Source organism: Pseudomonas sp. P7758 (assembly GCF_013386485.1).
Taxonomy (GTDB): Bacteria; Pseudomonadota; Gammaproteobacteria; order Pseudomonadales; family Pseudomonadaceae; genus Aquipseudomonas.
Genome location: NZ_JACARS010000078.1, coordinates 1 through 57,671 on the forward strand (window position 1 = coordinate 1; position 57,671 = coordinate 57,671).

The following is a 57,671-nucleotide window of genomic DNA, read 5'->3' on the forward strand; positions in this document are numbered from 1 at the left end:
AGCGTAGACGTTGCCCATCAACGCCATCAGGGCAATCACGAGGGCTGAGGTTTTCCTGAGCTGCCTGTTCATCACGCGTGCTCCTGGTCTGGAGTAACTGTGAGGTAAAGACTAGCCCAAACAGGCAACGCCGGAAGGTGCTAAATCCACACGTCGTTGATTGCCGTGCGCTCGCCACCCTCGCTGCCGGTGTTCAGCACGCCGCAGGGTTCGATCAACAGCAACTTCACCTCACCCAATGCGTACGGCTTGTGCTCGACGCCCTTGGGCACCACGTACATTTCCCCTTGGCTGATGATCACCGCGCCGTCGCGAAAGTCGATGCGCAGGGTGCCTTCGAGGACGATAAAGGTTTCATCGGTGTCGGCATGGTCGTGCCAGATGAAGTCACCTTCGATCTTCACCACCTTGAACTGGTAGTCGTTCATCTGCGCGACGACCTTGGGCGCCCATTGCTCGCTGAACAGGGCGTATTTCTGGGCGAAGTTGATCGAGGCGTAATTCGTCGAAGCGTGGGAGGCGGGCATTTTAGGTTCCAGGGTTTCAGGACATTGGAGCCTTAAGTTAGGCCTAACGGCTGGCCGGATATTGAATGATCGTGCAGCGACAGCTCATCCACTATCCGCTCGATCAACACCCTGACACGGCGCGGTTGAACCCGTGTCGGCGGATAGATGATGTTCAGCGCGGTACTACCCAAATCATAGTCAGCCAGCAGCTCGACCAATCGCCCGGCCTCAAGGTCGGCGCGCACGTCCCACACCGATTTCAGGCAAATGCCATGGCCCGCCAGGCACCACTGGCGTACCAGCGCACCGTCGTTCGCCACCCGCCGGCCCTGGACCAGCACCCGATGGGCGTGCCCGTGCCGCTTGAAGGTCCATTCCCGCGAAATATTGATGCCGAAGCGCATCACCAGGCACTCGTGGCGCGCCAGATCCTCGGGGTGTCGGGGCGTACCATTGAGCGCCAGGTAGTGGGGTGACGCACACAGCACGCGACGGTTTTCGCCAATCGGCCTGGCATGCAGGGTGCTGTCCGCCAGCTCGCCGTAGCGCACCGCGAAATCGATGCCCTGGCTCACCGGATCGGCGTAGCCGTCGCTCAGGTTCAGGTCAATGCTGATCTCGGGATGCTCCAGCATGAATGCGGCGAGGATCGGTTCGATGTATTGGCGCCCGAGGTCTTCCGGGGCGCTGAGGCGAATCGGCCCGGACAGGGTGTGGGTGCCATGGCGAATGCTGCTGTGCAGCTCGTTGGCCTCTGCCAGCAAGCGGCGGGCGCCTTCCACCAGCAAGCGGCCTTCGTCCGTCAGGTTGATCGCCCGGGTGGTGCGGTTGAGCAGGCTGGCGCCATAGAAACCCTCCAACTGCGCGAGCCTTTCCGAGACAGAGGCGGGTGACAGTCCCAGCTCTCTACCCGCTGCCGACAACCCGCCTTTTTCCACAATCAGCAAAAACAACTCAAGGTTCTTCAGCAGCATTGTTCGGTATTTCCGAAAGTGGTTTTTGATTTCGACTCAATTATCAAGTTAAGCCAAAAGAACTAGTTTTGCATCCATCGTTAACCATCGGAGTGACTGACATGTCATCCAATTCTTCGAAAATGCCCATCCAGGTCTGGGTGCTGACCCTGGCGGCTTTCGCCATCGGCACCGCCGAGTTCGTGATTGCCGGATTACTGACCCAGGTCTCCCACAGCTTGAACATCAGCGAAGGGCAGGCTGGCAGCCTGATTACCGCCTACGCGCTGGCCATCGTGGTCGGAGGCCCGGTGCTGACCATCTGGCTCTCGCGCTACGAAAAACGCACGGTGCTGTGGTTGTTGATGGCGGTGTTCGTCGGCGCCAACGTAATGACTGCCCTCAGCAGCGACTACAGCGTGTTGCTGGTCAGCCGGGCGATTGCCGGGCTGACCCAGGGGCCGTTCTACGGGATCGGCGCGGTGGTCGCGACGCGCCTGGTGGCCAGCGGCATGGAAGGCCGCGCCGTCGGCCAGATGTTTGCCGGGCTGACGTTGGCCAACGTGCTGGGCGTTCCCGCCGGCTCGTGGATTGGCAATCAATATGGCTGGAGCACCGCATTCCTGATAGTCGCCGCGTTGGGCGTGCTCGCGTTGCTGGCAATCATTGTGTCGATCAAGCGCCAGGGCACCGAGCAGTCAGTGTCGTTGATCAACCAGTTGGCGGTGTTCCGTAACCGCAACCTGCTGGCCAGTCTGATGTTCACGGTGCTCGGCTGGGCCGGGTTCATGGCCTTTTATGGCTATATCGCGCCGATCGCCGAACAGGTGGCCGGGTTTGATTCGACGATGCTGACCGCTGTGCTGGTCGTGGTCGGCATTGGCCTGGTAGTCGGCAACAGTCTCGGGGCGCGTACCGCAGACGCCAACTTGCGCTTTTCGCTGATGTTCTGGCCGGCGGCGATGATCGTGACACTGATCGCCGCAGGCCTTGTGGCGCCCTACAAGTGGCCGTTCCTGGTGACCGCGTTCCTCTTCGGTATCGCCTCGTTCGCCAACGTGCCATCCATGCAAATGCGCGTGATGAAGCACGGCGGCAAGGCCCCGGAGCTGGCTGCCACGGCGAATATCTCGGCCTTCAACCTGGCCAACGCCCTGGGCGGCATCATCGGCGGCATCGTGGTGGACAGCCACTGGGGCGCGGCGGCGATTCCGTTTGCGGCTGCGGCGATTCCATTGCTCGGTGTGCTGTTCATTGTTTCCCAGGAAGGCGCGGGTAAAGCCACCCGGCCTGCAGCGATTGCCTGATCCCCTGAATTCAGTATGAGGTGAACCAACATGGACAAAACCGATAACCCGCATCGTCGTACTTTCCTCGCCCAGGCCGGCGCAGGTGCTGCTGTTCTGGCCGCAGGATCGCTGCTCGGCCCGGCCGCTGCCAAAGCTGCGGTGACAGGGCCGGGCAACGCTGCCCCCGCGGCGACTGCCGGCAAGGCAATCGGGCGTTTCTGGCCAGGGGACACCCGGCTGGTGGTGTCCATTTCCATGCAATTCGAGGCAGGCGGCCAACCGCTCAAGGGCACTGACAGTCCGTTTCCCCACGTGGATTTTCCCGACAGTGTTCCGGAGGATGTGGCCACCAATACCTGGTTTGCCTATGGCTACCGTGAAGGTATTCCGCGGATGCTTGATCTCTGGGACCGGCATGGGGTGAAAGTCACCTGCCACATGATCGGCGACGCCGTAAAGCGCAACCCAGCGCTGGCCCGGGAGATCGTCGCCCGTGGGCACGAAGCCTCGGGGCATGGCCCGCACTGGAGCTCGCAATTTGCCATGAGCCGGGATGAAGAGCGCACTTTCCTGCGCCAGGCCGCGAGCATGTTGCAGGACGTCACCGGTCAGCCGGTCACCGGCTACAACTGCAACTGGCTGCGGCGCGGGCCCAATACCTTGTCGTTGTTGCAGGAGCTGGGCTACGTCTATCACATTGATGATGTGAGTCGCGATGAGCCGTTTATCGAGCAGGTCAATGGCAAGGACTTTGTCGTGGTCCCTTATACCCTGCGCAACAACGACATCGTGTTGATTGAGGGGCGCAATTACTCGCCCTCGAAATTCCTTCAACAGGTCAAGCTGGAGTTCGACCAGCTCTACCTGGAAGCCGGAAGCCGACGCCGCATGATGGCGATCAGTGCCCACGATCGCATCAGCGGTACGCCGCAAATGGTCAGGGTCTGGGACGAGTTTCTGCGGTACGCCAACAGCCATCCCGGCGTGGCGTTCATGCGCAAGGACGCCATCGCTCAATACACCTTGAAAAGCCCCCTCAGCCTCAGGGAAAGCGAAACCATCTGAGTTCGTTCTCTTCGCCTTTAAAGGATGTGCCCGTATGCAACGTTCCATTCCCCTTATCGCCGCCGGATTCCTGGCCCTGACCCTCTCCGGCGTGGCGTTTGCCACCACCGAACTGGTGACGCCGGGTGTCCTGGTGGTGGACAAGAGCCTGACCGCCGCGCAACTGAAGATCATGGAAACTGTCGCCCGGCGTTACGACACTTTCTGGAATACCGGTGACGAGAGCCTGGCCCGTGAAGCGCTGGCGCTCAACTTCATCGATAAAACACCGCCCGCCGGGCGCAAACAAGGGCCGGAGGGACCGCTGCTGGCCTCCCGTGCGTTTCGCGGCGCGGTGCCGGACCTGAGCTGTGAAGTAGAGCAAATGATCATTGCCGGCGACCGCGTGGTGGCACATTTGCATTTTCGCGGGCACTTCACCGGTTCCTTTGGTCAGATCAAGGGCACTGGGCAGGTCGTAGACTTTATTGCCACCGACATTTACCAGATCGGCAAGGGCAAGATCGTCGCCAACTGGCACATCGAAGACAACCTGACGCTGATGAAGCAGTTGGGTGCGCTCTGACGGGAGGGCTCTGCACATGACCGTTCACTACCTTGATCACTTCACGCTCCGCACGGAGCATGTCGACGCGACGGTGAGTTTCTATCGTGACGCCCTCGGCCTGGAGGAGGGCTGGCGCCCGGCGTTTCCTTTTCCGGGCAGTTGGCTTTATTCAGCAGGTCGCCCGCTGCTGCATATCGCCAGCCTGCAGGGCAGCGCCGCGCAGCTTGAAACGTATCTTGGGGTGCGTGCTGCCGGCGACGGCTCAAGTGCGCTCGATCACATTGCATTGCGCTGCAATGACCTTGAAACTCACCGGCAACGCCTGCACACGCTAGGGCTGCCTTTTACCGAGCGGGTGGTGCCGGAGCTGTTCGAGCACCAATTGTTTGTCGAAGACCCCAACGGGATCAGGGTCGAGCTGATCTTTGCTTACCCGGCGGCCTGAGGTGGCTGGCCGGATTTCCCGGCCAACTGTTGGCTGGGCAACAGCAGTCGGACAGTTGTGGTTTGGGCGGGACAGCGCAACGTCATCCAATGTTTTCATCTGCTTGATTTTATTCGAAATAATTTATGGCATGGGCTCTGCAATGCACACAGGTGAACCCTTTCACCCGTTGCTCAGCGGAGCCCTGTATGCCTTGCACCTTTTTCTCGCGTTCACGTTACATCTTGCTCGGCGCAGCGTTGTTGCTGGGCCACGCCGCCGTGTCCCAGGCCGCCGAGGGCGATGACGCGGTGCCGTCCCTGGCCGGCAAGCGCATTGCCGTGAGCATGACCGGCACCAGTCACTACTTCGATATCAAGGCTTTCCAGGCCCAGGTCGATGAGATCAAGCGCCTCGGCGGCACGCCGATCACCCTGGATGCAGGGCGCAATGACAAGAACCTGGTGACCCAACTGCAAACCGTAGTCACCCAGAAACCCGATGCGGTGATCCAGACCCTCGGCACCCTGAGCGTGATCGACCCGTGGCTCAAGCGCATCAGCAAGGCCGGCATCCCGCTGTTCACCATCGACGCACCTTCGCAGTACAGCCTCAACAACACCACCTCGGATAATGTCGCCACCGGCAAGGCCCTGGCCGACCAACTGATCAAGGATGCTGGCGGCAAGGGCAAGATCCTGGTGTTCAACGGCTTCTACGGCGTGCCGGTGTGCGCGATTCGCTACGACCAGTTGAAGCTGGCGCTCAAGGATCACCCGCAACTGGAAATCATCGAGCCGCAGCTGCGGGATGTGATCCCCAACACCGTGCAGGATGCCTATTCCCAGGTGTCCGCGTTGCTCAACAAGTACCCGGCCGGCAGTGTCTCGGCGATCTGGGCGGCGTGGGACATTCCGCAACTGGGGGCAAGCAAGGCGTTGATCGACGCCAAGCGCACCGAGATCAAGACCTACGGCGTGGACGGTACGCCGGAGGTACTGGAGCTGCTCGGCCAGGCCAATTCGCCGGTGGGCGCGGTAGTCGCCCAGCAACCGGCGCTGATCGGCAAGACTGCTGTGCAGAACGTGGCCCGCTACCTGGCCGGGCAGCGTGACCTGCCCAAGGAAATCCATGTGCCGACGCTGCTGACCACCGCCGCCAACCTGGCGCAGGTCCAGCAACTGCGGGGTGATTGATGGCCGCGTTGCACTTGCAGCACCTGCGCAAACGCTTCGGCGCCACCCTGGCGCTGGAGGATGCGAGCCTGAAGGTCGAGCGCGGCACCATTCACGGCCTGGTGGGCGAGAACGGTGCCGGCAAGTCGACCTTGATCAAGGTCCTGGCGGGGATCCACAAAGCGGACTCGGGGCAGGTGAGCATTGACGGCCAGCCGTATGCCGCACTGTCGCCGCGCCAGGTGGACGCGCTGGGCGTGCAGTTCATCCATCAGGAGCGGCTGTTGCCGGCGAGTTTTACCGTGGGTGAAGCGCTGTTCTTCGGGCATGAATTACGCCGGGGTCCGTTTGTGGATCGGCGCCGGCAGCAGCGCGAGGCCGAACGTTTGCTGGCGGAATATTTTGAGCTGCAACTGCCCGCCGACGCGTTGGTAGGCGAGCTGAACAGCGCCGAGCGCCAGGTGCTGCAAATCACCCGGGCGTTGACTCGCAAGCCGAAGATCCTGGTGTTCGACGAGCCCAGCGTGGCGCTGGTCAAGCGCGAAGTCGACCAGCTGCTGCGGATCGTCAAGCGCCTGCGGGACCAGGGTTTGTCGATTCTCTACATCTCCCATTACCTGCAGGAAATCGACAGCCTGTGCGATGAAGTGACGGTGTTGCGCAATGGTCGAGATGTGGCCGTGGTAGAGCCACGGCACACCTCCAGCGCGCAGATTGCGCGGTTGATGGTCAACCGCGAGGTCCAGGAGATGTACCCCAAGGCGCAGGTCGAGCTCGGCGAACCATTGCTGCAGGTGCGCGGGCTGAGCCTGGCCCGGCGCTACCGGCAGATCGACCTGGAATTGCGTCGGGGCGAGATCGTCGGCCTCACCGGGCTGGTCGGGTCGGGCGCCAAGGACCTGCTCAAGGCCCTGTTCGGTGTGGTGCGCGCCGACAGCGGCAGCATTCATCTGGAGGGGCGTTTGTTGCGCCTGCGTTCACCCGGAGAAGCCATTGCCCAAGGGATTGCACTGGTGCCGGAAGAACGCCGCAGCCAGGGGATTTCACCGCTGCTGTCGGTGCTGGAAAACCTCACGCTCGCCGGGCTTGGGCGTTTCAGTCGCTGGGGGTTACTGAGCCAGCGTAAGGAGCAGGCCGAAAGCCTGCGGCTGATCGACGAGTTGGCGATCAAGACGCCGGGCCCGCAGGCTGCCGTCAGCCAGCTCAGCGGCGGCAACCAGCAGAAAGTCGCCCTGGGCAAATGGCTGAGCCGGCGCTCGGCGGTGTACCTGTTGGACGAACCGTGCGTAGGTGTGGACGTCGGCGCCAAGGTCGAGATTTATCGCGTGATCGGGCGGCTGGTGGAAGAGGGCGCAGCGGTGCTGGTGCTGTCTTCGGATTTGCCCGAGCTGTTGGGGATCTGCGACCGCATCCTGGTGCTGCATCGAGGCGAAATAGCCGGGGAGTTCCATGCCGGTGAGGCGGACAGTGATCAACTGTTGGCGTGTGCCACGGGTGCGGTGCAGCCCACAGTGGCTGTGCAGGTGAAACAGGAGGTGGCGCATGTCCCTGCTTGAAGCTGCTACTCCTGGCTTGTCCCAACGGTTATGGGTACTGCTGTTGCGGCGCGGCTCGGTGGGCGTATTCCTCGCGATTTTGCTGGGCTTTGCCGTCGCCGCGCCGAACTTCTTTTCAGTCGGCAATATCGCGAATGTGTTCAGCCAGTCGGCGATCCTCGGCGTACTTGCCTTCGGCCTGACCTGCGTGATTATCGGCGGCGGCTCCAACGTGGTGGCGGGCGGGCTTGATCTGTCGCTGGCGGCCAATTTGGGCTTGTGCGCGGCCGTGTTCAGTCGACTCAACAACGCAGGCCTCGACCTGTGGGCAAGCCTGCTGCTGACCTTGGGTTGCGGCCTGGCGGTGGGCCTGCTCAATGGCCTGGCCGTGGTGGTGCTGCGCTTGCCACCGTTGCTCGCAACGCTGGCAAGCATGAATGTACTGGCCGGGCTGGAGCTGGTCCTCACCGAAAACACCGTGGTCTCGACTGACTCACCGTTGCTCGACCTGCTCAGTGGCGGGACCTGGCTGGGCGTGCCGGCACTCGCCTGGGTGTTGCTGGTGACGGCCTTTGTGTTGACGCTGCTGATCCAGCACACCGCCTATGGGCTGCGCCTGCATGCCGTCGGCGAGTACCCGCACGCTGCCGAGGCCGCCGGGATTCGAGTGCCGGCTTACGTACTCTCCAGTTATTTGCTGTCTGGGCTGTGTGCCGCGGTGGCGGCGTTGTGTTCAGCGGCATTTTTCAGCGGCAGCACCACCGGCTCCGGTGACATGCTGTTGTCGGTGGTCGCCATAGCCTTTCTTGGCGTGGTGTTTTCCCGGCGACTGGTGGCAAGCATCCCCGGCACCTTGCTCGCGACGCTGTTGATCGGCTTTTTGATCAACGGGTTTCAGTTGCTCAACGTATCGAGCTTCTGGGTCAACGGTGTCCAGGGCGTGCTGATTCTGCTGGTGGTCGCCGCTTCCAGCGCATTGAACCGGGGAGAACATTCATGAGTCAGGTATCCATCCTGCAAGCCCATGGCGGCTGGCGTTCGCTGTTGCCCCTGACGTTGCCGCTGGTGTTCGTGGCCATCGTGGTGGTGTTTGCCTGGCAGGCCCCGGGGTTTCTCAGTGGCGGCAACCTGAAAAGCCTGGTGCTGAATAACTTCGTGCTGCTGGCGATTGTTGCGATCGGCATGACCTATGCGGTGGCGGCCGGTGGCATCGATCTGTCGGTAGGCACCGCGCTGGATTTCGCCAGCTTCAGCTTCGTGGTGTTGCTTAACGCCGGGCACGGGCTGGGTGTGGCGATTGCCGGTGCGTTGGCCGCCGGGCTGCTGGTAGGACTGTTCAATGCCGGCTTGATCGCGGGGCTGCGGATCAGCCCGTTCCTGGCCACCCTCGGCACCTTGTTTATCGGCACCAGTGCCCAGCAACTGCTCTCGGACGGCGGCCAGCCAATTTATATCGCCCAGGGTTTCAAGCCGGAACTGGCGAGCTTCAGCCCGTTGGGCGTGCCCTTGCCGCTGTTGATCGTGCTGGTATTGGCCGTGGTCTACGGCCTGTTGCTGGCCCGTGGACGCCTGGGGCGCGAACTGCTGGCCCAGGGTACCCAGCCGCTGCTGGCTTATTACTCGGGCTTGTCGGTGCGGCGCATCGTCACCACCACGGTGCTGGCGGCGGCGCTGGCGTGCGCGGTGGCGGGGGTCCTGCTCAGTTCGACGGTGAGTGCCTATGTGCCGCTGTCGGGCAACGCCTTCCTGCTGAATGCGATTGGTGCGGTGTTTATCGGCACCACATTGAACCGCCAGGGCCGGGCGAATATTCCGGGCACATTGCTGGGGGTGCTGTTCATCAACGTCATCGCCAATGGCTTGCTGTTGATCGGCTGGAACTTCTACTGGCAGCAGGTGGCCACCGGCGTGCTGATTTTTGTCGTGCTGGCTTTCAGTTTTATCAGCCGCAGGATCGCCCAGAACACCTGAGGCACGGCGCCCCAGGGTTCAATCCGGCCGCTACTTTTCCCAGTCAGCCTTGGGAATCAACAGGCCATGGTTGCCGTTATAGGCGGCGCGTTCGGGTTGTTTCCAGCCCTCCAGCAGCGCGTCGTCGAGGCGGTAGATTTCCACCCCCAGCGGACGGCAGACCTTCAACGGGTCTTCCGCATCCGGGCCCCACATCGGCAGCGACAGGTCGCCACCGGGGCAGGTGGAGAGGGCACACAGCAGGTCGATTTCGGCGAAGAACTCCAGATAGTCGCCCTCCTTGGCCGGGCAGGCTTTCATGAAGTACATGTCGTCGTGATTGAGGCCGGTGCACTGGAAAATGTTCAGCACGTCATGCACGTCGAACTCGGTCAGGCCATGGGGCAGCACGGCGCGGGTCAGGTTGGAGTGGCAGTGGTGGTGGAAGTCTTCGCCGGTGAGCATCTTGTTCACGTAGGGATCGCAGCGCGTGCCGAGCAAATCGTGCAGGCGCCCGCCGTGTTCGTCGATGCCATAGTCGGCCAGGCTGTCGTCGGTGATGGTGACCATCGGCCGCAAAAACGGCAGGTTCGACCACAGGCGGTCGTATGTAGTGACGTGAGCGCCTTGCAACTGGCGAGTACGCGATGCCCACATGCGTTCGCGGGGGTCATTGGCATTCCACACGTTGAAGTCGCCGACCTGCGGGCCCACCGGCGTGGTCACACGGAACACATGGCCGGCCGGTACTTTCCAGGCGCGGCCGGTGCGGATCGGCACTTCGAATTGCTCGATCAGGGTGCGCCCGTCCCGGGACTTGCGCACGCGGTCATAGAAAGCTTTGTCGACCTGCAAGGCAGCGCCTTTGCTGACTTGGTAGGCCGCTGGGTAGTCCTTGTACATGGTGGGTCCTCGCTTCAGGGTTTTGGAATGCTGCTCAGGATGTCCAGCAGCAACGATTCGGAGTCATTGAGGTAGCTGGCCAGGGCTTCGCCGGCGGCTTGCTTGTGGCCGTCAACCAGCAAGTCGTGAATCTGCCGGTCGCGCTCCAGCCAGGGCTTCTGGAAGGTTTCCTCGCTGGGCGCGTTGGAAAACACCAGGCGCACCTGGGCTGCAATATGGGTAAAAAACTCGTCCAGCAACGGGCTGCGCATCAGCCCGACAATGTGTTGATGAAAGCGCAGGCTGTGGGTGCCGAAGGCTTGCCAGTTCTCGCGGTCCTGGGCCAGTTGCGCAGCCTCGATGGACTCCAGCATCAGGTCGGACTGGTATTCGCGCAGCGGCTTGCTGGCGGCGATGGCCTGCAGCTCCAGCGTGCGTCGCACCTTGAAGATGTCACGCACTTCCTCCACCCCCAGGCGGCGCACGATCACGCCTTTGTTGCGCACGTAGCTGGTCAGGCCTTCGCGGCCCAGGTGGTGCAAGGCTTCACGCACCGTGTTGCGCGAGGCGTTGTAGGCGTTCACCAGTTCGCTTTCCACCAGCGGCATGCCGGGCAGCAGGCGGCCGCCGATGATGTCTTCGCGCAGTTCGATGGCAACCTGGTCGGCCAGCGACAGGCTGGGTTCCTTGGCTTGGCTCACGTCGGGGCTCCTTGGGCTCACGCCAGTTGGACGTCTTTGAGGAACTTGGTCATGCGTTCGCTGCGTTGCTCGAGCATGTCACGCGGTGCGGCGTCCTGGATAATCTCGCCGCCTTCCATGAACACCACACGATCGGAAAGCTTGAACGCGAAGTTCATTTCATGGGTGACGATGACCATGGTCATGCCCTCGCGAGCCAATTCCTCGATTACCGCCAGTACGTCGCCCACCAGTTCCGGGTCGAGGGCTGAGGTGGGTTCATCGAACAGCATCACCGAAGGCCGCATCGCCAGGGCGCGGGCAATCGCCACCCGTTGCTGTTGGCCGCCGGATAGCTGGTGCGGGTATTTGCCGGCGTGCTCCAGCATGCCGACCTTGCGCAACAGGGCCAGGCTCAACAGGCGCAGTTCTTCGCCGCTACCATGGGCATGGTAGACCGGCGCGAGCATCACGTTCTCAAGGGCGGTTTTATGCGGGAACAGGTTGAACCCCTGGAACACCATGCCGACATGCACGATGCCGCGCATATGCACCTTGTGCCCCAGCGCGCCTTGCGGCTCCTGGCTGCCACGCAGGAACGGCTGGCCTTGCAGGGTGATTTCGCCACGGTCGAGGCTTTCGAGGCCGTTCATGGTACGAATCAGCGTAGTCTTTCCCGAGCCTGACGGGCCGATGATCGACACCACCTCGCCCCAGCGCACATTCAGTTCGACGCCCTTGAGCACTTCCAGCTCGCCATAGGCCTTGCGCACCCCGCGAGCCTGCAAGGCAAACTCACCGGGCTCGGCCTGGCCGGGGGCACGACGCGTCGCCACTTGGTCGAGCACGGCGGGGGCGATGGCCTTGGGTTTGCGCCGGGTCACGTCCAGGTGGTTCTCCAGCACCCGCAACAACCAACTGAACACCGTCACGATGAACACGTAATAGAACGCCACGGCTAGCATGGTCTCCATCACCAGGAAGTTCTGGGTGTAGAGTTGTTGGCCCACCAGCAGAATTTCCGAAAGCGAAATCACCGACACCAGCGAGGTGAGCTTGACGATGGTGATGTATTCGTTGGCCAGTGTGGGCAACGCAACCCGCAGCGCCTGCGGCACCACAATCAACCGCTGCACGCCGCGATAACCAACGCCCAGCGCCTTGCCGGCTTCGCGCTGCCCCTTGACCACCGCCAGCAGGCCGCCCCGATGGATCTCGGCGATGTAGGCCGCCTCACTCAGCACCAGGGCGATCAGGCCCGCGGAGTAGGGGTTGGACAACACCACGCTGGTGGACGGAAACACCTGCGGCAGGTTGTAGACGAAGATCAACAGCACCAGCAACGGCAGGCTGCGGAAGAACCAGATGTAGACGCCGGCGGAGTCCCGCAGCCAGCGGCGCTCCGACTGCCGCGCCAGGGCCAGGAAAAACCCCAGCACAATGCCCAGCAGCCAGGTTTCCAGGCTCAGTTCGACCACGGTGCCGACGGCTCGCCAGAAGTCGCCGTTCCATAACAAACCCAGGGTGTAGTGCCAATCGAATTGCATAAAGGTGCTCCGCGTTTCAGTTACCCAGTGCCGCACTGATCTCGGCGGCGTTCGGTTCGGCCAGGTTGTAGCGCGCCAGCAGCTTGCCGTAGCTGCCGTCCTGCTTGATCTGGCTCAGGGCGCCGGTCAGCGCCTGGAGCAGTGCAGGGTTTTCCTTGCGCACGGCCAGGCCGACCACCACCGGGTAGATCAACTCGCTGGAGCTGATCACGGTTTTGCCTTGCAGTTTTTCCACGGTGATCTTGGCGACCGCCGCGTCTTCCATCTGCACGTCTACCGCCTGGGCGAGCAGGGCCTGGGCGGCTTCCGGAGACGTCGGGAACTCACGCGACTCGATCGCCGGCTTGCCCGCAGGGAGGCAGTAGTCCGCCGAAACCTTGTTCAGCTTTGGCACCCACGACGCGCCCTTGATCGACCCGACGCGCTTGCCGCACAGGTCTTCCGGGCGCTGGGGCTTGAAGTCGCCGGTGCTGAGCACCATCAGCGAAGAACCGGTCTTCAGGTAGCTGAGGAAATCCACCTGTTTGGCGCGCTCGGGGGTGACGTATAGCGCCGAGGCCACCACGTCGAAACGCCGGGCGTTGACGCCGAGGATCAGGTTGGCGAAACGGGTGTCGAGAAAACGTGGTTTGAGCCCCAGTTGCTTGCCCATCAGTTGCATGAACTCCGGGTCGAAACCCGCCGGGGTCTTTTGCTCAAGGTAGGTGTAAGGCGGGTAGGTGAGGTCGGAGCCGATGGACAGCTCGCCCGGTTTCAGGGTGCCCTTGATTTCGGCAGCCGACAGCAGCGGCGTCACGCACGCTAGGGTGATCGCTAGCGCCAATGTGCGCAGGGTGTTCTTGCCCGTCAGACCTTTTTGCATGTTCGTCGCCTCGGTTGCTGGATGCAGGGAGATTTGGATTGTTCAACAATCCTGTATTAGCTAGTAAGCGGTTATCGTGCCAACTAATGACTTTTTCAGGCTTTTGATGGGTTTTGACGCGTGAGACAGCCGTTTTTTGCAAGCGCGCACCCCAATTCGGGGCAATTCGTTACCGGGCGCCACGTTGTGAGGCAGGCATTTCGCGGACCATAAAGGACGCACTTATTGATAAAGTGCCGATTCGAAACCATGAGTGAACAGCAATGACGTCGACCTCCCAACGCCGCTCAACCCTGATTGCCTTGTTGGTCGCCGTCACCTTCTTCATGGAGAACCTCGATGCCACCGTGATCGCGACCGCGTTGCCGGACATCGCCAAAACCTTCGGCGTGGGCGCGGTGGACGTGAACATCGGTATGAGCGCCTACATGCTCGCCGTCGCGGTGTTCATTCCCATCAGCGGCTGGCTGGCCGACCGCTTTGGCTCGCGGCGGGTATTCGGTTGGGCAATCGTGCTGTTCAGCCTGTCGTCACTGCTGTGCGGGTGGAGCGACAGCCTGCAGACCTTCGTCGCCGCGCGCGTGTTGCAGGGCATCAGCGGCGCGATGATGGTGCCGGTGGGGCGCCTGGCGGTGCTGCGGGCTACCGAGAAAAAAGACCTGGTGCGGGCGATTTCATTCATCACCTGGCCCGGCCTGGTGGCGCCGATACTCGGGCCGCCGGTGGGCGGGTTTATCGTTACCCACGCGTCCTGGCCGTGGATTTTCTACCTCAACCTGCCGCTGGGCCTGCTGGCGCTGATTGCCACGCTGGTACTGATCCCCAAACACGACGAGGTGACGTCCCGCTCATTCGATTTCAGCGGCTTCCTGCTGGTGGGTGTCGCCAGCGCGGCGCTGTTGTACGGCGTGGAACTGCTCGGGCAAAGCCGTGGCAGCTTGTTGCAGGGCCTGTTACTCAGCGCTGCAGGCGTAATGCTCGGCGCCTTTGCCTGGCGCCATATGCGCCGGCATGCCCAACCATTGCTGGCGCTGGGTGTGGTGAGTGTGCGCACGTTCAGTGTGTGCCTGTGCGGCGGGTCGATTTTCCGGGTGGCCATCAGCACCTTGCCGTTCCTGCTGCCGCTGATGTTTCAACTGGCGTTCGGCCTTTCTGCATTCGATGCGGGGTTGCTGGTGCTCGCGGTATTTGCCGGCAACCTGGCGATGAAGCCGTTCACCACGGCGGTGATGCAGCGCTGGGGCTTTCGCTCGGTGCTGATGATCAACGGCATCCTTGGCGTGCTCGCGATTGCGGCCTGTGCGCTGCTGGACGAGCGCATGAGCTGGACGCTGATCCTGTTCATTCTGTTCGTGGGTGGCCTGTCACGCTCCATGCAGTTCACCTTGTTCAATACCCTGGGGTTCGCTGATATACCCAAGGCGCAGATGAGCGACGCCTCAACCTTGTTCAGCATGTTCTTCCAGCTGAGCATGGCCATGGGCGTGGCGATTGGCGCGCTGTTGTTACGTTTTGCCATGAATTTTCACGGCAATACCGGGCAGGCCGCCACCGCCGATTTCCAGCTGACGTTTCTTCTAGTGGCGGTGATCGCCGGCGTGGCGCTGCTGGATAACCTGCGGCTGCCGCCCCAGGCCGGTGAGTCGGTTTTGCAGCGAAAGTGAACCCACGATACCTTCGGGGTATGAAGCAACACCTATTGAATATTGGACGGCTTGCGTCCCCCGCATCACTCTGCGGTGAAGTACATACGCAGGGCCCATAACAATAAAAGGCGCAACCATGACCGTGCTATTGAGTGAGCGCAGCCAGATTTTCGACCGTGCAGATGCCTATGCCGTGTCCGACTACGTCAACCAGCATGTCGGCAGCCACTGCATCCGCCTGCCGCCCAAGGGCCGCCCGCAGGCAAGCATCAGCCACCGGACCTTTTCCAGCCTGGACCTGTGCCGCATCAGCTACGGCGCGCCGGTGCGGGTGACCTCGGTGGCGCTGGAAACCATCTACCACCTGCAGATCCTGCTGCACGGCCACTGCCGCTCGAGCTCCCGTGGCGAAGAACAGGTGTTGGGCCCCGGCGAAGTGCTGCTGATCAACCCGGATGACCCGGTAGACCTGACCTATTCCGCCGACTGCGAAAAATTCATCGTCAAGGTGCCCGTGCGCCTGCTGGAAAACGCCTGCCTTGAGCAGCACTGGACGTTGCCGCAGCCGGGCATCCGTTTTGCGGCGCCGCGCCACGCACTTGCCGAAATGGGTGGGTTCCTGCAATTGCTGGGGCTGATCTGCCATGAGGCCGAAAACGCCGCCGAACCCGAAGTGCAGGGCCTGTACGAGCGCATTGTGGCGAACAAGCTGTTGGCGCTGCTGGCCAGCAACGTCCTGCGGGTGATTCCGCGACCGGATCAGGGTGGGGGCTTTGAAGCCGTGCGTCAGTTCATCGAGGAGCACCTGGCCGACGACATCAGCGTCGAACAACTGATGGCCATCGCCAGGGTCAGCGAGCGTTCGTTGTATACCTTGTTTGAACGCCAGGTCGGCCTGTCACCCCGTGACTACATGCGCCAGCGCAAGCTGGAGCGGGTGCACGCCATGCTGCAACTGGCCACGGCGCGCAGCGTGACGGAGGTGGCGCTGGATCATGGGTTTGTGCATTTGGGGCGGTTCTCCGAGGCCTATCGCAAACGCTTTGGCGAGCTGCCCTCGCAAACGTGGAAGCGCCGGCTCGCGCCAGGCGGATAACGAATTGCAGTCAGCGGATATTGAGGGGTAGGGCAAGCACATAAGGTGGGGGGGCCTGATACAAGAACAACCGAGGGCCTACCCCATGATCAGCACATTCGACCGACTCGCCCGACAATTGCGCGACTCCGTCCAGGAAGATCCCGCCACTGGGGTGTTCCGCTGCCGCCGCGACATCTTCACCGACCCCGACCTGTTTGCCCTGGAAATGAAGCACATTTTCGAAGGCGGTTGGGTCTACCTGGCGCACGAAAGCCAGGTGCCGGAGATCAACGACTACTTCACCACCTGGATCGGCCGCCAGCCCGTGGTCATCACCCGCGACAAACACGGCACGCTGCACGGCCTGGTCAACGCCTGCGCCCACCGTGGCGCCATGCTCTGCCGCCGTAAGCAAGGCAACAAAGGCTCGTTTACCTGCCCGTTCCACGGCTGGACCTTCAGCAACGCCGGCAAGCTGCTCAAAGTGAAGGACGCCAAGACCGGCGCCTACCCCGACAGCTTCGACTGTGACGGCTCCCACGACTTGAAACGCCTTGGCCGCTTCGAAAACTATCGCGGCTTCCTGTTCGGCAGCCTCAGCGAGACGGTGCCGGAGCTGAGCGACTACCTGGGTGAGACCCGGGTGATCATCGACCAGATGGTCGATCAGGCCCCGCTGGGGCTGGAGGTGCTGCGGGGCAGTTCGTCATATGTGTATGACGGCAACTGGAAGCTGCAGATCGAAAACGGCGCCGACGGTTATCACGTCAGCTCCGTGCACTGGAACTACTCGGCGACCATGGGCCGGCGCAATTACGAAGCCGAAGGCACGCGCACCGTGGATGCCAATGGCTGGTCGAAAAGCCTGGGCGGCGTGTACGCCTACGAGCATGGCCATATCCTGCTGTGGACGCGCCTGCTCAACCCCGAAGTGCGTCCGGTGCATGCCCATCGCGAGGCGCTGGCCGAGCGCCTGGGCCAGGAACGCGCCGATTTTATCGTCGACCAAACCCGCAACCTGTGCCTCTATCCGAATGTGTACCTGATGGACCAGTTCTCCACGCAGATCCGCGTGGTACGGCCAATCGCGGTCGACAAGACCGAAGTCACGATCTATTGCATGGCACCCAAGGGCGAAAGTGCCGAGGAACGCACCACGCGCATCCGCCAGTACGAAGATTTCTTCAACGTCAGCGGCATGGGTACACCGGACGATCTGGAAGAATTCCGCGCCTGCCAGACCGGCTACCAGGGCGCGACCACCTTGTGGAATGACCTCAGTCGCGGCGCCAAACAGTGGGTCGAAGGCCCTGACGAAAACGCCCGGGCCATGGGCATGAATCCGCAGCTCAGTGGCGTCAAGACCGAGGACGAAGGCCTGTTCGTGCGCCAGCACGCCCACTGGGCCCAGAGCCTGCAACGCGCTATCGAACGGGAGCAGCAAGGCTTGATCGCGACGGACAAGGAGGTGCTGGCATGAGTGCTTCCCGTGACCGCCTGTTGGACTTTCTGTACCGCGAAGCCCGCCTGCTGGATGACCGCCAGTGGGATGAGTGGCTCGAATGCTATTCACCCAAGGTCGAGTACTGGATGCCGGCCTGGGACGACCACGACACGCTGACCGAAGACCCCCAGAGCGAAATCTCGCTGATCTATTACCCCAGCCGCGACGGCCTGGAAGACCGGGTGTTCCGGATCAAGACCGAACGCTCCAGCGCCAGCACCCCGGAGCCGCGCACCGCGCACCTGATCACCAACCTCGAAGTGCTGGCCGACGACGGGCAGCACGTGGAGTTGCGTTTCAACTGGCAAACCCTCAGCCATCGCTACAAGACCACGGATACGTACTTCGGTACCTCGTTCTATCGCCTCGATATCCGCGCCGAACAGCCGCTGATCACGCGCAAGAAGGTGGTGCTGAAAAACGACTACATCCATCAGGTCATCGATATCTACCACATCTGAGGACACGCCCATGACGTACTCCATTGCCCTGAACTTCGAGGACGGGGTAACCCGTTTCATCGACTGCAAGGTGGGTGAAAAGGTCCTCGACGCGGCCTTTCGCCAACGTATCAACCTGCCCATGGACTGCTCCGACGGTGTGTGCGGCACCTGCAAATGTCGCTGTGAAACCGGCGCCTATGATTTGGGCGACGACTACATCGAAGACGCCCTGAGCGAGGATGAAGCCGCTGAGCGCCAGGTGCTCACCTGCCAGATGGTGCCGCAGTCGGACTGCGTGATTGCCGTGCCGGTGCCTTCCGGTGCCTGCAAGACCGGCACCGCGCAATTTGCCGCGACGGTGGCGAGTATTACCCGGCATGCCGATGCAGCATTGGAAGTCAGCTTCGAACTGGATCAGGCGCCGGTGTTCCTGCCGGGGCAATACGTGAATATCGGCGTCCCCGACAGTGGGCAGACCCGCGCGTATTCCTTCAGCAGTCGCCCTGGCGACAAACGCGCGAGCTTTTTGATCAAGCATGTGCCCGGCGGGTTGATGAGTGGCTGGCTGGAGCGTGCCCAGCCGGGCGACGCGGTGCCGATGACCGGGCCGCTGGGCAGTTTCTACCTGCGCGAAGTGGCGCGGCCACTGCTGTTGCTGGCAGGTGGTACGGGGCTGGCGCCGTTCCTGTCGATGCTTGAAGTGTTGGCCGAGCGCGAGGAAACCCGGCCGGTCACGCTGGTCTACGGCGTGACGCGGGACCAGGACCTGGTGATGGTCGAGGCGCTGGAGGCGTTCGCCCAACGCCTGCCCAACTTCGGTTTTGTCACCTGCGTGGCCGACCCCCAGACCGCGCACCCCCGGCAGGGGTATGTCACCCAGCACATGGCCGCTGACGTGCTGAACGATGGCGACGTGGATGTGTACCTGTGCGGGCCGCCACCGATGGTCGACGCGGTACGCCAGCACTTCAAGAACCAGGGTGTCACCCCCGCCAGCTTCCACTACGAGAAGTTCACCCCCAACACCATCGTCACCGGCGACGCCGCCTGAGGAATCCCCCATGACTCCACGTTTCAACACCCAGGTTGCGCTGGTGACCGGCGCCGCCCAGGGCATCGGTCGGCGGGTTGCCGAGCGTTTGCTGGAAGAGGGCGCCTGGCTGGTGGCCGTCGATCGCTCGGAACTCGTGCATGAATTGCAGCATGAGCGGGCGCTGATCCTCACCGCCGACCTGGAGCAGCATGCCGAATGTGCCCGTGTGATGGCCGCTGCCAAGGCACGGTTCGGGCGTATCGACATCCTGGTCAACAACGTCGGCGGGACCATCTGGGCCAAGCCCTTCGAGCACTACGCCGAGAACGAAATCGAAGCCGAGGTGCGCCGCTCGCTGTTCCCGACCCTGTGGTGCTGCCATTGCGTGTTGCCCTACATGCTGGAGCAGGGCAGCGGTGCCATCGTCAATGTCTCGTCCGTGGCCACGCGCGGAGTGAACCGTGTGCCGTATGGCGCGGCCAAGGGCGGCGTCAACGCCTTGACCGCGTGCCTGGCCCTGGAGACCGCCGGCAGCGGCATTCGGGTCAACGCCACCGCACCCGGTGGCACCGAGGCGCCACCGCGGCGGATCCCGCGCAACAGCCAGCCCCAGAGCGACCAGGAGCGCGTCTGGTACCAGCAGATCGTCGACCAGACCCTCGACAGCAGCCCGATGAAGCGCTACGGCAGCATCGACGAACAAGCCGGCGCGATTCTGTTTCTGGCCTCTGATGAGGCCTCCTACATCACGGGCGTCACCTTGCCGGTAGGAGGCGGCGACCTCGGCTGACCCAGCGCCGTACCTGCAGACACTGACTCACAACAACAATAATGAGAGCACTGCCATGCGTACCCATGACGTCAATTCGATTATCGATAATGCCCATTTCAATCGTTTCCACTGGCTGGTGGTCAGCCTGTGTGCTGTGCTGTTGATCTTTGACGGTTATGACTTGTTCATCTACGGCGTGGTCTTGCCGTCGATCATGAAGGAATGGGGACTATCGCCCCTGCAGGCCGGCGCTCTGGGCAGTTATGCGCTGTTCGGGATGATGTTCGGCGCGCTGGTCTTCGGCAGCCTGGCCGACAAGTTCGGTCGCCGCAAAGGCATCGCCATCTGCTTTGCCTTGTTCAGCGTCGCCACGGTGATTAACGGTTTTGCCAGCAACCCGACTGAGTTCGGAATCTGCCGGTTTATTGCCGGGCTCGGCTGTGGCGGCCTGATGCCCAATGCGGCCGCACTGATTACCGAATACGCACCGAAGAAAATGCGCAGCATCCTGATGGCGGTGATGTTTGGCGGGTACTCGCTGGGCGGCATGCTGTCGGCCGGCGTGGGGATTTTCATGCTGCCGCGTTTTGGCTGGTCGTCCATGTTCTTCGCCGCGGCGATCCCGCTGCTGCTGATGCCGTTGATTGTGTACTGGCTGCCTGAGTCCATCGGGTTCCTGATTCGCCAGGGCCGCAAGGAACAGGCGCGTGAGCTGCTCAAGCGCCTGTCGCCGCAGACCCGGATCGACCCGCAAGACCAACTGCTCGTCAGCGCCGGTAAAGGCAAGGGCGCTTCGGTGCTGGAGTTGTTCCGACACGGCCTGGCCTTGAGGACGGCGGCGATCTGGGTCGCGTTTTTCTGCTGCCTGTTGATGGTCTACGCCCTGAGTTCCTGGCTGCCCAAACTGATGGCGGGTGCCGGTTACAGCCTGGGATCGAGCCTGTCGTTCCTGCTGGCGCTGAATTTTGGCGGCATCGCCGGGGCGCTTGTCGGTGGCTGGCTGTGTGACCGGCTTAACCTGGTGAAGGTGGTGATCGGTTTCTTTATCGCCGCGCTGCTCTCCATCAGCCTGCTGGGTATCAAGAGCCCGATGCCGGTCCTGTACCTGCTGATCTTTTTTGCCGGCGCCACCACCATCGGCACGCAAATCCTGCTGTACGCCGGCGCCGCACAACTCTATGGCTTGAACATTCGAGCCACCGGCCTGGGCTGGGCTTCCGGTATCGGTCGTACCGGCGCCATCGTCGGCCCGCTGCTGGGCGGCGCGCTGATGGGGATTGAACTGCCGCTGCACCTGAACTTCATGGCCTTTGCCATCCCCGGGGCCATCGCCGTGCTGGCAATGACGGCGTATGCGCTGAATGAACGTCGGGGCCGGCAGGAGGTGATCGCCGCCCCGGCGCAGTAACTGTCGATAACAATAACTAAGAGCAACGACATGAACACACAACGTATCTGGCTATCCCTGTTGGGCGTGCCGCTTGCGGCGACGGCGGCCGAGGGCGGGTTTTTCGAGGACTCCACCGCCACCTTGCAGGCGCGCAACTATTACTTCAGCCGCGATTTCTCGGACATCGTCGGCGCCAACAAGCAATCAAAGGCAGAGGAGTGGGGCCAGGGTTTTATCCTGACCTATAAATCCGGCTACACGCCGGGGCCCGTGGGCTTTGGCCTGGATGCCCTGGGCACCCTCGGCCTCAAGCTCGACAGCAGCCCGGACCGCACCAATACCGGCCTGCTCCCGGTCAAGGGCGACGGCAGCGCCCCGAATGATTACAGCCGTTTGGGCCTGACCTTCAAGGCCAGGTTTTCCAGGACCGAATTGAAGGTCGGCGAACTGCAACCGAACCTGCCGGTGCTGGCCTTCAGCGATATCCGCTTGCTGCCGCCGAGCTATCAGGGCGTGAGTGTCAGCTCCGGCGAAATCGCCGGCCTTGCGCTACAGGCCGGGCACTTGACCACCACCCGCCTGCGCAACGAAGCCGGCGACGAGAAAATGATCGCCATGCTCGGCCATGTGCCGCAACGCGGCGCTGAAAGTGATGGGTTCAACTACGTCGGCGGCGACTACGCCTTCAACACCAACCGCACCAGCGTCAGCTACTGGCATGGCCAACTCAAGGACATCTACCGCCAGGACTTTGTCGGCCTCAAGCACAGCCAGCCAATGGGTGAGTGGACGCTCGGCGCCAACCTCGGCTACTACGATGCCCGGGAAGACGGCGACAAACTGCTCGGCAAGATCGACAACCAGGCGTTTTTCTCGCTGCTGTCTGCCAAGCATGGCGGCCATATCTTCTACGTCGGTTATCAAGCCATGTATGGCGACAGTGCCTTCCCGCGGGTCTTCGCCAACATCACGCCGCTGGGCAACGAAGTACCCACCTACGAGTTTGCCTACACCGACGAGCGTTCCTGGCAAGTGCGGTACGACTATGACTTCGTGGCGCTGGGCATTCCGGGGCTGACCACCACCGTGCGCTATATCACCGGTAACAACGTGACCACCGGCGCGGGTTATGAAGGCAAGGATCGCGAGCGCGACCTGGATATCGGCTATGTGGTGCAAAGCGGCACATTGAGCGGCCTGGGCATTCGGGTGCGCAATGTCATGGCCCGTTCAAACTACCGCAGCGACATCGACGAGAACCGGCTGATCCTCAGTTACACCTGGAAGCTGCTTTAAACCCCGCCCTGGCACGTGCCCATGACCTGGTAGTGGACGGTATGGCTGGCGCCCTGGCTGTCGAGATACACCATGGTCGCCGGTTCTACCTGGCAGCTGCCCGGCACGGGCGTGATTGAAACAACGTGTTGGATATCCAGCGCGTCATTGCTGCCGGCCGCCATGGCGCCGGCGGCGGTGAAAAACAGGAGCAGGCTGAGCCATTTGATATTCATGATGAGTTCCTCTGTGAGTAGGGTTCATTTTAGTGATTGCCGCAGCGGGATAAAGACAGGAACAGGTGAATGACTCGTACGTATCACGTAGCAATCGAGGGGCAATGTTGATGGATTTGCTCAATGGCATGCGGGTGTTTGCCCGGGTTGTCGACACTGGCAGCTTTGCCGCAGCGGCCGAGGCGCTGGACCTGTCCGGGGCACACGTATCACGGTTGATCTGCGAGCTGGAAAAACACCTGCAGACCCGCCTGTTGCAACGCACCACCCGGCGCCTGGGCCTTACCGATTCGGGCGAGCGCTTTCTGTTGCGCTGTCGCGACATTCTTGAAGACGTCAGGGAAGCCACGGCAGAAGCCAGCGGCGCGCACCTCAACCCGCGCGGGCGATTGCGGGTGCATTGCATGAGCGGGTTGGGGGTGCTGATCACGCCGCTGATTGCCCGCTACAGCGAGCAATACCCGGACGTGTCCATCGAGTTGACCCTGTCCCAGCACAACCCGGACCCGCTTGAAGAGGGTCACGACGTGGTGATCTCCATCGCCCATTCGTTGCCGGATTCGGCGCTGGTCAGCCAGACGATCGGGCAGTTGTTCAGTGTGCCCTGTGCGGCACCGGGGTATCTGGCCCGGTACGGCGTGCCCGAGCATCCGCAGCAGTTGATGCAGCATCGACGGTTGCATCTGCAGGATTTCCAGGAGGATGCGTGGTTGTTCAAGGGGCAAGAGGGCGAGATTGCGATTTCGCCGGGTGACACCTTCAGGACCAATGTCGCGGATGCGATGGTCAAGGCGACGCAGGAAGGAATGGGCATCAGCTTGTTGCCGTTCTTCAGCGCCAACCCGGCGCTGCGCGAGGGCTCGTTGGTGCGGCTGTTGCCCGGATATCGGCTACGGGAGCGGAGCATTTTCGCGGTGTATCCATCAAGGCGCTTTCTGGATGCCAAGGTGCGGACGTGGGTCGGGTTTTTGCAGGCGCGATTGCCGGGGTTGTTGGCGGAGCAGTTGGCAGTGATTGAGGCACCTTGAGGCTAGCGCGTTGCCGTACGGCGAATGTAGCGCGCCGGCGACGAGCCCAGTGTCTTGCGAAACATGCTGATGAACGAACTGACCGACTCGTACCCCAGCGCCTCGGCGGTTCGTTGCACCGACTCGCCCTCGGCTAGGCTCTGCAAGGCCACGATGATTTGCCATTGTTTGCGCCATTGGCCAAAAGTCAGGCCTGTTTCGCTTTTGACCAGGCGGGCCAGGGAGCGCTCGCTCATGGCCACCTGGCGTGCCCACTGGGCCATGGTGCAACGGTTTGACGGGTCCTGGGCCAGGCCGCGGGCGATGAAGCGCAACTGCGTAGCAGCGGGGAGCGGCAGGTACAACTGCTCCGAAGGAGCCAGTTCCAGTTGTTCAAGGAGCACGCTCGCCACGCGCGAATTGGCAGAGGCAGGCGGATAATCCTGGGGCTGGGCGCTCAGGTGCAGGATCAACGCCAGGACCAGCGGCGAAAGCACCAGCGTGCAGCATTTCTCCGGTAGCGCGGCGGCGCCGGGCTCGACAAACAGATAGCCGATCCTGCCGTTGGCGGTCACCCGGTTGCTGTGGGCGATACCGCCCGGAATCCACACGCCGAAGCCCGACGGCACCATCCACACGCCATCCTCTACGGTACACACGATACCGCCGTGATACGCCACCACCAGTTGGCCTTTGCGGTGGCTGTGCACGGGGAATTCGGTGTCGTTGCGCTGGCTGCCGAGCATCAACGCGACGGCGGGCTGATCAAAACTGTCCAGTTCGAATTGATCAACGCCCTGGAGCTTCATCTCGCCCATGTTGCACCGCCTCGATTGTCTGAAATTGATTATATTCTGGCAGCATACTCAATATCGGCACGACCTTGCAGTCCCTACCATCTTCATCAAGGCGATCAAGGTGATTGCCGACTGCGAGATTCAACCGATGCTCAGCGAAATCACGATTGCCCACCTCTACATTCCTCCGTTCTTGCTCTACGTCGGCGTTGCAGCCCTGGTGTACGGGCTACTGGAGCGGGCCCTGCGGCGCTGGCTGGATTGGGCCTGGCACCCCAGCCTGGCGCGTTTCTTTGTGTCGCTGATCGTGCTCTCGACCTTGGTTCTGAGCTTTTGAGGGCAGCGCGATGATCATCAAACACATCCTCAAGACCCTCGTCACCCTGGTGCTCGGGCTGGCCGCATTGCTGTTCTGCACGCAACTGTGGCGTGCCTATGAGTTGGCCCCCTGGACGCGGGACGGGCGTGTCAGCGCGCAAGTTATCCGTATTGCCCCCGAGGTGTCCGGCCAGGTCGAACACCTGCTGGTGGGCGACAACCAGTGGGTCGCCAAGGGCGCGTTGCTGTACCAGATCGATCGCAGCAGCTACTTGCTTGCCCAGCAACAGCGCACGGCCGAGCTTGCCGAGGCGCGCAGTGTTTTCGAGCAGCGCAGTGCACAGCTCAAACGCCGCAACCAGCTCGGCGATGCGATTGCGCGGGAGGAAACCGACAACGCAGCCCGGGACCTGGCGGTGGCCAGGGCGCGCCTGGATGCGGCCCGCAGCCAACTGGCCCATGCGCGGCTGGATCTGGACCGCACGACGATTCGTTCGCCGGTCGACGGCTATGTGACCCAGTTGCGGCTGCAGCCGGGTGACTACGCGGCAGCGGGCGAGACCAATATCTTTGTGGTCGATAGCCATAGCTTCTGGGTCACCGGTTACTTCGAGGAGACCAAGCTGGCCGGTGTTCGGGTGGGGGCTGCGACGTCCATCAAGCTGATGGGTTTTTCACCGCTGCTCGAAGGGCATGTGGCGAGCATTGGTCGGGGCATTGCCGACGGTAACGAGCTGCGCAGTAACAGTGGTTTGCCCCAGGTGGCACCTACGTTCAGCTGGATACGCCTGGCCCAGCGCGTGCCCGTGCGGATTGAACTGGACAAGGTGCCGCCCGGTGTGGAGCTGGCGGCGGGGATGACCGCCAGCATCGAGGTTGCCGAGGAGGGCACGGCGCCGCGCTGGAGGCTGGTGCAATGGCTTCAGGCGTTCATGTGATGCTCCGTGCACTGCGCATGCTGGGGGCATGGGAAGCTGCTACCTCGGGCTATGTGCTGCGTAGTCTTTTGGCGGCCTCATTGGCCCTGTGGCTGGGGTTCCAATTACACCTGGATTCGCCGTTCTCGGCCGCCTCAACCGTGTTGTTGCTGATCCATCCGCTGCAGGGGGCAGTGGTTGGCAAGGGCTTCCACCGGGCACTGGGCACCCTCGTGGGGTTGGCTGTGGCATTGGTCCTGACCAGCCTGTTCGCCCAGCAAATGCTGCTGTTTATCCTCGGGATCGGGGTATGGCTGGGCCTTTGTGTCGGTGCCATGACCGTGTTTCGGCACTACCAGGCCACGGCGGCGGTGGTCGCCGGCTACACCGTTTGCCTGGCCCTGGGGCCCGCCATCGTCGCGCCACAGCAAGGTTTCGAACATATCGTCGGGCGGGGCACGGCCGTTGTTCTGGGGGTGTTGAGCCTGAGCCTGGTGGCCACATTATTCAGCCGCAAGACCGTCGAGCGCACACTGACCATGGCACTTCGCGACGTCTCGTCGCGCACCCTGCGGTTATTGGCCGTGCGGTTTGACGGCGGGCCGGCGCGTGCGCAGGACCCGCTGGCCATCGATATCAGCAAAGTGGACGACCTTCTCGGGATTGGTCGGGGCGAGTCGGTGCTGATCCGCGCCAGGCTGGCGACCCTGCAGGCAGGACTTGCGTATCTGCATGCCGTGGTGCTCGACGAATGCGCGATACCTTCGCACGCTGGGATCGGCGCACAGTTGCGCCAGCTGGCTGAAGCCATGCCCGGGTTTTGCGTGGCGGCCGATCGTGTCCGGGAGCTGCAAGCCAGCCTTGAACCAGGCGCGAGCCAGCGGCGTCTGAATGAACCATTGGCCGAACTGGCCAGCGCCTTGTCGAGTTTTGCCTGTCTTGAGCGCGCGCCCCTGCCGCCGGCCCGCGCCGTGGGGTTTCACCGACACTACGGCGCTGCACTGCGTAACGGTGTGCGAGCGTTGCTGGCCACGCTGGCGACCGGTGCTGTCTGGTACCTCACCGGCTGGGACCAGGGGCCAACCTTGCTGGCCGTACTGGGTCCGTTCTGCACCTTGCTGGCCACCAGCGCGGCGCCCGAGCAAGGCATTGCGAGCCTTGCCAGGGGAACCTTCTACGCAATCCTGGCAGCGGCGGGGTGCAAGTTCCTGCTGTTGCCGCACATCAGCGGGTTCGGGTTGCTCACGGTGGTGCTGGTTGCGTTCTGGGCGGTCGGGATTCATGCCACGACCCGGCCGCGCCATGCCCTGCAAGGCGTCGCCTACCTGATTACGTTCAACACCCTGGTCGGCACCGCCGGGACCGCCCAATACGACTTCGCTGACTTCGTGAATCAAGCCCTGGCCTGGATGGTGACGCTTGCTATCTGCCTGCTGGCCTTCCAGTTGCTGCCGGGGAAACCCGCCAGCCACGCCGACGTCCTGAGGACCGCGCTGCACAAGGACACGCGCCGGTTACTGCGTCACGGGCACCGCATGGATCTTCTGAAGTGGCAGGCCACGCAACAGCACCGGATGGTTGCCCTGCAAGCGCTGTCGGGCGCCGATGAGGCCGGTGCCGTCTCGCTTCAACTGGGTCGACAGTTACGGTTGCTGCACCGCAAGACACGCGACCTGGAGCCTGATTCATCAATCGCCAGGTGTGTGCAAGCGGGCGACCGGCGTATTGCCAGATATGCCTTCGATTCAGCGATCAGCGCGGCCCAGGCCCGGCGTACGTCGAGATCACTGATCCGCCTTGGTGCCCGCGACCTGGCTGCTTGTTACCGGGATTTGGCGGGGTTGCTCGACCAATACCAGCGTGCCGATATCCGAACCCGTTTCAGCTAAAACAACGAAGGTGAGATGAAATGAAGCAACTCCTTATCTGGACGCTTTTCGGGATGATTGTGTCTGTGCCAATGGCGGTGCAGGCATCGGACGGGGCTGAGGCGCTGGCCCGCTGGCAACAGCAATTCAAACAAGAGCAAAAAAAGCTCGCCGAGCACCGGGCGCCTGGCCGTGATTCAAGGCCCAAGGCCGATCGCCAGCGATGAGCCGGTTCCCGGGGAATTGCAATCTGTCCAGAGCGAAGTGACGAGTTCGGTGTGATGCCCGGCGGTGCTGTTGCTTTATAGGCTGTCCGGGTCGCCAAAAAACATTTTGACTTGGCTCTAGGACGGTGCTTCTAGGCTTAGAAAAACCAACTATGCCCCCAGTTTTGCCCCCATTCGCATGCGATCCACGAACAATTGCGAGTGCGCGCCCTGGCGGTGATGCAATGGGGGACTTGATGGCTTTCAGCGTGTCTCTCCACTATGAGGATGAGTAGCGGCTAATCGCTTTCGTTGAGCTTGCAAGGTGTCTAGATAAGCCGGGGCGATTCATTTTCCTGATCATCAGGTTTTGCGTGAGGCCTCTCCAGGGTGGCTTGGCAGGATGAGACTCGACATTTACCTGCCAGAGCTGGGGCTCGCTATTGAGCATCAAGGAGAGCAGCACTACCGGCCTCTAAAGGTCTTCGGTGGTGAGGAGGCCCATCTACGGGTGGTGGAAAGAGACGCCTCCAAACGTAGGCTATGTGCTGAAAATGGTGTTGAGGTCATTGATTTTAAATTTGATGCGCCGCTTACCAAAAGCTCCGTCAGGCAACGCCTTTCAAGATTTTTTGGGGGTTAACGAATGAAGAATTTCAGGGGTTTTGACAGTGATTTCAATCTCCTCGTTGAGCTGATGGTGGCAACCAGAGGCTTCAACCACCTTTCGAGCAATGGCGATGAATTTTTCTTGCCACTCAACACCTTCAGATATGCCCCGAAATGATATTTGGCATGATGCAGGGATGGAGCAAGGTGGAAGTGGCTGGTCTTCGGATCGGACGTCATCAGTCAAGTTCATGTCTCCTTGCATAGTCCGGCCCTTACGCCGGAGCAGGTTGCTCTTTACGATGAAAGCACCCTTGGCCGAAGGGCGCTCAACTTAACAAGAGACGATGGCTCAGAGAGCCGGTCTGCGGCTCCATCCATGGATGGCGTAATCCAGGGTCACGATGGCAGCAGCTTCGGAAGCCACCTTGTGGAAAGTGTTGTCCTTGGTCTTGTCTCCGTAATCGCTGATGCCGCGAACGACTATTACAGGCACGTTCTGCTTGTTGCAGGCGTGGAACACCCCCTAAGCCTCCATTTCAGCTACCACAGCTTTGTCGTGAATGCCTTGGAGACTCTCGAAAAGTTTCGGGTCTCGAATTAGCAGTTCGCCGGAAGCAATGGTTGGCCGCAGCCACTTCAGTGCTAACGATACAAGCTCACGCGCCGGGTCTCGCAACTGCACACCTAATTGAGTAAGAGCGTTCACCTCGGCAGGAGACCAAGGCAGAGGCGAGGGCAGGGCAGGCGTAGATGGCATCCACCAGATCACCTCATCAGCTGCTTCGATGCACGCGGCTGCGGTGCTGGTCGAGCGCATGCAACCGACATGGGAAACCGCAGCGGGGTTGGTTGCCCCGGCGGGGTTGGTGCGAGTGCTGTGCGCTCAACCAGTGTTCGGCGGTCGTGGCCGCGAGAGCGTGCACTAGCAAGACACTCCCGTCGGTCTGCACGGTCAGATTGCCCGCGGAGCCTCCAGCCAGAACGGTTAAACAGCCTGCCCGACAACGCCTAAAGACTCTCAGGGTCCCCAAAAAACATTTTTCCAAGCCTCTAAAGCAATACTTCCAGGCATAAAAAGTTCAAATATGCCCGCACTTTGCGCCCGGTTGCGTCTGTCATCCTTCCATTCACATCGTTCGACTCACCGCCCTCTGCGTCCATTCCACCTCATTTTGCAATTCCAGGACGTGGCCATGAAAGCGCTCCAGTGAGGCGTGGTGGCCGACGCTGATCAGGATCGTCTCCGGTAGCATTTCCTTAAGTAGCTGGTAACAACACGCTTCATTGGCTGCATCCATCGCGGCGCTGCTCTCGTCGAGAAACAGCACCGCAGGGCGGGCCAGAAGGGCGCGTACGAAGGCGCAGCGCTGCTGTTCGCCGAGGCTCAGGGTTTGCGCCCAGTCACGCTCATGGGCCAGTTGGCTGTCCAGATGCTCCAGGCCGACTTGCTGCATGATGTGCTGCAACTCGGCATCCTTTTCTTCGGGGGCGGGATTGGGGTACCACAGTGTTTCGCGCAAGCTGCCCAAGGGTAGATAGGTTTTTTGCGAGAGCGTGAGCGTGCGCTCACGGTCATAGGCCACGGCGCCTGACGCATGGTGCCAGAGCCCAGTCACTGCGCGAATCAGCGTGGACTTGCCGAACCCCGAAGGGGCCTTGATCAGCAGGCTATCACCAGGCTTGAGTGCCAAGTTGAACCCTGCAAACAGTCGCCGCCCGTCAGGCAGCCAGATATCCAGATTGCGAATATCCAGTCCTTCGGACTGTTGCGTCAGCACCACATCCGAGTCGACCCTGACGTTATCCAGACGTTGCTGGAAGCCGTCCAGCCGATCAATGACCGACTTCCATTCGGCCAGTTCCGGAAACACCCCAACCAGATAGGCCACGGCGGCATGCACTTCGCCAAACGCCGCGCTGATCTGGGTGAGACGGCCGAGGGTAAAGGCCCCGGCGAAAAACTGCGGGGCCATGATGAACATCGGAATCACCGTGGCACTGCGCAGGTAGAAGGTCGAGTAACCCATGATCAGCTTCTGCTTTTTCACCAGGACCCAGAAGTTCTGCAAAGCAGCTTCCAGGCGCTGATTGAAACGCTGGCTTTCCACGGCCTCGCCCCGGTACTGGGCGACCGAATCGGCGTTCTCCCGCAGGCGCATCAACGAGAAACGGAAATCGGCCTCGCGCCGCTGCTGCATGAAGTTCAGATGGGGCAGGGCGCGGCCGAGCCAGAAGGCGAATCCGGTGCCCAGCAGCGCGTAGACCAACGCCACCCACACCAGCAGCCCGGGAATCACCAGGCCTTCGTCACCCCATGGAATGCTGACCAGGCCCGAGGCTTGCCAGAGAATATTCAGGAACGAAAACAGCGACACCACCGCCGTCAGCAGCCCCAGGCTCAGCTTGAGCGACTTGATGATAAACAGGTCGATATCTTCGGCGATGCGCTGGTCGGGGTTGTCTACCTCGGTTTCGGTCAGTTTCAGCTTCTGGTAGCGCTGGCTGTCGAGCCATTGCGCGAGCAGGTTGCGCGTCGACCAGCGCCGCCACAGCAAGGTCAGTTTCTGCTGAAAGTGAAACGCGCCGACGGTAAAGGCCGCCAGGCCGATCTGAAGCAGGATGAATTGCAGGCCGCCCAGCAGGAAGCCCGGGTAGTCTTTTTCCTGCAGCGCATTATAAAAATGCAGGTTCCAGAAGTTATTGAGGATATTGACACCCACCAGGCACAGGTTCATCGCCACCGTGGCCAGCAGCAACAGCAGGGCCGGGTATTTCTGTTCGGAGGTCCAGAAAGGCCGTGCCAGGCGCCAGAAATTGCGAAGTGTATGCATGAAGGTTAAAGAAGTCCGGTCGCTGGCGACGTTGAGTTTGCAGGATAGGGAGGATAGGATCCGCCAATGCTAATCGCTTGCATTCATAAGGGAAAGCGACAGGAGCCCCGTTATCGAATTTCCAGACTGGCTAAAGCAGGCATGGCCACCTATACAACGGGTCATCAGGCTTGAGCCGAATGACCAGCCTTTCATCCCATTAAGCCGTGTCGCCGATCCTGCCTTGCTGCAGCCCGTGCTGGCCGAGTTTGCCCTGCGCTATCCCGGCATCAACAAGCCTGCAGTGGTGTCGCAGTGGTCGATGAACTACATGAGCATCGTGGTGCCGGCGACCCTGGCCTGCCTGCTCACACGCCAGCAGGCGATCGACTTCTGGACAGATGGCAGTGTGTTGCACCTGGATGCCGGACAACCGCTGGCGTTGAACTTCACCAGTGGCTTGCCGACACTGACGGAACCTGAGCGCGTCCTCTACCTTTCGCGCTGGCTGCACGAGCACCTGGCACCGTTGTTCGCCACCCTGGCGGCAGCCGGTGGCTTGGCACCGAAGATTTTGTGGGGCAATTTCGTCGCGATCTGGGACGGTGCGTTCGACCGGTTCGACCCCGACCTGTCCCGGCCAGGCTTTGCCGAGGTGCACCGTTGGCTGGAGCAGGTCAGCGTTAACGACGGACGTTTGAAGTTGCGCGGCCTGCAACGCCAAGTCCCGTCGCCCGCACCGGATATTTGCCCGCGTCTGCCACTACGCCGGCATTGTTGCCTGCACTACCAGCTGCACCCGCTGGTTGAAGGCGAGCCGCTGGTGCTGTGCGAATCCTGCCCCAAACTGCACCGTCTGCCCTTGGCGGAGCAGGTCAGCTACCTGCACTCCCTCTATGACTGAGCGGCGCTGACCGTCAACGGCGCTTCGCTCAGGCGCCCATGCTCGATACGCAACAAGCGATCGGCAAGGCCGAAGTACGCGTCGTCGTGGGATATCACGATCACCAGTTTGCCGCGCGCACGCAGGTCCGTGAGGATGCGGGTGTAGAAGAAGTGTTTGAATACCGGGTCTTGGTCTGCGGCCCATTCGTCGAACAGGTAGCAGGGACGATCATCCAGATACGCACTGAGCAGCGCCAGGCGCTTGCGTTGCCCGGTGGACAGCGCCAGCGTGGTCAAGCGGCCCTGTTCGATTTGCACCTTGTGGTCCAATTGCAGGTGCACCAGGTAATCCTGGGCCTGCTGCACCAACTGCGGATCGTCGCCGTCGAACAGGTTTTCGAACAGGCAGAAGTCGGTAAAGATCGCCGAGAAGTGCTGACGGAAATGGTGGTTGTTATTGCTCGACGACACCTGCTCGTCGAGCATCACATCGCCGCTTTCCGGGCGATAAAGCCCGGTCAGCAACAACGCCAGGGTGGTCTTGCCGCTGCCGTTGCCGCCAGTGATAAACACCGTCTCGCTCGCCTTTAAGGTGACGTTGATCGGCCCGAGGGTGAAGTGGCCGTCTTCGCGTTCGCGGTAGTAGGTATGCGTCATGTCGCGGCACACAAGGCTGCGCACCTGGGTCGGCGCGAAGGTTTCCAGGGTTTCGCTGGCGCCCTGCATTTCGCCTTCCAGGGCGCGGATCTTGTTCAGCGCCACGCTGGCACGGCCCAGGGTTGGCAGGGCGTGCATCAATTCCGAGAGCGGCGTGATCATGTACAGGATCGCGAGGATATAGCCGGTGACCAGGCTCACGCTCAGCTCGATAAAGTGCGGCGCTACAAACAACACCACGCCGATCAGCAGGTAGAACACCGCATTGCCCCAGTTCATAACCACCGCATAGATGCTCATGCCGCGCACAAAGTCGCGCCGGTATTGCTGGCTGACCGGCAGCAGCAGGCGCGTAAAGAAGTGTTGGCGACGCGGGTGATTGAGCTGCAGCTCCTTGCTGCCATCAGTCAGCAAGCGGTAATGCTCGAACAGTTGGTCCTTGAGTTCGCGCGCGCGGGAAATCGACGTCAGCGCCCGGCGTTGCGGCCAGTTGAAACTCAGGCTGCCGAGCATGATCAGCAACACCGTCAAGCCCAGCAGCGGCAAGCTCAGCCATCCCAGGTAACCCAGGCAAGCGATGATGATCCCGCCGTTGACCAAAAGGATCGGCACCAGCTCCACTGCCTGGCTGATGGTTTGCGTGTCGTCGGTCAACATCGCCAGCAGCCGGTGCTTGCCCAATCGTTGCAATTGCGCATAGGGCGTGTCGATCAGCTTGGCGCTCAAGTGCAGGCGCATATCGTTGACCGCCGCCTGGCCGAGGCGCAGCAGGCTGATATCGGAAATAATCCGCGACACCGCCACCAGCAGCACCAGTCCACCGAAGTACAGGCCGTCAATCGGTCGCAGTTGGTCGAACACCGTGAGGCTGTGGTTGATCATCGCGATCAACCCTGCTGCCGCAAGTCCGCAGGCCAGGCCGGTCAGCGTCGCCACCAACAGGGCGCGCCACGAGCGCTTGGCCATGAGCATCAGCAAATCCATTCAAACTGCTCCGTCTGTCGCCAGGGCCGCAAGGCCGACGATCAATTGTTGATGCATCGTGGGTTGTTCCAGGATGTTCAAGTGTTGCGCCTGCACCACGTCACGCACCCATGGCCCGCTGCTCAGCTGTTCCCACTGCGGGTCGGCAAAGTCCGCTGCTTGCAGCGTGGCATCGGCCCACCAGATATGCACCGGGCAGCTTAGCCGTGGCGGCTGGAAGCTGGCGAGTAACTGCTGCGTATGTTGCTGGTAGCCAATGCGCGTGTGCAGATGTTCCCAGCTGTCGCCCTGCAGTTGCAGGCCTTGCTGGTGCGCCCATTGCGCCAGCGCGGGCAGGCGCTCGGCGGCGGGCAGTTTAGCCAATCGAGCAGTCAACGCGGTGGAAACCGATGCCGGCAAATTGCGCAACCGCGCCTGGCTGTCAACGGTCAGCGCCTGCGCGGCTGAGTCGAGCAATGCCTCGACGCTATCGTCCTCGTCCTGTCGCTGGTATTGCGAGTCGAGGATGCCAAGAAATGCCACCTGTTCGCCGCAACGTTCCAGCTGCGCCGCTGCGGTGATCGCCAGCAGCCCGCCCAGTGAAAACCCAAGTAGATGATAGGGGCCTTGGGGCTGCTGCTGGCGCAGTTGCTCGACATACAGCGCTGCGAGGCTGTCGATGTTGCCGTCGAGCGCTATGCTGTCGTCGCCCAGATACGCCGCCTGCAAGCCCCACACTTGCCAGTTGGGTAGATGGGGCAGCAGCGCGCGGTAATCCTGCACATGGCCGGTGGACGGGTGGAAGCAGAACAGGTTGGTACCCGGTCCCGCCGCCGACAGCCGCACCAGCGGCGACAACGTGAACTGCGCCTGCACCAGCGCTGCAAATGCCGCCACGCTTGGCGCATTGAACACCGCATTGACGGTGACCGGCGCCGACAACACCGTCTGCAAGCGGCTCGCCAGGCTCACCGCCGCCAGCGAGTGCCCGCCCAGGGCGAAGAAGTCATCCTCGATCCCCACCCGCTCCAGGCCCAACACCTGCGCCCAGACTTCGGCCAGCAATGCCTCCAATGGCGTGCGCGGCAGGGCGCCGCCCACGCTGTCGAGGACCTTGTCTGCCCATTGCTGCAAGGTCTTGCGGTCGAGCTTGCCATTGCCCATCAACGGCAACGCTTCAACGATACGCAGGTTCGGCAGCATGTAATCCGGCAGGCGGTCCTGCGCCTGGCCATGCAGTTGCGCCACTGTCAGCGAATGCCCTGGCGCCAAGGTCAGGAACGCAAACAGTTGCTGGCCCAGCTCACCTTTAGGCAGGCATTCCACCGCCGCCTGGGCCACGCCCGACAGGCTCGCCAACTGGGCCTGGATCTCGTCGAGCTCGACGCGAAACCCGCGCACCTTGACCTGGCGATCGGTGCGCCCGGTGATTTCCAGGCTGGCGTCATGCCGATACCGCGCACGATCTCCGGTGCGGTACAGGCGCTCGCCGTCGCGCTGGATAAAACGCCCGGCGTCGTGTTGCGCATCCAGGTAGCCACGCGCCAACTGCGGGCCGGCGATATACAGTTCGGCGTTTTGCCCAGGCGCGGCCAGTTGTTGCTGGTCGTCGAACACATACAAACGCATGCCATCGAGGCGGTCGCCCAAGGGCAGGCGCCGATAGTCACAGGCCGGATCGACCTTGTGCATCACCACGCCAACGGTGGTTTCGGTCGGCCCGTAGTGGTTGAACACCGTGAGCGCCGGTGCGAACGCGCGGATCGATTGCAACAGGCGCCGCGAACAGGTCTCGCCGCCAAGGATCAGTTGCTTGCGCGGCAGCACGGCGGCGCTTGGCGTGTGGATCAGCCAGGCGTCGAGCAACGACGGTACGATTTTCAGATGATCGACGGGGTACTGCGCCTGCCAGGCGGCCCAGGCCTGGGCGTCCATGGCGGTTTCCTTGTCGAGTACGTGCAATTCGCCGCCGCTTAGCAGCGCTGGGAACAGCAGGGTGTAACCCAGGTCCGCGGCCAGCGAGGTGACCACGGCACTGCGTTCGCGGGCTTGCAACTGCAGGCGCGAAGACACACTCGACACGTAACTGGCCAGTTGCGCGTGCTCGACGATCACGCCTTTCGGCAAACCGGTGCTCCCCGAGGTGAACAATAGGTACGCGGCATCCTCAGGCCGGATGTCAGGCGCAACGTCGGTCATTGGTGCCTGTTGCCAAACGGCAGTCTCGCGCAGATCAAGGCCACCCATCGACGCCAGCACAGGGGCATCGCCAGCGGCGCCGGTGAGCACCAGGCGCGGTTGCGCCTGTTGCAGAATCGCCAGCGAGCGTTGGGCGGGCTGGTGCACGTCCAACGGTACAAACGCTGCGCCGCTCTTGAGCACGGCGAGCATCGCCAACACCATCTGTGCCGAACGGTCCAGGTACAACGCCACGCGGTCTTCGCGGCCGATGCCCTGAGCTATCAGATAATGCGCCAACTGATTGCTGCGCGCATGCAGTTCGGCGTAGCTCAGGTGCTGTCCGGGGTCGCGCAACGCCAGGTGTTCGGCAAAGCTGGCCGCACAGGCGTTGAAGCGCGCTGGTACGCTGGCAAAGAGCGGTGCGGCCTGCTCATGACGAGCAGCCAGCGCCGCCGAAAACCCTGGTGCGCGCAGCGACAGCTCGGCGAGCGGCTTGGCAGGGTGGGTGAGGGCGTCGAGCAGCAGCGACTGCAATTGCTCCAGCAGGGTCTGCGCGGCAGGAATGCTGTAGCACCGCGCTTGATGACACAGCGTCAGGCGGTAACCGGCAGTGCCCTGTGGTTCAGCCATCAGCAGCAGTTCCATGCCGGCGGGGATGGCGTGCATCTCCAGCACCTTGAACGAGCTGCCCGCGGTTTCGAACCCCGGGGTCCACTGGAAACCGTAAGGCGCGGTCTCAACCGGCAGCGAGTATTCCTGCCATTCGCCCGCCTGTTCGCAGAGCACTTGCAGTGTGGCCAGTGCCCCGGTGAATGGCCGCTCGACAACCGGTTGCCACGGCAGCGGCAGGGCCTTGGCGAACAAGCCCCAGCAGTCGGCGAGTTCTTCGTAGTCGTCACGGCAGTCATGCACCCAGTTCAGGGTGAGCGCCGCACTGTCATTGGCACTAAGGCGCTGCAACAACACGCCCCAGGCCGTCATCAGCAACTGTTCGGCGGGCGCGGAGTGACTTTGCAAGGCTGCGCTCAATGCAGGGTTAAGCATGACGCTGGTGGTCAGCGTCGTAGCAGCCTGATCGCTGCGTGCCTCGCGGTACAGCAACTCGGTACCGGCCTGCTCGCCCAACGCCAGGCCAGCCCAGTATTGCCGACCTTGTGCGGCGTCTTCATCCGCCTGCAAGTCGTGAATCCAGGCGCTGTATTGGGTGTAAGTCATGGCCTCGTCGTCAGGCACCGGCGCCAAAGCCGAACCCAGGGCTTGCGCCAAGCGAAGCAGCGTCCCACGGTCGGCGGCCAGGGCGGGTAATTGCAACGTGACCTGATACACATCCTCCACCCGTGCCTGTACATCGACACTGAAGGTGTGGGTCGCCGCGACGATCTGCAATGGCACTTGCAAGCCTGGTTCCGGTCGGGTTTGCAGGCGCAGCGCATCGTGCACGGCGGCCAGCGATGCCAGCCGTTCGTGCAGCTGTGCCAGCGCGGCAGCACCGTGCACTTGCAGGGTCAAGCGTGCCGGCGGCGCATTCGCCAGCCATTGGCTGCGCTGTTGTGGCGACAAGGCGAACGCTGCTTCGTAGTGGCTCATACCGGCTCCTGCGCGTGCTGCAATTGTTCGCGATTCATCATCTGGCCCATGGCAACGCAGATCTTGCGCTCCCCCTCAAACGGGTCGCGGGCGTGCGCCACCAGCATATTGTCGAGCATCACCATGTCGCCTTTTTGCCAGTCGAAGCGCACTGCACAGGCCTCGTACGCCGTACCGATCACGTCCATCACTGCATCCTCAATCACGCTGCCATCGCCGTAATACACATTGCGCGGCAGGTTGCCGGCGCCAAACAGGTTTATCAGGTTGCTGCGCACCTCCGCTTCCAGGCAGGCGCTGTGATGCAGTTGCACCTGGTTGAAGAACGACGCCTCACCGGTATCCGGATGCGTGACAATCGCCGGGCAGTGTTGGGCAACCTTCAGATTGTCCTCTCCCAGCCATTCCCACTGCATGCCGGATAGCAAGCATTGGCGTTCGACCTCTTCGCGTGTTTCGGTTTTGAAGAAGTCCTGCCAGCGCACATCCAGCTTGTCGGTGAAGTGCCGCACATACAGCAGGCCCAGCGCCTTGAAGCGCTCGACAATGGCCGGCGGCAACTGCGTCAGTACCTGGCGGCAATCGACAATCGGGGTGCAACCACCGCGTGGTGCCGGAATCTCGCAGAAGAACCACTGCTTGCGCGGCCATTGCGCCAGGTGCGAGCTTTCGTTATGGAACAGAATCATGTGTTGTTCCGGGTACGGCGTGGAGTGGTAGATGTTCTTGCCGGATTTATTCTTCGGCAGGTCGCCGTAGGTGCCATACAAGTCCGGTTCGATCGCCTGGGCGAACTGCTCGAAGGCGTTCGCGTCCGGCAGGTTGAAACCACGGAACAATAGGCCGCCGTGGCTGCGCAGTTGCACATTGATCCATTCGCGCGCCTGTACGGCCCAATGCACCGGGTCCAGGTCGGCCAGCAGCGGCTCGATTACCAGGGGCAGTGGTTGGCCGTCGCTCAAGGTGCGTGTGCGCACCTGTTCGTGGGGCCGTTGGCTCACGGCGGTGGCGCGGGTGCTTTTTAGCTTGCTCATTTTCGACAGCTTGCGCGCGCTGCGTGCTTGGGCGTCGTCGATTGCAAGAGGTTCAGCTGGGGTGTCGCCCGCCAGGCGCCACGCCCAGTCTTGCAGGTTCAGAGTGTCCAGCAGGGCTTGGAAGCCTTGTTCAAAATGAGCAACGGTCTGGGCGCTCAACACGCCGGTGCGATAGACCCAGCGCACATTCAGGCCGCTCTCGTCTTCCTCGACAAACACCGCCAGATCGAACTTGCTGGATTCCTGCTGCGGCGCCAAGTGTTCCACCGCCAGGCCTGACAAGCTGGCCGAGCCCTGCGGCGTGTTCTGCATCACAAACAACACCTGCACCAGCGGGTTTACGCCGGGCGTACGCGGCGGTTGCAGTGTCTCGACCAGCTTGTCGAACGGCACCTGCTGGTGCTGGAAGGCTGACAGGCAATCCTCGCGCAAGCGTTGCAGGCGGCTATCAAAGGTGTCGTTGTCGTCGAGGCGCGCGCGAATCGGCAGCACGTTGACGAAGAAACCGATCAACGGCTCCAGCACCGATTGCTCGCGGTTGGCCAGGTCGGTGCCGACGATAAAGTCGTGAGTACCGGTGGCCCGCTGCAAGAGGCTGTTGAACGCATTGAGCAACACCATGAACAACGTGGCCTTGTGCTGTTGCGCGTACGCCTTGAGTGCCAGTGTTTGCGCCGGGCTGAACTGCTGGGTCAACACCGCACCCCTGTAATCCGGCTGCGTCGGGCGCGGCGCGTCCAGCGGCAACGCGATCAAGGTCGGTGCGCCGTCGAGCTGACGCCGCCAATAGTCAATCGCCCGCGCCAACTGGCGCTGTTGGGGTTCGCTGCGTTGCCACTGGGCGTAATCGGCGTACTGGATCGGCAACGGCGAGAAGGCCGGGACCGCGCCGCTGGAGTAGGCCTGGTAGCCGGTGATCAGTTCCTGGATCAGGATGCCCATGGACCAGGCGTCGGTGGCGATATGGTGCAGCACCAGTTGCAGCACATGATCATCCGTACCCAGGTGCAACAGGTGGGCGCGCAGCATCGGTGCCTGCTGAAGGTCGAACGGCTGCGCCGACTGCCGGTCAATCACGCTTTGCAGGGCATGGGATTCGACAGTGACCGGGGTGAGGTCAAGCGTGGGCGCTTCATTGATGACTTGGCACGGCTGCTCGCCGTTCAAGTGGTAAGTGGTGCGCAGCGCTTCATGCCGCTCCAGCACACGTTGCAACGCCTGTTGCAAGGCCGCAATGTCGAGCGTGCCACGCAAGCGCACCACGCTGGACATGTTGTAGGCCGCATTCGGCCCTTCGAAGCGGTCGAGGAACCACAGCCGCTGCTGGGCGTACGACAACGCCAGCGCCTGGTTGCGGGGTGCCGGCACAATCTCGCTGTCATCAGATACCTGAGCCTGCTGATCGACCGCCTGCGCCAGTTCCTCCAGCGTGCCGCCTTCGAACAAGGTGCGCAGCGGCAGGCTGACGTTCAAGCGGCGACGAATGCGTGAGAGCATTTGCGTGGCCAGCAACGAGTGCCCGCCGATGGCGAAGAAGTCGTCGTACACACTCACGCTGGCCACGCCGAGCAGGTCCTGCCACAGCTCGGCGAGGGCTGTTTCCGTCGGCGTACGCGGCGCAACCGACACGCCTTCGACCTGTTCGGCCGGTGCCACATCCAGTGCCGCCAGGGCACGGCGGTCGACCTTACCGTTGGCATTCAGCGGCAATTGTGTCAGCACCTGCCAGCGCGCAGGCACCATATAGCTCGCCAATTGCCCGTTCAGGTGCGCGGTGAGTACCTGTTGCGCGGTTGGCGCGTCGAGTCCGGCCGCGCCGTCGAGCACATACCAGGCCACCAGTTGCAACGCCCCACGGGCATCGGGCAGCGCCAAGACCGCCGCGCTGTCGACTGCCGGGTGTTGCATCAGACGGTTTTCGATTTCGCCCAGCTCGATGCGATAACCCCGAATCTTCACCTGCTGGTCGCGGCGGCCGAGGTACTCAATCACCCCATCGGCGCGCAGGCGGCCGATATCGCCGCTGCGATACAGGCGCGCGCCGGGCTGGAACGGATGTGCGACAAAGGCTTCGCGGGTGCGTTGCGGGTCGCGCAGGTAACCACGGCCGACACCCACGCCACCGATGCACAACTCACCCGGCACGCCGATCGGCACGCAGCGCAGGTCGGGATCCAGCACAAATACCTGGTTGTTTGCGGTCGGCCGGCCGATCGGCATGTGCAGGCAGTCATCGCCCGGCGCCTCGGTGATCGGGTAGAACGCCACGTCATCCGAACACTCGGCCGGACCGTAGGCATTCATCAACGGGATCGACGGGAAGCGTGCGAACCAATCCTGTGCCAGCGCTGGCGGCAGTGCCTCGCCGGTGGGCAGCAGCCAGCGCAGACTGGCCAGGTTGTCTTGTGCGCGCACCTCCTGGAGCATGCCGCGAATCAGCGCCGGCACGGTTTCCAGCAACGTTAACTGCTGCGCCTGTACCGCATCGAGCAAGGCCAGCGGATCATGGGCCTGCGCGTCGGGCAGGATATGCACGGTGGCACCCACCAGTGGTGCGGCGAGGAACTGCCACACGCAAATATCGAACGCCGGCGAAGCGGTCTGTGCGATGCGGTCATGTTCACCCAGGCCCAGGGCCGGGACTTTACCGAAGATGTTATTCAGCATACCGCGCTGTTCGACCATGACGCCTTTTGGCGTACCGGTGGAGCCCGAGGTAAAAATCACATAGGCCAGTTGGTCGGGGTTGTGCGCGTATCCAATCGCGGGCTTGTCCTCGCCTTGCCACAGGGCCTGCGCGACCAGGCACGTCGGCTGTGTGCGCAGCTGCGGCAGCACGCTATCCAGCACGCCGGTGGCGCTGTCGCACACCAGTAGCAGCGGCGCTGCACCCAGGTTAAGCAGTTCGGCCAGGCGTGTGGCCGGCTGTTGAATGTCCAGGGCCTGGAAGGCGGCACCAGCCTTGAGTGTACCGATCATCAGGGTCAGCAATGCCAAGCCACGCTCGGCGAACAGCGCCACCAGGGTTTCCGGCCCGGCACCCGCGGCTTGCAAGGCATGGGCAACGGCATTGGCGCGACGGTCCAGCTCGGCGTAGGTCAAGGATTCGTGCTGGTGCACAGCGGCAATCTGTTGTGGCCGGCGGTGCGCCTGTTCAGCGAACAGCTCGGCGTAGCCTCGAGCCAGCGGGAAATCGACCTCGCTGCGGTTCCACGCCACTTGCAGTTGCTCGCGCTCGGTGGCTGGCAGCATGTGCACCGTGCCCAGTGGCGCTTCTGGCGCGTCGAGCATGCTCGAAAGCAATTGCACCAGATGCCCGAGCATGCGCTGCACGGTGTCGGTGCTGAAGCGCTGGTTGTCATAGGACAAGCGAATGCCCAGGCGATCGCCGGGGTACAACACCACCGTCATCGGGAAGTTGGTGTGCACCCGATCTTCATAGATATCGATGCTGAAGGCATCCAGTTGCACGCTGCTGATATCCAACGGTGCGTTTTCGAACACCACCAGGCTGTCGAACAGCGGTTGGCCGCGAGGCACGTTGCTGCTGCGCTGGATATCCACCAGCGATGCGCTTTCATGTTCACGCAGGCGAGCGTTGTGTGACAGCAGAGCCTGCAGCCAGCCCGCGACTGGCGCTTGCGGGTCGACATCAACGCGCAACGGCAAGCTGTTGATGAACAGCCCGACCATTTCCTCGACACCCGCCAGATCGGTTGGGCGACCGGCCACGGTGACGCCGAACAGCACGTCGCGGTTGCCGCTGTAGCGCGACAACAGCAGTGCCCAAGCGCCCTGGATCCAGGTGTTGGGCGTCAATTGGTAATGCTGGCACAGCTGCTGCAAACGTTGGGTCTGGCTGATACTTAAGGTCTGGTCGAAGTCGCCGACCTGTTCCGGCGCCTGTTCCGGACCGGCGAGGGCGCTGTCCACGTGCAGCGGCGTCGGCTCGCTGAAACCGGCCAGGTCGGCTTGCCAGAAGGCATGTGCAGCGGCCATGTCCTGGCGTTCCAACCAGCTCATGTAGCCGCGGAACGAACGCAAGCGCGGGCGCGCCACGGGCTCTTGGCGTACGAGGGCCTGATAGATCGCCAGCAGGTCCTCCATCAACAGGCCGAAGCACCACGCGTCCGTAAGGATATGGTGGAAACTGCGCACCACCGCAAAACGCTGTTCATCGAGCTGGAACACCCGCAGATGGGTCAAGGGTGCGCTGCTCATGTCGAAACCCTGCACGCGCTGGGCTTCCAGGGCCTGGTCCATGGCGAGGTGCTGCTGCGCGTCATCCAGGTGACGCAAGTCTTGCCAATCGAACGCCGCAGCTGTCTTGCGATACACACATTGCAGCGGTTCGTGGTCGTCCTGCCACCAGAACGCGGTGCGCATCATCGGGTGGCGGTCGAGGAACAGTTGCCAGGCGGCCTCCATGGCCGGGCGTTGCAATACGCCGTCCCAGCTGTAGCGCTGTTGCATCAGGTAGATGCCACTGTGGGGTTGCAGCAAAGTGTGCAGCAGCATGCCTTGTTGCATCGACGACAGCGGGTAGACGTCTTCCAGGTTTGACCAATCCAGCGGTTCGGTCGCAAGCGTTGCGGCTTGTTTGTGGCACAGCGGGAAAGCCTCGCTGGCCGGGCGCAGCCCTGGCTCGGCGAGCACGGTCGCGAGGGCGCCAAGGCGTTCGGCCAGTTGCGGCGCCCAGTCGGCGGCCAGCGCGCCTTCAACCCGCAGGTGCAGTTGGCCGTCCTGCCAATGCGCATCGATGCGCAAGGCATGGGTCGATGCCGCTGGCGTATTGGCAGCGGTGATGTGTGCCAACAGGCTGCGCGGTTCACGGTGGATGTCGAAATCGCCGCGCCAATGGATAGCAATCGGTGCAGCAGGCAAGTCGCGCAGGGGTTCTTGCAGGTAGGTGTTGTCTGAGAGGTAGCGCAGCGCGCCGTAATCGGCACCGTGTTGCGGGTACGCACGCAGTTGCGCGGCCACCGACTGCAGGCGTTGCAACGCATTAGCACCTGCGGCTTGCAGGAACACCGGCACGGCCAGGTCCAGCGCACCGACGATCAGTTGCGGCTCGAGGTCGGCCAGCACCAGGGGCGCGCCCACTGGCAGGCGTTCGGTGGCCGGGCGTGCGGCGTACAGGTCCAACGCCAACAAACCGTCGCCGCATTGTTCGGCCACGGCAGTGGCCAGCAGGCTGTTCCACTCCAGGTGCAACACATCGGCCAAGCGCTTCAGCTCGCCGGAGGTTGCGCCACTCAGGCTCAGCTCGACCACGTTGCTCGCCTGGTGGTTGTCAGGCAGTTGCAGCGTGTCCATGCCGGCGTATTGCAGCCAGTGTTCCCACGCGTCGTCGAGGGCATCGCTCTCGGCATGCGCTTGCTGATGACGGGTCCATTGGGTGAAGTTGCCACCGCTGTAGGACAGCCGCACCGGCCGTTGCAGGCGCAGTTGTGCCAGCGCCAGATTGAGGTCCGTCAGCAGCAACGACCAGGAAGCCTCATCCACGCATAACGGGTGCGCGGCCAATAACAGGTGATCGCCGAGCAGGCTGGCATGCAGGCTTTGGCCTGCCTGTAGGTCAAGTGCGTCGACTGCGGCCTGGGCCAGTGCGTGCAGGTGTGCCGGGTGGTAGTCGCCCGAGGTGATCGCAGCCGCCTTGGGGGCCACCAGCACACGCTGTTGCCAGTCTGCGTCGAACGCCAGGCGCAGGGCCTGGTGATGCTGCTGCAAGGCGCCAAGGGCCTGGCTGAGCAGCTCGCGATCAAGCGGTTGCGCCAGCGCCACGCAACGCCAGGTGGCGGTCAATGGGCCTTGTTCCAGGCGTGCGCGTTGGCCGGCGCTCAGGGGCAATGCATAGCCATCGGCACGCTGCTCGGCCACTGCATGGCTAGCGTCGGCCCCCAGAACACGGGCGATATCGGCGATGGTGCGGTTCTCGAATAACTGCCGTGGCGTGAGCTTGAGCCCTTGCTGATTGGCCCGCGCGATGATTTGCAGGTTGAGGATTGAATCACCGCCGATGGCGAAGAAGTTGTCGTGCACACCCACCTGTTCCAGCTTGAGCACGTCCTGCCAGATCGCGGCCAGCAGCGTTTCCACTTCATTGCGCGGGGCGACGTGGGTGGCGTTGTCATCGCGGCTGGTGGGTGGCAGCGGCAGGCGCTGTGCGTCGACCTTGCCGTTACGGGTCAGGGGCAATTCATCCAGGGTGATGAAGTGCGCCGGCACCATGTAGTCCGGCACGCGGTTGCCGAGATCGTTGCGCAGCTTGAGCGCTGACAGTGACTGGCTCGCCACCAGATAAGCGACCAGGCGCAGGCCGCCGTCCAGTTCAATCGCGCGCACCACCACCTGTTCGATCAGCGGTGACAGGCGTTTGATCTGTGCCTCGACTTCGCCCAGTTCCAGGCGGTTGCCACGAATCTTCACCTGGCTGTCGACTCGGCCAAGGAACGCCAGTTGGCCGTCCACCAGCCAACGCACGCGGTCACCCGTTCGGTACCAACGTTGGTGTTGGGCATCGTGGTGGAAGCGCTCGGCGCTGAGGTCGTCACGGTGCAGATAACCACGGGCGAGGGCGCCGCTGATCAGCAGCTCACCGCTCACCCCTGTCGCCACCTCACGACCCTGAACATCCACCACCTGCAATTGACGATTCGGCAGCGGTCGGCCCAAGGCAATACTGCGCTGGCCCGGCGTGAGTTGAGTGGCAATCGCACCGACCGTCGCTTCACTCGGCCCATAGTGGTTGAACACCCGCAGCCCCGGCGCCAGGCCGTTGACCTGCGCCAGCAGCGCCGGGCTCAGCGCGTCGCCGCCAAACACCAGCAACGCCTCTGGCAACAAACGCGCATCCGGCAGCGCTTGCAACAGACCGCTGAGGTGGCTCGGGGTAATTTTCAGCACGTCCACCGGGTGCTGGCTGAACAACTCCGCCAGGGCCAAGGGGCTGAAACCGCTCTCGTCATCCACCAGCAACAGGCTGCCACCGCTGCACAGCGCGCCGAACAGTTGAGTGTGGCCGAGGTCGGCGGCAACGCTCGACAGCAGCCCGTAGCGAGCGGCGGCAGGCGGCTTGAGCACGCTGTGCACCGCTGTCAGGTAGTCAACGATTGCCCGGTGTTCGACCACCACGCCTTTTGGCGTACCGGTGGAGCCCGACGTGTAGATCACGTAGGCCGCATCATCCAGGCTGTGGGCGACGGCGGGCGAGGTCTGCGGCTGTGCGGCGATGACCTCGGCCTGCTCGGTCAGGCACAGCAACGGCGTGTGCTCGGCCAGGCGTGCCAGCAAGGGCGAAGCCGTGGCGCCGATCAGCAGCGCGGCGCGGCTGTCTTGCAGTACATCGGCCAGACGCCCGGCCGGTTGTTTCAGGTCCAACGGCAGGTAGGCGGCACCGGCCTTGAGGGTGGCGAGCAGGGCGATGACGAAATCGGCGCTGCGCTCCAGGGCCAGTGCGACCAGGCTCTGGTGGCCGATGCCTTGGGCGCGCAAATGATGGCTGAGACGGTTGGCGCGCCGGTCCAGCTCGGCGTAACTCAGTACGCCTGCGCGGTCGCGGATTGCCGGTTGGTCCGGAGCGGCAACGACCTGTTGCTCAAAACGCTGATGCAAGCACGCCTCAGGAACGGCGAGTGACACACCGCGCCCCAGGGCTTGCAGGTGCTGGCGTTCGTCAGCGCCCAGCCAATCAAGTTCGCCCACACGGCGTTGGGGTTGCGCGGCCATGGCCAGCAGTACGTTGCGCAATTGTGCCGACAGCAGCGCGATCTCGGCGTCACTGAAACGGCTGCGGTTGTAGCTGAACAGGTAGTGCAGTTGTTCGCCCGGCACCACGATCAGTGACAGCGGAAAATGGTTGCGCCCCTGGGTCAGGACCAGGCCATCGGTGGCCTGCTCACGGTTCGGGTCGGCGAAGCTCAAGCCGCCGGCGTCCTGATTGAGCGCATCGGTGACCGGGAAGTTTTCGAACACCAGGATCGAATCGAACAGCGCCTGTTCGGCCGCTATCTTACTCATCGACTTGAGTTTGCCCAGGGGCAGGTAGGCGTGGTGGCGCAGGTCGCTGTTGGCTTGCTGCAACTGTTGCAGCCAGTCCACCAGTGCCGGGCCGTCGGCCCATTGCACGCGCAGGGGCAGGGTGTTGATGAACAGGCCGACTGTGCTGTCGACCGCCGCGAGATTTTCCGGTCGCCCGGCCACGGTCACGCCGTAGATCACGTCATCGCGGCCTGCGTGTTGGCCGAGCAACAGGGCCCAGGCGCCTTGGATCAGGGTGTTGAGCGTCAAGTGATGGCGACGGGCGAACTGCGCCAGTTGTTCGGTTTCGTCGACACTCAGGCGGTTTTCCCGTTCGGCGCATGGCGCGTCGGTCGTGGGAAGCAGGCGCAAGCCGAAATCGGGCAGCGGCGTCGGTTCGCTGACGTCCTGCAACTGGTCACGCCAGAAACCTTCGGTGGCAGCCATGTCCTGTTCTGCCAGCCAGGCGATGTAGTCGCGGTAGGCGCGCGTCGGCGCCAGGTTGGCCGGGCGGCCATGGGCGTGTTCGTAATAGAGCGCCAGCCACTCCTGGATCGCAATGCCGACGCTCCAGCCGTCCATGATGATGTGGTGGAAGGTCCAGATCAGGTGCCAGCGCTGCGGTTCCAGGCGCACCAGGGTCAGGCGCATCAGGGGCGAGTCATTCAGTTCCAGCGGTTGTGCGCGTTGTTCCAGGGCCAATTGCTGCAGCGCGGTTTTCGGGTCGGCGTGGCCTTGCCAGTCCAGCTCGCTCAGGGGCAACCCGACGTCGGTTTGCACCACCTGATAGGCATCGTCGAGGTCTTCCCATAGAAACGCGCTGCGCAACACGGCGTGGCGTTGCATCAATGCTTGCCAGGCAGCGCGAAACGCCGGCAATTGCACCGGGCCGTTCATCTCCAGGCTCAATTGCTGGTAGTACACCCGGGATTCTGGCTCGACCACGCTGTGAAACAGCAAACCGTGCTGGGTCGGCGATAGGGAGTAGATGTCTTCGATGTTGTTCATGGTTGTGCGATCCATTTCAAATGCTTGGAGAAAACGGCCAGCCACGGGCCGTTTTCAGGAATTCGGTTTGCTCTTGAGCTTGCCTAGCAACGCGTCCAGGGACTTCTGATTGAGCGCCTTGGCCAACGGGAAGTCAGACGGCATCAGTGCCCCGGCCTGCGGATCGAGGCAATGTTCCAGCAGCGCCTGCAGGTGCTTGAGCAGTTGCGCAGGCAGGTCGCGATCGGCGTCCGGGTTGACGCTGTGCCAATGCAGGTGCAGCACGCCGTCCTCCAGCCAGGCCACCACTTCACGGGCATGGCTGACGCGGTTACCCAAAGCCACCTCCGACGGCGCCGCCAGCGAGCTGGCACGCAACCAGCCCGGCGAGGTTTGCTCGTGGCCCAAATAGTTGAACAGCACATCACCGCTGGCCGCTGGCAACTCGCCGCGCAGGCGCAGCAAGCCGTGCCCGAGGCCCTGGCCGGGAACGCCGCGCAGGGCTTCCTTGGCCTGGCGCACCCAGTCGCCGGCGGCGCCACGGGCGTTGACGCGCAGCGGGAACAGGGTGGTGAACCAGCCCACGGTGCGGCTGGCATCCAGGCCCTCAAAACCGGCATCGCGGCCGTGGCGCTCGAGGTCGACGACGATGTCCTGGCGCTGTTCGGCTTGCGCCAGGGTGGCGACCAGGGCGGCGATCAACAGCTCTTCCGGTTGGGTCCGGTAGGCGGCGTGGGACTCGGTGAGCCATTGATGAGTCCGTGTGGCATCCCAACGGGCCGACAAGGTCTGGCGCTCGGCCACGGTGGCCTGGGGCCGAGGGTTGGTTGCGACCTGGCTGGCCCAGTAACGCTGCTCCGCGGCGACTTTGCCGGCATGCGCCTGCAGGTGCTCGGCCCATTGGCGATAGGACGTGGTTTTTGCCGGCAGGCTCGTCGGCGTGCCGTTTTCCAGCGCCGCATACAGCTGCTGGAAATCTTCCAGCAGTGGCGTCCAGGAGACGGCGTCGATCACTAGGTGATGCGCAACCAGATATAGGCGTTGCGGATTACCTTCGAGCAAGGCAGCGGCGAACAGTGGGCCATGTTGCAGGTTCAGGCTCTGCGCGACCTGTTGCAACTGGTCCACGTCCGTGACGAGCGTCAAGCGGGCAGACTCGACCGCTGCAATATGGGCTTGCCATTGACCGTCTACTTCGATGAAGCGCAGGCGCAAGGCATCGTGATGGGCGATCAATCGATCCAGGGTGGCCTGTACCACTACCGGCTGCAGCACGCGATCGCTGTCGGCCAGCACCGATTGGTTCCAGTAGGCGGGCTGCGGTTGCTGCTGATCGAAGAACCACTGGTGCAGCGGCATCAACGGCATCGCACCGCTGACTTCTCCTTGCTCGGCCACCGCCCGCAGCGGTGTGATCACCAGCGCCAGGCCCGCAGGTGTCTGGGCGCGGAACAGGTCTTTGGGCGTCAGGGCGTAACCCTGGTCGCGCAGGTGCGAAATCAGCTTCAAACCAAGGATCGAATCACCGCCCAAGGCGAAGAAACTGTCAGCCGTACCGACCACACGCCCAGCCGTGAGGCCGTCGCCGAGCACGTCGCTGAACAGCTGGCAGACCAGGCTTTCCAAGGCGTTACGCGGGGCGACGGATTCGTGTTGGGACTGCGGCAGTGGCAACGCGGCCAGGGCTTTGCGGTCGAGCTTGCCGTTGCTGGTCAGCGGCAGGCTCGGCACTTCGACCCACACCGCTGGCACCATATAGGCTGGCAATTCGGCGCTGAGCACAGCGGTCAGCTCCGACTGCGGCGCCTGGCTGCTGTAGAACGCCACCAGGCGGTTGTCGATAACCAGCGTGCAGGCGCCGGTTATGCCGGGCTGAGCCAGCAGTGCGGCGTCGATTTCGCCCAGTTCGATGCGCTGGCCGCGCAGCTTGACCTGGTGGTCGAGGCGGCCGAGGTAGTCGATATTGCCGTCGGCAAGGAAGCGGCAACGGTCGCCCGTGCGGTACAGGCGCTCACCGTTAACCGTCAGGAAGCGCTCGGCAGTCAGGTCTGCGCGTTTCAAATAACCGCGCGCCACGCCGACACCGCCGATGTACAGCTCGCCGATGCTGCCAATCGGCAACGGTTGTTGGGCTTCATCGAGTATATGCAGGCGCAGGTTGGCAATGGGTTTGCCAATTGGCACGAGCGTGTCGTTGGCCGAGCAACGCCACACCGACACGTCAATCGCCGCTTCGGTTGGGCCATACAGGTTGATTAGCGCGGCGGGGTGTTGGGACATGAACCGCTGCACCAGATCCACCGGCAAGGCTTCGCCGCTGGCAAACACTTGGCGCAGGCTGCGGCAGTGGGTCAGGCTCGGTTCTTCGACAAAGGCGCGCAGCATCGACGGCACGAAGTGCAGGGTGGTGACCTGCTCCTGCTGGATCAACTGGCTCAGGTACGCCGGGTCGCGATGGCCGTCCGGACGCGCAACCACGAGCGTCGCGCCGGTGATCAGCGGCCAGAAGAACTCCCACACCGACACGTCGAAGCTGTACGGGGTTTTTTGCAGCACACGGTCATTCGGGCCAATCGGGAACGCGTCCTGCATCCAGTGCAGACGGTTCATCAGCGCGCCGTGTTCGTTCATCACGCCTTTGGGCTGGCCGGTGGAACCGGAGGTGTAGAGCACGTAGGCGAGGTCGCTGGCTTCCACGCTCAGGGGCTCGCTGTTTTCAGCGGCAGGCAGTGTTTCCAAGGTCCAGGCGACATGGCCAGCGGGTAAATGTGGCAGCCACTGTGATTGAGTCAGCGTCACCTGGGCATCGGCGTCGGCAATCAGGAACGCCAGGCGCGCGGGCGGCAATTCCGGATCCAGCGGCAACCATGCGGCCCCAGCATGCACCACACCGAGCAAAGCCACGACCATGTCCACGGAGCGTTCCATGCACACCGGCACGATCGACTCGCGACCAATCCCGGCGGCGCGCAGCGCTCGGGCAACGGTTTGTGCGCGTTGGTCCAGTTCGGCGTAGCTCAGGCGTTGGCCTTCGAACACCAGCGCGGGCGCGTTCGGCGTCAACGCGGCTTGCTGGCTCAGGGCCGTGTGCAAGTTCGTCGGGCCCGAATATTCGCGCTCGGTGGCATTCCATCGAGCGAGTTGCGCCTGATCCTGCTGCTGCGGGAACAACGCCACCAGCGCACGCTCCGGCGTGGCGATGAGTGCATCCAGCAGCGCACACCATTGCGCGCTCCAGCGCTGCATCGTGGCGGCATCGAACAGTGCCGCCTGGTATTCCAGCGCCAGGGTCATGTCGCTGCCGTCGTCGTGGACTTCCCAACTTTGTTCGAACTTGGCGTCGATGGCGGGCAGAGTCTGTTCTGTGAGTTCAAGGCCCGGCCATTGGCGGCTGTCCATGCGGCCGTGGTTGAGGGAGAACAGCACCTGGAACAACGGCGTGCGGTTCAGGTCACGGCGCTGGGTCACGGCGCCGACCAAGGTGGCGAACGGCAGGTCGGCGTGGGCCTGGGCGGCGCGCAGGTCGGTCTCCAGCGCCGTCAGCAAGGCAGACGCTGGCGCCTGTTGATCGACCTCGCTGCGAATCACCAAGGTATTGACCAGGCAGGCCAGCAGCGCCTGGGTTTGCGGCTGGTCGCGCTGGTCGGCCGGGGTGCCCAGGCGAATATCGCGCTGGCCGCTGTAACGGGCGAGCAGGGCACTCAACGCGCTCGCCAGCACCACATACGGCGTGGTGCTCCGCAGGCGCGCAAAGTGGCGGATCGCGGCGGCGCGCTCGGGGCCCAGGTGGAGGATCAACTGCCCGGCGCGCCGATCCGCTTCGGCGGCGCGTGGTCTGTCCAGGGGCAGGTCGAGTACGTAATCGTCCGTGCCCAGATGATGTTTCCAGTAGTCCAAGCTGGCTTGGCGCCGGGCCTGGGTTTGTGGGTGTTGCTGCCACAGGGCGAAATCAACGTAGTCGAGGTCCAGTGGCGTCCAGTCCGGTGTCTGCCCGCTCAGCCCGGCACGGTAGGCCAGCGCCAGTTCGTCGATCAGCAGTTGCATGGCCCAGCCGTCTGTGGCGCTGTGGTGCAGGCACAGCAGCAGCAGGTTTTCGTCGCTGTCTTGGCGTTGCAGCAACTGTGCACGCCAAGGTGCAGCGGCGGCCAGGTCGAACGGGGCCATCAATTCGGCCTGGGCACGGCTGCACGCGTCATTCCAGGCGTTGGTGGCGACCGAGGTCACCCGCAGCGCAGGGCCTTGCGGATCAATGAGCAACTGCGCTTGGCCGGCGGTTTCTACGATGCGGCTGCGCAGCACCAAGTGCCGCTCGCTGACTTGGTCGAAGGCTTCGCGCAGGGCTGCCAGATCCAGCGTGCCCTTCAAGGTCAGCGCGAACGGCATGTGGTACTCGCGGGACTCCGGCACCAGGCGGCTGAGCATCCAGAAACGATGTTGCGCCAGACCCAGCGGCAACGTTGCCGGACGCGGTTGGGCCGTGATCACCTCAGCGGGCAAGGCGTCGCGCAAGTGGTCGGCCAACGCCGCCACTGTTGGCTGGGCAAACACCACCGCCAACGGCAAGGTGACGCCCAGGCGTTCACGCACCCGGGCCACCAGGCGCGTGGCGAGCAACGAATGGCCGCCGAGGTGGAAGAAGTGGTCGTCGATGCCTACCGAGGGGCATTCCAGCACTTCGCTGAACACGTCGCAGAGCAGGGTTTCGGTGGCGTTGCGCGGCGCCCGATGGGGTTGCTCGCGGGGCGTATCGGGCAAGGTGATCGCGGCCAAGGCCTTGCGGTCGAGCTTGCCGTTGCTGTTGAGCGGCAGGTGGTCAAGTTGCACCAGCAGGCTCGGCAGCATGTACGTGGGCAAGTGCTTGCCGAGGTCGTCGCGCAGGCTCGCTTCATCGGCGTTGCCGCTCCAGAAGGTCACCAGACGCTGGTCCAGCAGCAGGGTGGCCGCGTCGCGCACGCCGGGCTGAGCCAGCAGGGCGGCGTCGATCTCGCCCAGTTCGATGCGCTGGCCACGCAGCTTGACCTGATGGTCGAGGCGGCCGAGGTAATCGATATTGCCGTCGGCAAGGAAGCGGCAACGGTCGCCTGTGCGGTACAGGCGCTCACCGTTAACCATCAGGAAGCGCTCGGCGGTCAGGTCTGCACGTTTGAGGTAACCGCGTGCCACGCCGACACCGCCAATGTACAGCTCGCCGATGCTGCCAATCGGCAACGGTTGTTGGGCCTCATCGAGGATATGCAGGCGCAGGTTGGCGATGGGTTTGCCGATCGGCACGAGCGTGTCGTTGGCCGAGCAACGCCACACCGACACGTCAATCGCCGCTTCGGTTGGGCCATACAGGTTGACCAGCGCGGCGGGGTGTTGGGACATGAACCGCTGCACCAGATCCACCGGCAAGGCTTCGCCGCTGGCAAACACTTGGCGCAGGCTGCGGCAGTGGGTCAGGCTTGGTTCTTCGACAAAGGCGCGCAGCATCGACGGTACGAAGTGCAGGGTGGTGACCTGCTCCTGCTGGATCAACTGGCTCAGGTACGCCGGGTCGCGATGGCCGTCCGGACGCGCAACCACGAGCGTCGCGCCGGTGATCAGCGGCCAGAAGAACTCCCACACCGACACGTCGAAGCTGTACGGGGTTTTTTGCAGCACACGGTCATTCGGGCCAATCGGGAACGCCTCCTGCATCCAGTGCAGACGGTTCATCAGCGCGCCGTGTTCGTTCATCACGCCTTTGGGTTGGCCGGTGGAGCCGGAGGTGTAGAGCACGTAGGCGAGGTCGCTGGCTTCCACGCTCAGGGGCTCGCTGTTTTCAGCGGCAGGCAGTGTTTCCAAGGTCCAGGCGACATGGCCAGCGGGTAAATGTGGCAGCCACTGTGATTGAGTCAGCGTCACCTGGGCATCGGCGTCGGTAATCAGGAACGCCAGGCGCGCGAGCGGCAACTCCGGATCCAGCGGCAACCATGCGGCCCCGGCGTGCACCACGCCGAGCAAAGCCACGACCATGTCGACGGAGCGTTCCATGCACACCGGCACGATCGACTCGCGACCGATGCCCGCCGCGCGCAGGGCTCGGGCAACGGTTTGTGCGCGTTGGTCCAGTTCGGCGTAGCTCAGGCGTTGGCCTTCGAACACCAGCGCGGGCGCGTTGGGCGTCAACGCGGCTTGCTGGCTCAGGGCCGTGTGCAAGTTCGTCGGGCCGGAATATTTGCGCTCGGTAGCGTTCCACGCCCATTGCTGTTGACGCTCTGCGACGGTCAACGGCGACCAGTCACTCAAACGCGTCTGTTGTGCTTGCAGCATGCTTTCGAGCAGGGCTTGCCATTGCGCCAGCCAGCGCTCGGCGGTGGCCTGGGTGAACAATGCGCTACGGTATTCGAGCAGTACCGACAGGACCTCGCCGTCATGCACTTCCCAGTTCAGGTCGAACTTGGTGGCGTCGGCCGTCACTGCGCGTTCGCTCACTTGCAGCTGCGGCCACTGGCTGGCAGTGGTGTTGGCGTTCTGCATCACGAACAACACTTGGAACAATGGCGTCTGGCCGAGACTGCGTTCTGGCGCCAGGTGTTCGACCACTTGATCAAACGGCACGTCCTGATGCTGTTGTGCATCCAGTACGGTGTCTCGTACCTGCTCGAGCAAACCGGAAAAATCCAGGCTCGGCGCCAGGTCGGTGCGCATCACCAGGGTGTTGACGAAGCAGCCGATCAGCGGTTGCAACTCGGCCAGTGGGCGCTGGGCTACCGGGCTGCCGAAACGTACGTCGCGCTGGTTTGCGTAGCGCCCCAGCAGCAGTTGCGCGGCGCTGAGCAGCAGCATGTACAGCGTGGCCCCGCGTTGATGTGCGAACTGGCGCAGACGGCCGCTCAGTTCCGCAGGCAGTTGCAAGTGGACGGAGCCGGCACGCGGGTCAAGCACAGGCGGGCGTGGCTGATCGGTGGGCAGTTCCAACTGGTAACTGCCGTCTTCCAGCTGGGTACGCCAGTAGTTCAATTGGCTGTCGAACAGCGCCTGCTGGGCCGGCTCGCGCTGCCAGAGCGCGTAATCCGGGTATTGCAACGCCAGCCCCGGCAGGTTGGCGACGTGGCCCTGGCATTCGGCGCTGTAGCACTGGGCGAGTTCGTCGAGCAGGTTATGGGTGGAAGCGTCGTCCGTCGCGCAATGGTGCAACGTCAGCACCAGCAACGCCTGGTGGTTGCGCGAAAGCAAGGTGGCGCGAATCGGCACCTCGTTGGCCAGGTCAAAGCGCTGCGCGGTGGCGGCCTGGATCGCCGCGTCGGTCAGCTGTTGCCAGCGTTCATCGCTGACGGTATCCCACCGCGCCAGGCCGAGCGTCAGCTCAACCTGCGGCTCAATCACCAACGCCAACTCACCTTCATCCTCACGCACGATGCGACTGCGCAGGATTTCATGGCGCTGGATCACCGTGTTCAAAGCCGATTGCAGCGCTTGCACATTCAACTCGCCGTCGAATTGCACGGCGCTGACCACGTTGTATTCGCTGGCGCCGCTCAGCTGTTCGAGGAACCACAGGCGCTGCTGTTCGAACGACAACGGCAAGTGCGCCGGGCGGGCCGCGGGTACAAAGGTCGCGGCAGGTGTTTGCAGCGGTTGCCCCAACAGCGCAGCCAAGGCCTGCAACGTCGGGTGTTCAAACACCGCGCGCAGCGGCGGGACCGTGGCGAATTGCTGACGCAGTCGGGCAAACAGCACTGCCGCCAGCAACGAATGGCCGCCCAGGTAAAAGAACTGGCTGTCACGCCCAATGGCGCCCAAGGGTACGTTCAGCAGCTCGGCCCACAAGGCCGCCAGCTGGCGCTCGGCGTCGGTGCGCGGCGGATCTTCGGCGTCCGGTTCGGCCTGGATATCCGGCGCGGGCAGGGCCTTGCGATTGAGTTTGCCGTTGTCGGTGAGCGGCAGTTCGTCCAGCACCACAAAGGCCGACGGCACCATGTAGTCGGGCAGCGCAGCGCCCAGGCTGTTGCGCCAGGCATTCACCTCGCAAGGTTGATCGCAAGTGACGTACGCCACCAGGCGCTTGTCGCCTGGCACGTCTTCACGGGCCAGTACCACGGCCTGGCGCACGCCAGGTTGTGCGCCGATCAAGGCTTCGATCTCGCCCAGCTCAACGCGGAAACCACGGATCTTTACTTGGTGATCCATGCGCCCGAGGTATTCCAGCTGGCCGTCGGGCAGCCAGCGCACCAAGTCTCCGGACTTGTACATCCGCGCCTGCGGCAGCGGCGAGAACGGGTCGTTGATAAACACCTTGGCGGTTTGTTCGGCGCGGTTGAGGTAACCCAGGGTCACCCCGGCGCCGCCGATATGCAGCTCGCCGGGCACACCGACAGGCATCGGATTCAAGAACGCGTCCAGCACATAGGTGCGTACGTTGGCGATGGGCCGACCAATGATCGGGCGTTGCGGGAAGTCGTCCACCGCACACCCGGTGGCATCCACGGTGCACTCGGTCGGGCCGTAGGTATTGAAAAAGCGGCTGCCGCTGATCGACGGCAGGCGTTGCCAGAGCTGTGCGTCTACCGCGTCGCCGCCGAACAGCACGAAGCGCGGCAGGTAGGTTTCACCGCGGCGCACGCCGTCGGTTTCGAGCAGGCTCTTGAGTTGCGCCGGGGTGCATTCGAATGCTTCCAGGCGAGTTTCCTGGAAGAACTGCGCCAGGGCGGCAGGGTCGTAGCGCACGTCTTCCGGGGTCAGGTACAGGCTGTGGCCGTCGAGCAGCAGAATCAATTCCGCCACCGAGCTATCAAAGGCGAAGGAATAGTTGAAGCTGGTGCGCATCGGCTGGTCGGTGTAGCGGCGATACAGGCCATGGATCCGCGCCCAGGCCAAGTTGACCACCGATTTTTGGGTGACCAGGGTGCCTTTGGGCTTACCGGTGGAACCCGAGGTGTACATGATGTAGGCCAGGTCATCCGGGCCTGCCAGCGGTGCAGGGTTGCTCTCGGGCTGCGAGGCGAACAGCGCGGCATCGGCGTCCAGGCGCAGGCGTGGCAAGTCGCTGCCCAACTGTTCGAGCAGGCCTTGCTGGCCGAGGAACAGCGCCGGTTGCGCATCGTCGAGCATGTAGGCCAGGCGATCAACCGGGTAGCTCGGGTCCAGCGGCACATAGGCGCCACCGGCCTTGAGAATGCCGAGCAGGCCGACCAACAACTCCAGCGAGCGCTCCACGCACAACGCCACCGGGCGATTGGCGACCACTCCTTGTCCGCGCAGGTAGTGTGCGACTCGGTTGGCGCGGCGGTTCAACTCGGCGTAGCTCAGGCATTGGCCTTCAAAACACAACGCATCGCGCTGCGGCGTGCGTTCGGCTTGTTGCTCAAACAACTGGGCGAACGTCAGGTGCTGCGGCACGTCCATCTCGGTGCGGTTCCACTCGACCACGGTGCGCTGCCATTCGGCCGGCATCAGCAGCGGCAGGGCCGCCACCGGGCGTTGTGGTTCGGCGAGCATCTGTTCCAGCAGGTGTTCCAGGCGAGCGAGTGTCTGGCGCGCGCTGTCCTGGGTGAACAGGTCCAGGGCAAACATCAGCTCCAGCTGAATCGGTGCGTTGGCCGGGCACAGTACGTGCAGGTCCAGGTCGCACTCGGAGTGTTTGAGCGGCGTATCCAGGGCTTCGAAGGCCAGCCCCGGGAACTGCAGGCGCGACTCCATGGCCAGTTGCTGCGCGACCATCACTTGATACAGCGGCGCATGACTGAGGCTGCGCGGCAGTTGCAGGCTGTCGACCAGTTGTTCGAACGGCAGGTCCTGATGTTGCAGGCCTTCGCGCAGTCGGGAGGCGACCTGAGCGACCACGGCGCTGAAATCGGCCTGTGCGGTGAAGTCCGCGCGGATCGCCAGGTTGTTCAGCAAAATTCCCAACAGACCTTCGGTACCGGGTTGTTCGCGGTGGGTGACCGGTGTGCCGATCAACACGGTGGCGTCGCCGCTCAAACGGTGCATCAGCACCGCAAAACCTGCGAACAGCACGCTGAACGGCGTGGTGCCCAAGCGGCTGGCGAGGGTTTGCACGCGGC

At 62.9% G+C, this 57,671-nt stretch carries 36 protein-coding genes (1 of these 36 running past the window's edge); 22 read left to right on the forward strand and 14 right to left on the reverse strand.

Features of this window, described 5'->3' with window-relative positions:
- Positions 1-140 precede the first annotated feature (140 nt).
- Both HX873_RS17490 and HX873_RS17495 read right to left on the reverse strand, forming a co-directional pair.
- Positions 141-527, reverse strand: a complete 387-nt coding sequence (locus tag HX873_RS17490) for a cupin domain-containing protein (RefSeq protein ID WP_177020808.1) — start codon at positions 525-527, stop codon at positions 141-143.
- Between the two features lie 32 nt (positions 528-559).
- Positions 560-1,483 carry a LysR family transcriptional regulator gene (locus HX873_RS17495; RefSeq protein ID WP_177009927.1) on the reverse strand — a complete coding sequence of 308 codons (924 nt, stop codon included), beginning with the start codon at positions 1,481-1,483 and terminating at the stop codon, positions 560-562.
- 101 nt (positions 1,484-1,584) lie between these two features.
- Between HX873_RS17495 and HX873_RS17500 the strand changes: the two genes are divergently transcribed.
- The 8 genes from HX873_RS17500 (at position 1,585) to HX873_RS17535 (ending at position 9,468) form a co-directional block, all read left to right on the forward strand.
- Positions 1,585-2,769 (forward strand): MFS transporter, encoded by a 1,185-nt coding sequence (locus tag HX873_RS17500; protein ID WP_177009928.1) that lies wholly within the window; start codon positions 1,585-1,587, stop codon positions 2,767-2,769.
- 30 nt (positions 2,770-2,799) lie between these two features.
- Positions 2,800-3,816, forward strand: coding sequence for a polysaccharide deacetylase family protein (locus tag HX873_RS17505; RefSeq protein ID WP_177021733.1), 1,017 nt, complete (start codon positions 2,800-2,802; stop codon positions 3,814-3,816).
- A 34-nt stretch (positions 3,817-3,850) separates the two neighbouring features.
- Positions 3,851-4,381 (forward strand): ester cyclase, encoded by a 531-nt coding sequence (locus HX873_RS17510; protein ID WP_177021732.1) that lies wholly within the window; start codon positions 3,851-3,853, stop codon positions 4,379-4,381.
- A 16-nt stretch (positions 4,382-4,397) separates the two neighbouring features.
- Positions 4,398-4,808: a VOC family protein gene (locus HX873_RS17515; protein WP_177021731.1), complete on the forward strand. Its 411-nt coding sequence runs from the start codon at positions 4,398-4,400 to the stop codon at positions 4,806-4,808.
- 188 nt (positions 4,809-4,996) lie between these two features.
- Positions 4,997-5,983 (forward strand): sugar ABC transporter substrate-binding protein, encoded by a 987-nt coding sequence (locus HX873_RS17520; RefSeq protein WP_177122966.1) that lies wholly within the window; start codon positions 4,997-4,999, stop codon positions 5,981-5,983.
- Complete coding sequence (locus tag HX873_RS17525; protein WP_177122967.1) at positions 5,983-7,518, forward strand: sugar ABC transporter ATP-binding protein; 1,536 nt, start codon at positions 5,983-5,985, stop codon at positions 7,516-7,518. The genes HX873_RS17520 and HX873_RS17525 overlap by 1 nt, the downstream gene beginning before the upstream one ends.
- Positions 7,505-8,497 carry an ABC transporter permease gene (locus HX873_RS17530; RefSeq protein WP_102369138.1) on the forward strand — a complete coding sequence of 331 codons (993 nt, stop codon included), beginning with the start codon at positions 7,505-7,507 and terminating at the stop codon, positions 8,495-8,497. The genes HX873_RS17525 and HX873_RS17530 overlap by 14 nt, the downstream gene beginning before the upstream one ends.
- Positions 8,494-9,468, forward strand: a complete 975-nt coding sequence (locus HX873_RS17535) for an ABC transporter permease (protein ID WP_177122968.1) — start codon at positions 8,494-8,496, stop codon at positions 9,466-9,468. The genes HX873_RS17530 and HX873_RS17535 overlap by 4 nt, the downstream gene beginning before the upstream one ends.
- A gap of 30 nt (positions 9,469-9,498) precedes the next feature.
- Here the strand turns inward: HX873_RS17535 and HX873_RS17540 are convergent, their stop codons facing one another.
- From HX873_RS17540 to HX873_RS17555, 4 genes are read right to left on the reverse strand one after another with little or no spacing between them, the layout of a single operon-like run.
- A complete protein-coding gene (locus HX873_RS17540) occupies positions 9,499-10,350 on the reverse strand; it encodes a DUF1989 domain-containing protein (protein ID WP_177122969.1) in 852 nt (283 codons plus the stop codon).
- A 14-nt stretch (positions 10,351-10,364) separates the two neighbouring features.
- Positions 10,365-11,030: a GntR family transcriptional regulator gene (locus HX873_RS17545; RefSeq protein WP_177122970.1), complete on the reverse strand. Its 666-nt coding sequence runs from the start codon at positions 11,028-11,030 to the stop codon at positions 10,365-10,367.
- A gap of 17 nt (positions 11,031-11,047) precedes the next feature.
- Entirely contained in the window at positions 11,048-12,556 is a 1,509-nt protein-coding gene (locus HX873_RS17550; RefSeq protein ID WP_102369136.1) for an amino acid ABC transporter permease/ATP-binding protein, read from the reverse strand.
- 16 nt (positions 12,557-12,572) lie between these two features.
- A complete protein-coding gene (locus HX873_RS17555; protein ID WP_008433837.1) occupies positions 12,573-13,418 on the reverse strand; it encodes an ABC transporter substrate-binding protein in 846 nt (281 codons plus the stop codon).
- A 263-nt stretch (positions 13,419-13,681) separates the two neighbouring features.
- Between HX873_RS17555 and HX873_RS17560 the strand changes: the two genes are divergently transcribed.
- From HX873_RS17560 to HX873_RS17595, 8 genes are all read left to right on the forward strand, one after another.
- Positions 13,682-15,082 (forward strand): DHA2 family efflux MFS transporter permease subunit, encoded by a 1,401-nt coding sequence (locus HX873_RS17560; RefSeq protein WP_177051661.1) that lies wholly within the window; start codon positions 13,682-13,684, stop codon positions 15,080-15,082.
- 118 nt (positions 15,083-15,200) lie between these two features.
- A complete protein-coding gene (locus HX873_RS17565) occupies positions 15,201-16,160 on the forward strand; it encodes an AraC family transcriptional regulator (protein ID WP_008433834.1) in 960 nt (319 codons plus the stop codon).
- An 85-nt stretch (positions 16,161-16,245) separates the two neighbouring features.
- Positions 16,246-17,622 (forward strand): Rieske 2Fe-2S domain-containing protein, encoded by a 1,377-nt coding sequence (locus tag HX873_RS17570; RefSeq protein WP_003210841.1) that lies wholly within the window; start codon positions 16,246-16,248, stop codon positions 17,620-17,622.
- On the forward strand, positions 17,619-18,107 hold the full coding sequence (gene benB / locus HX873_RS17575) for a benzoate 1,2-dioxygenase small subunit (RefSeq protein ID WP_008433833.1): 489 nt from the start codon (positions 17,619-17,621) through the stop codon (positions 18,105-18,107). The genes HX873_RS17570 and benB overlap by 4 nt, the downstream gene beginning before the upstream one ends.
- Before the next feature lie 10 nt (positions 18,108-18,117).
- Entirely contained in the window at positions 18,118-19,140 is a 1,023-nt protein-coding gene (benC, locus tag HX873_RS17580; protein ID WP_177122971.1) for a benzoate 1,2-dioxygenase electron transfer component BenC, read from the forward strand.
- Positions 19,141-19,150: 10 nt separating this feature from the next.
- On the forward strand, positions 19,151-19,912 hold the full coding sequence (locus tag HX873_RS17585; RefSeq protein ID WP_008433831.1) for a 1,6-dihydroxycyclohexa-2,4-diene-1-carboxylate dehydrogenase: 762 nt from the start codon (positions 19,151-19,153) through the stop codon (positions 19,910-19,912).
- Positions 19,913-19,967: 55 nt separating this feature from the next.
- On the forward strand, positions 19,968-21,302 hold the full coding sequence (locus tag HX873_RS17590; protein WP_008433830.1) for an MFS transporter: 1,335 nt from the start codon (positions 19,968-19,970) through the stop codon (positions 21,300-21,302).
- Positions 21,303-21,332: 30 nt separating this feature from the next.
- Positions 21,333-22,580 (forward strand): OprD family porin, encoded by a 1,248-nt coding sequence (locus HX873_RS17595; RefSeq protein WP_177122972.1) that lies wholly within the window; start codon positions 21,333-21,335, stop codon positions 22,578-22,580.
- On the opposite strand, the gene HX873_RS17600 is transcribed toward HX873_RS17595, so the two are convergent.
- A complete protein-coding gene (locus HX873_RS17600) occupies positions 22,577-22,795 on the reverse strand; it encodes a DUF2790 domain-containing protein (protein ID WP_177122973.1) in 219 nt (72 codons plus the stop codon). The genes HX873_RS17595 and HX873_RS17600 overlap by 4 nt on opposite strands.
- 110 nt (positions 22,796-22,905) lie before the next feature.
- Here HX873_RS17600 and HX873_RS17605 point away from each other — a divergent pair, with 110 nt between their 5' ends.
- Positions 22,906-23,823: a LysR family transcriptional regulator gene (locus tag HX873_RS17605; protein WP_177040585.1), complete on the forward strand. Its 918-nt coding sequence runs from the start codon at positions 22,906-22,908 to the stop codon at positions 23,821-23,823.
- Positions 23,824-23,825: 2 nt separating this feature from the next.
- Here the strand turns inward: HX873_RS17605 and HX873_RS17610 are convergent, their stop codons facing one another.
- Positions 23,826-24,620 (reverse strand): helix-turn-helix domain-containing protein, encoded by a 795-nt coding sequence (locus tag HX873_RS17610; protein WP_003217152.1) that lies wholly within the window; start codon positions 24,618-24,620, stop codon positions 23,826-23,828.
- Positions 24,621-24,747: 127 nt separating this feature from the next.
- Between HX873_RS17610 and HX873_RS32115 the strand changes: the two genes are divergently transcribed.
- The 4 genes from HX873_RS32115 to HX873_RS17630 are packed head-to-tail and all read left to right on the forward strand — an operon-like array spanning position 24,748 to position 27,929.
- Positions 24,748-24,936, forward strand: coding sequence for a DUF1656 domain-containing protein (locus HX873_RS32115; RefSeq protein WP_032899212.1), 189 nt, complete (start codon positions 24,748-24,750; stop codon positions 24,934-24,936).
- Positions 24,937-24,946: 10 nt separating this feature from the next.
- Positions 24,947-25,855: an HlyD family secretion protein gene (locus HX873_RS17620; RefSeq protein WP_102369129.1), complete on the forward strand. Its 909-nt coding sequence runs from the start codon at positions 24,947-24,949 to the stop codon at positions 25,853-25,855.
- Positions 25,855-27,723: an FUSC family protein gene (locus HX873_RS17625; RefSeq protein WP_177122974.1), complete on the forward strand. Its 1,869-nt coding sequence runs from the start codon at positions 25,855-25,857 to the stop codon at positions 27,721-27,723. The genes HX873_RS17620 and HX873_RS17625 overlap by 1 nt, the downstream gene beginning before the upstream one ends.
- Before the next feature lie 20 nt (positions 27,724-27,743).
- Positions 27,744-27,929 carry a hypothetical protein gene (locus tag HX873_RS17630; RefSeq protein WP_003217145.1) on the forward strand — a complete coding sequence of 62 codons (186 nt, stop codon included), beginning with the start codon at positions 27,744-27,746 and terminating at the stop codon, positions 27,927-27,929.
- A gap of 601 nt (positions 27,930-28,530) precedes the next feature.
- Here HX873_RS17630 and HX873_RS17635 read toward each other — a convergent pair.
- Positions 28,531-28,764 carry a hypothetical protein gene (locus HX873_RS17635; RefSeq protein ID WP_157955084.1) on the reverse strand — a complete coding sequence of 78 codons (234 nt, stop codon included), beginning with the start codon at positions 28,762-28,764 and terminating at the stop codon, positions 28,531-28,533.
- An 883-nt stretch (positions 28,765-29,647) separates the two neighbouring features.
- A complete protein-coding gene (locus tag HX873_RS17640; protein ID WP_087694520.1) occupies positions 29,648-31,351 on the reverse strand; it encodes an ABC transporter ATP-binding protein/permease in 1,704 nt (567 codons plus the stop codon).
- A 226-nt stretch (positions 31,352-31,577) separates the two neighbouring features.
- Here HX873_RS17640 and fhuF point away from each other — a divergent pair, with 226 nt between their 5' ends.
- Positions 31,578-32,234, forward strand: coding sequence for a siderophore-iron reductase FhuF (fhuF, locus tag HX873_RS17645; protein ID WP_087694536.1), 657 nt, complete (start codon positions 31,578-31,580; stop codon positions 32,232-32,234).
- Here fhuF and HX873_RS17650 read toward each other — a convergent pair.
- The 4 genes in view from HX873_RS17650 to HX873_RS17665 are tightly spaced (at most 54 nt apart) and all read right to left on the reverse strand, a layout consistent with a single transcriptional unit that may run on beyond the window.
- Complete coding sequence (locus tag HX873_RS17650; protein WP_106803968.1) at positions 32,225-33,856, reverse strand: cyclic peptide export ABC transporter; 1,632 nt, start codon at positions 33,854-33,856, stop codon at positions 32,225-32,227. The genes fhuF and HX873_RS17650 overlap by 10 nt on opposite strands.
- A complete protein-coding gene (locus HX873_RS17655; RefSeq protein ID WP_177122975.1) occupies positions 33,857-37,603 on the reverse strand; it encodes an amino acid adenylation domain-containing protein in 3,747 nt (1,248 codons plus the stop codon). It lies immediately after the preceding gene.
- A complete protein-coding gene (locus HX873_RS17660) occupies positions 37,600-47,664 on the reverse strand; it encodes a non-ribosomal peptide synthetase (protein ID WP_087694517.1) in 10,065 nt (3,354 codons plus the stop codon). Before HX873_RS17660 ends, HX873_RS17655 begins: the two co-directional genes overlap by 4 nt.
- Positions 47,665-47,718: 54 nt before the next feature.
- A protein-coding gene (locus HX873_RS17665; RefSeq protein WP_177122976.1) for a non-ribosomal peptide synthase/polyketide synthase crosses the window boundary here: on the reverse strand, positions 47,719-57,671 show its 3' portion. Its footprint extends 3,958 nt past the window's final position; the window shows 9,953 of its 13,911 coding nt (coding positions 3,959-13,911); its start codon lies off the right edge, out of view — the gene reads right to left on this strand; it ends in the stop codon at positions 47,719-47,721.

Excerpts from the sequence above, each read along its gene's own strand:
- HX873_RS17495 (WP_177009927.1), bottom strand. The coding sequence starts at position 1,483 with ATGCTGCTGAAGAACCTTGAGTTGTTTTTGCTGATTGTGGAAAAAGGC.
- HX873_RS17620 (WP_102369129.1), top strand. The coding sequence starts at position 24,947 with ATGATCATCAAACACATCCTCAAGACCCTCGTCACCCTGGTGCTCGGG.
- HX873_RS17515 (WP_177021731.1), top strand. The coding sequence starts at position 4,398 with ATGACCGTTCACTACCTTGATCACTTCACGCTCCGCACGGAGCATGTC.
- HX873_RS17490 (WP_177020808.1), bottom strand. The coding sequence starts at position 527 with ATGCCCGCCTCCCACGCTTCGACGAATTACGCCTCGATCAACTTCGCC.
- HX873_RS17650 (WP_106803968.1), bottom strand. The coding sequence starts at position 33,856 with ATGGATTTGCTGATGCTCATGGCCAAGCGCTCGTGGCGCGCCCTGTTG.
- benC (WP_177122971.1), top strand. The coding sequence starts at position 18,118 with ATGACGTACTCCATTGCCCTGAACTTCGAGGACGGGGTAACCCGTTTC.
- HX873_RS17610 (WP_003217152.1), bottom strand. The coding sequence starts at position 24,620 with ATGGGCGAGATGAAGCTCCAGGGCGTTGATCAATTCGAACTGGACAGT.
- HX873_RS17550 (WP_102369136.1), bottom strand. The coding sequence starts at position 12,556 with ATGCAATTCGATTGGCACTACACCCTGGGTTTGTTATGGAACGGCGAC.
- HX873_RS17655 (WP_177122975.1), bottom strand. The coding sequence starts at position 37,603 with ATGAGCCACTACGAAGCAGCGTTCGCCTTGTCGCCACAACAGCGCAGC.
- HX873_RS17590 (WP_008433830.1), top strand. The coding sequence starts at position 19,968 with ATGCGTACCCATGACGTCAATTCGATTATCGATAATGCCCATTTCAAT.
- HX873_RS32115 (WP_032899212.1), top strand. The coding sequence starts at position 24,748 with ATGCTCAGCGAAATCACGATTGCCCACCTCTACATTCCTCCGTTCTTG.
- HX873_RS17530 (WP_102369138.1), top strand. The coding sequence starts at position 7,505 with ATGTCCCTGCTTGAAGCTGCTACTCCTGGCTTGTCCCAACGGTTATGG.
- HX873_RS17525 (WP_177122967.1), top strand. The coding sequence starts at position 5,983 with ATGGCCGCGTTGCACTTGCAGCACCTGCGCAAACGCTTCGGCGCCACC.
- HX873_RS17660 (WP_087694517.1), bottom strand. The coding sequence starts at position 47,664 with ATGAACAACATCGAAGACATCTACTCCCTATCGCCGACCCAGCACGGT.
- HX873_RS17565 (WP_008433834.1), top strand. The coding sequence starts at position 15,201 with ATGACCGTGCTATTGAGTGAGCGCAGCCAGATTTTCGACCGTGCAGAT.
- HX873_RS17535 (WP_177122968.1), top strand. The coding sequence starts at position 8,494 with ATGAGTCAGGTATCCATCCTGCAAGCCCATGGCGGCTGGCGTTCGCTG.
- HX873_RS17630 (WP_003217145.1), top strand. The coding sequence starts at position 27,744 with ATGAAGCAACTCCTTATCTGGACGCTTTTCGGGATGATTGTGTCTGTG.
- HX873_RS17570 (WP_003210841.1), top strand. The coding sequence starts at position 16,246 with ATGATCAGCACATTCGACCGACTCGCCCGACAATTGCGCGACTCCGTC.
- HX873_RS17560 (WP_177051661.1), top strand. The coding sequence starts at position 13,682 with ATGACGTCGACCTCCCAACGCCGCTCAACCCTGATTGCCTTGTTGGTC.
- HX873_RS17595 (WP_177122972.1), top strand. The coding sequence starts at position 21,333 with ATGAACACACAACGTATCTGGCTATCCCTGTTGGGCGTGCCGCTTGCG.
- HX873_RS17625 (WP_177122974.1), top strand. The coding sequence starts at position 25,855 with ATGCTCCGTGCACTGCGCATGCTGGGGGCATGGGAAGCTGCTACCTCG.
- HX873_RS17500 (WP_177009928.1), top strand. The coding sequence starts at position 1,585 with ATGTCATCCAATTCTTCGAAAATGCCCATCCAGGTCTGGGTGCTGACC.
- HX873_RS17605 (WP_177040585.1), top strand. The coding sequence starts at position 22,906 with ATGGATTTGCTCAATGGCATGCGGGTGTTTGCCCGGGTTGTCGACACT.
- HX873_RS17555 (WP_008433837.1), bottom strand. The coding sequence starts at position 13,418 with ATGCAAAAAGGTCTGACGGGCAAGAACACCCTGCGCACATTGGCGCTA.
- HX873_RS17510 (WP_177021732.1), top strand. The coding sequence starts at position 3,851 with ATGCAACGTTCCATTCCCCTTATCGCCGCCGGATTCCTGGCCCTGACC.
- HX873_RS17540 (WP_177122969.1), bottom strand. The coding sequence starts at position 10,350 with ATGTACAAGGACTACCCAGCGGCCTACCAAGTCAGCAAAGGCGCTGCC.
- HX873_RS17600 (WP_177122973.1), bottom strand. The coding sequence starts at position 22,795 with ATGAATATCAAATGGCTCAGCCTGCTCCTGTTTTTCACCGCCGCCGGC.
- HX873_RS17520 (WP_177122966.1), top strand. The coding sequence starts at position 4,997 with ATGCCTTGCACCTTTTTCTCGCGTTCACGTTACATCTTGCTCGGCGCA.
- HX873_RS17640 (WP_087694520.1), bottom strand. The coding sequence starts at position 31,351 with ATGCATACACTTCGCAATTTCTGGCGCCTGGCACGGCCTTTCTGGACC.
- HX873_RS17585 (WP_008433831.1), top strand. The coding sequence starts at position 19,151 with ATGACTCCACGTTTCAACACCCAGGTTGCGCTGGTGACCGGCGCCGCC.
- HX873_RS17505 (WP_177021733.1), top strand. The coding sequence starts at position 2,800 with ATGGACAAAACCGATAACCCGCATCGTCGTACTTTCCTCGCCCAGGCC.
- benB (WP_008433833.1), top strand. The coding sequence starts at position 17,619 with ATGAGTGCTTCCCGTGACCGCCTGTTGGACTTTCTGTACCGCGAAGCC.